Source organism: Larkinella sp. C7 (assembly GCF_006149005.1).
In the GTDB taxonomy this organism is placed as follows: Bacteria; Bacteroidota; Bacteroidia; order Cytophagales; family Spirosomataceae; genus Larkinella.
This window is the reverse complement of record NZ_VBSL01000011.1, coordinates 1-57,671: the sequence shown is the minus strand read 5'-3', so window position 1 is coordinate 57,671 and position 57,671 is coordinate 1. Positions and strand designations below refer to the sequence as shown.

The following is a 57,671-nucleotide window of genomic DNA, read 5'->3' as shown; positions in this document are numbered from 1 at the left end:
TACAGCCGGGCTTCGGCATCGGTATACGAAACGGCGTCGATGAGGTACGCTTCGTTAATGGTTTTGGATTTCCCGGTCGGGTCCTGTAGTTGATAGCGAATTTTTCCCTGATACCAGCTTGGCATAACTCGTTGATCTAAAAGTAATAGCGTTTTAAATAAGAGTTATTTCGCGGAGTTGAGCGGAGAAAGAGAAGTTAAGCAGAGGAATTTTAAAAGAGAACTCCGCTCAACTCCCTTTTTCTCCGCTCAACTCCGCGAAATAACGCACGTTCAAAAGTACAGAAAAAGGCTATCTTTCGGTAGGTTCGACGGCTCATCCAACTTTTTGGTTGGTTCGTCGGTGGGCGGTTGTGGGGCCACACCGGGCCATCCATCTTTGTCTTAAAAACAAGCGTCATTGGAAATGAGTGACTTAACTACCTTTCTGTTGCTGGCGGATGCGCTGCCCGTGGAGCCCGTAAAAAATTATTTACAGCTCACTTTATTATCCGTGGGTCTGCTTGCGCTGGTGACTACGATCTGGTGGCAAACCGATAAAGAATCGTATGAGGAAGTAACCGAGGACTTGCCCATCACGGCCTTCGAAAAACTGGAAATCTGGGGCATGATGAACGTGCTGGTTACCGACGGCCCCACGTACTCGCTGACGGCCCGCGGGTCGCGCCGGGCCATTGCCAACGTAAAAGTGCGGCTGCGCGGAAAATGGCTTAAAATTGGTTCCAGTTTTTTCTTCTGGCACCGCCAGTACGATCTGCTGCTGACCATTACAACGCCTACCCTGAATAAACTCGATGTGTCCGGTGCGTGTACGGTTCAACTGACCGGATTCAAGGAATTACACGGATTGGACATCGACATTACCGGTGCTTCGAACGTGTCGCTGGAAGGAGAGGTGCAAACGCTGAACATCGACATCACCGGCGCATCCCGCCTGACGCTGGTGGGTCGCGGGCATAATCTGACGGCCGACATCACCGGCGCATCGGCGCTTCATGCCTTGAAGTACCCCGTCGAAGACGCCACGGTGGAGGTCACGGGAGCCTGTACGGCCCAGATTTTTGCCACGCGGGTGTTGAAAGCTGAAGCGACGGGCGCCAGCAAAGTGGAATACCAGGGCGAACCCAGCGTGGATTTTGAAAGCGCCGGGGCCAGTTACATCAAAAAAGTATAGATCCATCGGGCTAGTTGAAGCACCACCATGAGAAACAAAATCAGGCTTTGCATCTTACTGAGTTTACTCGTCCTGCTGATTTATACACTGTTGGTTACGGAAGAATCAATTCCGATTGAAATCAAACTCACCATCATCACCATCATCATCGGCAGCGGTCTGTTCATTTACATGGCGTTATCGTGGTTTATTCCGTACCTGCTCAACCGTTCCGCCGAGCAGTTGTCGCCCCAGAAACTGGTTTCGCTGACGGTCACCTCAAGCGGTATTCTGGCCGCTCTGACGGGTTTCATGGCGACCTGGGGCATTAGTTTTTTCTGGCGCATCGACTTCAGGCTGGTGGACTACTGCTCGATCTGTGGGCTTTTTGCCATCATCACGGCCGGAATCACGGCGGTGTATTCACTGAAATCCTTTGTGCAACGCTGGAAAGCGCTGTTGCTGATGGAAGAAGGCTTGAAACAGGCGGTTTTGAAGGCGGAGTTCGAATCCCTGAAAAACCAGGTGAATCCGCATTTTCTGTTCAACTCGCTCAACATCCTGAGTGCGCTGATTCCCGAAGATACCGGCAAATCGGTGCAGTTTGTCGAGCGGCTTTCGAAGGTGTTCCGCTACAGTTTGCAGCATTCTGAACAAAACACCATCGAACTGGCCACCGAACTCAAAATTGCGGAATCCTATCTGTTTATCAACCAGATGCGGTTTGGCGAGAGTTTTCGCTATTCGGTGGATTTGTCGGAAGCCGACCGGAGCAAACAGATCGTTACGCAGGGGTTGTTGACGTTGCTGGAAAACGTGGTAAAACACAACGAGTGTTCACTGGAAAAACCGCTGTGCATCCGGATTTTTACCGAGAAAGATTGTCTCGTCGTTGCCAATGTCTTTCAGCTAAAAAGCCGTCTGCGAACCGATTCGACCGGCATTGGCCTGAAAAACCTGCAAAACCGCTACGCCCAGCTGGCGGCCGATCGCCCGGTGGTGATTCAGCAAACCGAGCAGGAGTTTATTGTTAAATTACCATTACTCTAATTGCCCTCAGAAGTAAATCACAAGGTTGGAAATTGCTTACCGGAATGAAAATATTAATTGTGGAAGACGAGCCACTGGCCGTCAAACGAATGGAAGGGTTGATTCGGGAGGTAGCCCCCGATGCCGAAATGGTGGGAAAGATCGACACCGTGCGGGCATTTGTCCGCTGGTGGCAAACCAATCCCGCGCCGGATTTGCTGCTGATGGATATTCAACTTGCCGATGGGCTGAGTTTCGAGATTTTCCAGCAGGTAGAGGTGAAAACGCCGGTTATTTTTACAACCGCCTACGACGAATATGCGCTGCGGGCCTTCAAAGTCAATAGCGTCGATTATTTGCTGAAACCCATTGAACAGGAGGAACTGACCAAAGCGATCCAGAAATTTCGGCACCAGCGGCAATCGGCCGACAGCCAGCCGGGGGCGTCAAAAAACCTCGTGAAAATGCTGGAAGACTTTGGCATCAAGCCGGTTACCTACAAAAGCCGGTTTCTGATCAAACAGGGTGGGCGGTTCGATGTGGTCGAAACCTCCGATATTCTGTACCTCTACGCCGACGATAAGGTCGTGTTTCTGATTACGAATCAAAACCGTAAATACATTGTCGACGAAACGCTCGACGAACTGGAGGCCAAGCTGGACCCCCGGCATTTCTTCCGGATAAACCGCAAGTACATCACCCATCTGTCGGCCATCGAACGCATCGAACCGTATTTCAACGGACGGCTGCGGGTCTGGCTGAAACACCGGCCCTCGGAAGAAGAAGTTTCGGTAAGCCGGGAGCGGGCAGACTCGTTTAAGGGGTGGTTGAATACGTAGATTTTTGAATGATGAGTTATGAATGATGAGTTATGAATGGGCTGACGCTGTAATTCATCGTTCATCATTCATCATTCATCGTTCATCATTCACAACTCATCATTCATAGCTCATCATTCACTTTCAAGCCTTGTAAAACACCCATTTCACCAACTCTTTATACGACGGTTTTTTGCCGTACATCAGAATGCCGACGCGGTAGATTCGGGCGGCCAGCCAGGCGGTTCCCAGAAAACCGCCGATGAGCAACGTGACCGACAGCACAATTTCCCAGGCCGGAACGCCGAACGGAATGCGAACCATCATGATGATGGGCGAGGTGAAGGGAATCATCGACATCCAGAAAGCCACCGCGCCGTCGGGTTCGCGGATGATGAACTGCGCCATGATAAACGACAGAACCAGTGGAATGGTGATCGGAAACATAAACTGCTGAACATCCGTGTCGCTATCGACGGCAGACCCCACGGCCGCAAACAACGCACTGTAAATCAGGTAGCCACCGATGAAATAAATGAGGAAACAGCCAATAATCAGCGGAATGTTCAGGGTGCTGACAGCTTTGAAAATCGCCGTCACCGGGCTGCTTTTTTGTTCTGTTTTGGGTTTGTCAACCGCCGGAGCCTGCGCCACACCGGGCTGCTGGGCCATTTGTTCAACCCGTTTCTGCGGTCCCAGACTTTCCATGCCCAGTACGTTCGACATGACGGATGAAATCCCGAAGGTGAGCAAAATCCAGAGCAGAAACTGCGTCAGACCCACCAGCGCAACGCCGGTAATTTTTCCCGCCATCAACTGGAACGGTTTGACCGACGAGATGATCACTTCCACAATGCGGTTGGTTTTTTCTTCCATAACGCCCCGCATCACCTGCACCCCATAAATGAAAATGGCGATGTAAATGATGAACGCGCACAGGTAGCCAATGCCCGTGGCCGCCCCCGAACTGCTGTCCTTTTCGCCTTCGTCGCTCAGGCTGTACGTGTCCGACGACACGTCCACCTTCGTGCTTTCGAGCACCTTGCGGTCAATCCCGGCGTCGAGCAACCGGATATTCTCGATTTCCTGCTCGATGGCTTTTTCAATCCCGTTTTTCACCTCCAGGCTGACGTTTTTCTCGGCGTATATCTTCAGGCTTTTCGGGTTCTCCAGAATGGAAGCCGGGATGTGAACCAACACGTCGTAGCCACTTTTACCGAAGTCTTTCTTGGCTTGTTCAACCGGCGTTTTAACCGGCTGGAAAACCAGTTCTTTGGTGTTTTTAAAGGTGCTTGCAAACTTGCCGGTTTCGTCGATCACTTCGATTTTTTTCTGGTCGATGTCGCGCATGGCGAAAAAAATCGGGATGAGCCAGATGCAGGAAACCAGCAGGGGCGTCACCAGGGTCATAATCAGAAAAGACTTTTTCTTAACCCGTACCAGGTATTCGCGCTTCAGAATGAGGAAAATTATTTTCATGACAGTCAATGAGTGAATGAGTGAATGTGCGAATGAGTGAATAGTTTGGTGAAAGCCGCCCTCTGGCGAAACTATTCACTCATTCTATCATTCACGCATTCAAAATTAAGTTGTGGGAACTTCGCCGACGGCTTTGATGAAGATGTCGTTCATGGAAGGAATGTTTTCGCCAAAGGCACGCACGTTCACGTGGTCGATGAGGTCACGAACCAGCTCGTTGACGGCTGCGTCGCGCGGAATCCGGATATTGGCGCGCAGGTAACCATCTTCCAGCGTTTTTTTATCCAAAACTGTATACGCCGGATTGAGGTCATTCAAAACACCCTGGTATTCAACGTGGTAGGTATGGGTTTTGAACTGTTCCTTGATGGCTTTCTTCGGGCCGTCGAGGACTTTTTTAGAGCGGTGAATCAGCGCAATGTGGTCGCAGAGTTCTTCGACGGATTCCATGCGGTGCGTCGAGAAAATGATGGTGCTACCTTTTTCGCGCAGTTCCAGAATTTCGTCTTTGATCAGGTTGGCATTGATCGGGTCGAAACCGGAGAAAGGTTCGTCGAGAATAATCAGATCCGGTTCGTGCAGCACCGTGGCCACAAACTGAATTTTCTGCTGCATCCCTTTCGACAGATCCTCCACGTTTTTGGTCCACCACGTCTTGATGTCGAATTTGATGAACCAGGCTTTCAGTTTGTCCATCGCCTGCCGTTCGCTTAGGCCCTTGAGTTGAGCCAGATACAGCAGTTGTTCGCCGACCTTCATTTTTTTGTACAAGCCGCGTTCTTCGGGTAGATACCCGATGCGGCTGATGTGTTCGGGACCGAGCGGTTTGCCGTCGAAAAAAACTTCGCCTTCGTCGGGGCCGGTGATCTGGTTGATAATCCGGATGAGGGAGGTTTTACCGGCGCCGTTGGGTCCGAGCAGACCGAAGATCTGCCCGCGCGGAATGTCGATGCTGACGTCGTCTAAAGCCCGGTGTTGTGCGTATTGTTTGACAATGTGGCGGGTTTCAAGAATGTTCATAGATAGGTTAAAAAAAGCCCGGATGCGTAATGGATTCCGGGTACGAAGATAGAAGCCTCCGGTTGGCTTAACCCGGTTTTGGGACAAATGGCTGCAGAATGGGTTTATCGGCCAGTTTTCCGGGTAATTTAATCAAAAAGTAGTAATGACCATTGAACAGGCGAAAGCATTTGTTCAGTCGGCATTGCGCATTAAAAAACCGGGGCAGCGGTTTTCAAACATTGCCCCGGTTTTTTTTAGAATCGATCAGGCTTTGACCACGATGGTTTTGGCCCATTTGTCGCCAAACCGCTTCCGGTCGTCACCGAGCACCATGAAGGCATCGACAATTCCGAAAATGGGAATCATCAGGGATACCTGCCGCACGATGGCGGTGCCGTAATCACCCAGAATGCCCTGACCGGTATCTTCTTTAATGACTTTTATCTTCATTATTTTTTTGCCGACGCTTTGTCCGCCCAGAAAACCGCCCACTTCCGGCAACGCATCTTTGGTGAGCTGATAGCCCAGTAAGAAAATCCAGCCGATCATGGCGAGCCGGTAACTGACGACCGTCAGAATGAGAAAAGGAATGTAAGCCACAAAGCCGTCGATCAGGGCGGCAACGAATCGTTGACCGGGGTCGGCTTTGACCTGGGTAGAAGGCGTATTATATACGGGTTGCATAAAAAAGAGGTTAAGGAGTAAGAGATTGAAAAACAGACCTAACGTACACAATGTCACGGAACAAATCCAAACATCTGCTTAAAATATTGTGCAGCAGTCTATTTGGTGAATTAATCAAAGAAAGTGTCCGGGTTTGTTTTGAAATTAAAAATGATGTAAGATACTTGCAGCAAAATAGATTCTACCGTAAAAACCGGCTATGCAGAACAATCGATCTTTACTCCTGATTACCCTGATTCCTTTTACCCTGGCGGCTGTGCTGACCGTTCTGACCGATCTGAACTGGATTGCGCTTCCGACAACGCTGCTGCTGGTGGTACGTTGGCTGGCGATCGTGGGGTTGATTTATTACGGTATTCGCAAGAAATCGCTGACGGCCTGGATTCTGATCTCGATGGTGGTAGGGGCGGAAATCGGCAATGACTTTCCCGAAGCCGCTGTTAATCTGCGGGTTTTGAGTCAGATTTTTCTGCGGCTGATCAAAACGATCATTGCTCCGCTGCTGTTTGGTACGCTGGTGGTCGGTATTGCGGGGCATTCCGATTTGAAACAAGTGGGCCGGATGGGCTGGAAATCGCTGCTCTATTTTGAGGTGGTGACGACCATCGCGCTATTTATTGGTCTGGCCGCTATCAACATCAGCAAAGCCGGTGTTGGCATTACCCTGCCGGAAGTAGCCGGTGGAGAAAAACTGCCGGATGTCGCCAAACAGTCGATTTCAGACGTTGTTCTGCATATTTTTCCCGAAAACATCGCCAAATCCATCGCCAATGGCGAAGTCCTCCAGATCGTTGTTTTTAGCGTATTGTTTGCCATTGCGCTCGCTGTTACGAAGGAGCATTACCGTCGGCCGGTGCTGAAATTTGCCGAGAGTCTGTCGGAAGTGATGTTCAAATTCACATCCATCATCATGTATTTCGCTCCCATCGGGGTCGGTGCGGCCATCGCCTACACCGTCGGACACATGGGGCTGGGCATTCTGGTGAACCTCTTTCAATTGCTGGCAACGCTCTACCTGGCCCTGCTGGCGTTCCTGTTGCTGGTGTTGTTTCCGGTGGCGCTGATTGCCAAAGTACCCATTAAAAAATTCATTCAGGCGCTGGTCGAACCGGTTTCGATTGCCTTTGCCACCACCAGTTCGGAAGCCGCCTTGCCGAAAGCGATGGAAGCCATGACGCGCCTGGGTGTTCCCCGCAAAATCGTGGCCTTCGTGATGCCGACGGGCTACAGTTTCAACCTCGATGGCTCCACACTTTACCTGTCTCTGGCGTCGGTTTTTGTGGCCCAGGCCGCCGGAATCGAAATGTCGTTCAGTCAGCAATTGCTGATGGTTTTCACCCTGATGCTGACCAGCAAGGGCGTCGCGGGGGTGCCGCGGGCCACGCTCGTCATCCTGCTCGGAACGCTGGCATCATTCGGTCTGCCGGTGGAGCCGGTGTTTATCATTCTCGGTATCGATGAATTGATGGACATGGCCCGGACATCCGTCAACGTGATTGGAAACTGTCTGGCAACGGTGGTCATCGCCCGCTGGGAAGGGGAGTTTGACGAAAACGGTTCGACCATCGAAGCCGAAGATGAAGCACTGGAAATCGAGGGGAAAGTGTAGCGGAAACAGGGAACAAGGGCGGTTTTAAAGCTGAATGGGACGATTTAATAACATGTTTTCAGAATTAATGAAGAGGTAACATTGGATATTGGCATGGCGTCATAGTTTTGTAATAAACAACGCTATCCGTATGCTTCATCCACTTTTACGACACTTCATCAAGGACTTTTTAGTCCTCATTTTGTTGCTGTTTGCCGTACAGGCAAACACCTTCGCCCAGGTTTCCTTCACGGTTGGGAATCTGACCCGAACCGAAAACCTGGATGCCCTGCCCGCCAGTGGTTCGCCGGTTTTTAGCCAGAACAGCACCATTCCCGGCGTGTACGGTGAACGAACCGGAACCGGCACCACCATCGTGGCTGGCACCGGAAGTTCCAATGCCGGGGCACTGAACAGCTTCGGAACCAGCGCCGACCGGGCTTTGGGCTCCGTCGGTTCCGGTAATGCGGCTGCCGGAAATTTTACGTACGGATACCGCCTGAAAAATGAAACCGGTACGACGATTACCGCGCTGACCGTAAATTACAACGGAGAGCAGTGGCGGAACAGTGCCGCCGTTGATCCGCAGGTCGTTCAGTTTTCGTATTTGATTTCGACCTCCGCCATTGAAACCACCAGCCCGGCGGGTGGGGCGGTTCCGACCAGTTACACCGCCGTTCCTGAATTAAACTTCTCCAACTCGGTTTCGGGCGGTACGGCGGGAGCCATTGATGGCAATGCCAATCGCCAGGCCAAGAGCTTCACGATCAGTGGCTTGTCGGTTGCGCCGGGCAGTGAAATCATGCTGCGGTGGTATGATCCCGACCACACCGGTTCGGATCACGGGTTGGCCATCGACGACCTGAGCATCACCGCAACCATCGAAGGCGGAGGTACGCCAACGCCGGTTCTTTCGGTAAACCCGCCCACCTTGTCAGGCTTTACCACCTCGGAAGGAACTGCCTCAACGCCCAAATCCTACACGGTTTCCGGGACAAACCTGACTGCCGATGTGCTGATCACGGCACCTGCCGGTTTTGAAATCAGTACGGGCAACACCTACACATCTTCCCTGACGTTGCCGCTCTCGAATAGCAGTGTGGCCGCCACCCCGATCAACGTCCGGCTAACCGGAACCGCTCAGGGAACGCCAGCTGGAAATGTTACCAATGTCAGTGGTTCGGTATCGTTCGATGTAACCGTCAGCGGAACGGTGTATGATCCCAATACCATTGCCAGCATCGCCCTGGCCCGAAGCCAGCCGGTGAATACGCCAATCTCCGCATTGCCGGGCGGCAAAATTGCGGGTCGGGTAACGGTCAGCAACCAGTTCAACGACGTGGCCTACATTCAGGACCCGACGGGCGGGATTGCGATTTTCAATGCGGCTTTCCGCAGCAGCGTTCAGATTGGCGACTCGGTTCAGATTACGGGCGGAACGATTGGCGCTTTCAACAGCAACAAGCAGGTTTCGGGAGCGGTTACGTTCACCAGCTTCGGTTCACAGGGGCCGCTGATTCCCAAGGTAGTAACAACCACCCAACTGCCTGATTTTGAAGGGCAACTGGTGACGGTGAATGCCGCCGTCATTCGTCCGAATACGACAGTGGCGTCGCCCAACCCGGTTTTTGTACTAACGCCCGATGCCAATTTCCGGCTACAGGATGGCAGCGGTACGCAGGAAGTGCGGATCAACCGGGGGACGAACATTCCCGGCAATACCAACCCTGCCAATCCGGCGGCTATCACCGGGGTGGTCGGTCGGTTCAACACCCTCACGCAATTGCTGCCGCGCTCGACGCAGGATCTGCCGGGTGCCGCGCCCTATGTGCTGGCGGGGGGATCAATTGACCGGAGTCAGACGCTCGACGTAGCCACCTGGAACATCGAATGGCTGGGAAGCACCGGCAACGGCCCGACAAATGAAGCGCAGCAGGTGACCAATGCCATTTCAGTCCTGAACAGTCTGCAATCGGACATCATTGTTCTGGAAGAAATCTCGTCGGACAATGCCATTGCGAGCTTGCTGGCGGGCCTGCCGGGGTATCAGGGAAATTGCTCGCCCTTCGTTTCCAACAATCCGGGTCACGAAATTCCGGCCAACCCGGCGACACCGACGGGCACCTTACCCGCCAACACACAACGGGTTTGTATCCTGTATAAGTCGGACGTAGCAACGCTGGTTTCTCAAAAACCGTTGATGGAAAAAGTGGAGAATCTCACGGGTTATCCGACCGCCGTTGACAATTTCTGGGCATCCGGGCGGTATCCGTATTTGTGGAAATTCAACGTGACGGTGGCCGGGGTGAGCAAGCAGGTCAACGTAATTGGTCTTCACGCCAAAGCCAACGAAGGCGGGGCCAACGCGCTGGTGGCGTATAACCGCCGGAAGTACGATGTGCAGGTGTTGTATGATACGCTCAAAGCGCAGTATCCGAACGATCTGCTGATTCTGGCGGGAGACTTCAACGACGACCTCGACCGGACCGTGGCCGATGTCGCTCCGACCGAAACGACCTACAAACCATTTACCGACGATGCCGCTGGTTTTACGGGCGTAACCCGGGTGCTGAGTGACAACGGTTTTCGGACGTACCTGACGGAAGACAACGTGATCGATCACATCATGGTTTCCAATGAGTTAGCACCGGCTTACCTCGCCGGTTCGGCGGGGGTTGGAACACCGTATCTGACAATTCCTGACTATGGCAATACGACCTCCGACCACGTTCCGGTGCTGGCGCGTTTCGATCTGTCGCAGTTGACGCAGGTGAAAGTTCAATACCAGAACGGCGATAACGGAAACGATCAGGCTACCAACAACCAGATCAAACCGTATCTGAAACTGGTCAACGAGGGAATAACCGCCGTGCCTTACAGCGAATTGACGGTTCGCTACTGGTTTACGGCGGAAAATTACGCGGGCATCAACACCTTTATCGATTATGCGCAGTTGGGGAATAACAAAGTGAAAATGACCTATGTCCGGCAGGATGCACCCGCCCGGAATGGGGCCAATGGATACGTGGAATACGGTTTTGATCCCTCAGCGGGCAGTCTGGCCGTGGGCGGTACTTCCGGGCCGATTCAAACCCGGATTGCGAACAAAGACTGGGCCGATCTGAGCGAAACCGATGATTACTCCTATCGAACCAATACTAACTACGCCCTGACAGATCGTATAACGGTGTATCGCAACGGCACGCTGGTGTGGGGGGAAGAGCCGCCCATTGCTCCGGCTTTGGTCAAACTGAAGGTGCTTTCGGAGAACAAAAACAACAAACCGAATTCCAATTCGATCAGTACCTATCTGAAAGTCAGCAACGAAGGCAATGTGCCGCTGGCGTATGGCGACCTAACGGTGCGCTACTGGTTTACGCCCGAAGGGACCGCCAGTCTGAATTACTTCATCGACTACGCCAAACTCGGTAATGCCAACGTGACGGGCCAATTCGTTCCGGTCAATCCCGTGCGGACGGGTGCCGAAACCTACCTGGAACTAAAGGTGAATCCGGCGGTTGGCACCTTGTATCCGCTCAGCAATACGGGGAACATTCAGTACCGGATTTCGAAAGCCAACTGGTCAAATTTCGTGGAAACGGATGACTACTCGTACAAAGCGGCCGCACCTTTCTCCGAAAACGATCGCATTACGGTTTATTATCAGGGCAATCTGGTGTACGGAACCGAGCCAGCCGTTGCGTCCGGAGCGCGGGTATCAGCCGCTGAAACGAGCGAAGGACTGCACGTTCGGGTGTTATCCAACCCGGTTTCAGACGTCTTCGACGTAGAGTTTTCGGCACCGGCAGGCGAGGAGGTTCACTTTCAGCTAACGGATCTACAAGGTCGTACGATTTTGCAACATGCGATTCCAGCAACGGGCCAGCGGCAACGCCAGACGATGACTGTTCGTCACCAGGCGGCTGGTCTCTACCTGCTTCGCGCCCAGGCCGGACAACAGTCCCGCTTGATCAAAATAGTGAAACCCTGACAGCGGCCTTAGGCCCTGTCAGCGGTTGAACGACCGTCACACCAAAAAACTCCTGACAACAGCACGGCGCTTTGTCAGGAGTTTTCCTTTTTAAGAATCTACCGATCTGGAATTCTAGTGTAAAATCAAATTTTCAAACCCTGTCAGGGTTTGAAAATACGTTTATAAACCGGTCCCCGATAGGCAAACAAACCGTAAAAAACTGGATAAAGCAGAAAATCCGTCAACAAAGTGGGTGTTCGGAAGGTGATTTCGTCGGCAATGCGGGTGTGGTTGCCATCCCGGATGATGCGGTGTTTGTGGTGCCAGTAGGAGAGGAAAAACGGCAGTTTGGTGCCTTTGTCGATGAAATAAATCTCCTGACCGGTTTCCTGTTGCTCGATGATCAAACTGATCCAGTCCTGTTTGAAAAGCAGAAAATTGAGCCGTAAATGCACGGTATCCCCTTTCAGACAGCCATCAAACCGAACGACATCAACGGGCGGAAACGGCGGACTGAGCTGGTCGAACAATTGCCGGGTGAAGCCCGCCCACACGCGTCGGTATTCCTGCTGAACGGAGGTGTAAATAGCGATTTTCATAGGTGCCCACGGACTGAAGCCCGCGTTTTTTGAGATAGTGAAAAAAACAGGGACTCAATCCGTGGGTACCGAAACCTAGAGTTGTTCCAGAATCCGCTCCATCGAAACCGCCTGTCCGATGTGCTGCTTCAGTTCGCTGATGGGCATCCGGATTTGCTCGGTCGTGTCGCGGTGACGAATCGTGACGGTATCGTCCTCCAGTGTCTGGTAATCGACGGCGATGCAGAACGGCGTTCCGATCAGATCCTGGCGGGTATAGCGTTTGCCGATGGCATCGCGTTCTTCGTAAATGACCCGGAAATCGCTGCGTAACAGCTTGAGAATCTGCGTTGCTTTTTCGGGCAAACCGTCTCTCCGCATGAGCGGGAAGATGGCGGCTTTCACCGGAGCGAGGGCCGGGTGCAGTTTCAGGTATGTCCGGGTTTTCTGGGTGTCGCCTTCGCCCACCACTTCTTCCGTAAACGCATTGCAGAATACCGCCAGAAACAGGCGGTCGGCGCCGACGGACGTTTCAACTACATACGGAATGTAGTTGCCAAACGGTTTGCCGTTTTCGTCGAGGTCGTTGTCGAAGTACTGCTGCTTTTTCCGGCTCAGTTCCTGGTGGCTTTTCAGGTCAAAATCAGTCCGGGAGTGAATGCCTTCCATTTCGCGGAAGCCAAACGGAAACTGGTATTCAATGTCGACCGCTGCGTTGGCGTAGTGGGCCAGCTTTTCGTGAACGTGAAATTTGAGTTTTTCGGCGGGTAAACCGACGGCTTTGTGGAAGTTCAGCCGGGCGGCTTTCCATTTTTCGTACCACTCCATTTCGGTGCCGGGGCGGACGAAAAACTGCATTTCCATTTGTTCGAACTCACGCATCCGGAACGTAAACTGCCGGGCCACGATCTCGTTCCGAAACGCCTTGCCGATCTGGGCAATTCCGAACGGAATCTTCATCCGACCGGTTTTCTGGACGTTCAGGAAGTTGACAAAAATACCCTGGGCGGTTTCGGGACGGAGGTAAATCAGGCTGGAATCTTCGGCCACCGAACCTACCTGCGTCGAGAACATCAGGTTGAATTGCCGCACTTCGGTCCAGTTGGCGGTTTTGGAAATCGGATCGACGATGCCTTCGCTGATGATCAGTTCGCGAACGGCGTCGAGGTCGTTTTCGCCCAGTAACCGGCCCATCTCCATCAGCAGGGCGTGGCCCTTTTCGGGTTGGCCATTGGCGGCATATTCCTCAGCTTTCAGTTCGAGCAACTGGTCGGCGCGGTAGCGTTTTTTGGAATCCTTGTTATCGATCATCGGGTCGTTGAAGGAGTCCACGTGCCCCGACGCTTTCCACGTCAGCGGGTGCATGAAAATGGACGCATCGATGCCCACGACGTTGTCGTTGAGTTGCGTCATGGCCTTCCACCACACCGATTTGAGGTTGTTTTTCAGTTCAACGCCGTTCTGACCGTAGTCGTAAACCGCCTGTAACCCGTCGTAAATTTCGCTGGACGGGAACACGAAGCCGTATTCTTTGGCGTGGGAGATAATGTCTTGCAGAGAGGTGGCGGGTGCCTGTTTCGGTTTTGCGTCTTCCATGGTGGCGCAAAAATACGGATTTAGACCAGTCGCCTGACAAAAAATTTATACTTTTGAGTTGAACACCAAAACCGTATTCGGTAAAAGGGCAATTGGCACAGAGACGGTTTCGAAAAATGAACAAACGTTACGACCTTTCTTCATACACACGCAACCGGCTTTTAAGCAACCGAATCTCTTCCTGCATCGATTCCACTTTCCGGAGCAGATGACTGATCGCGTCGATCCCGTCGATATTGATGTCCAACTCGTAATACAAGTGGCTGAATTTTTCGATCACCTGCAATTGGTGGAGGGGAATCCACTTCCGGTCGTCCGCATCGACCAGCTCGACCAGGCCGTATTCTTCCAGCGAGAACACAAACGTTTCTTCAATCGCGTAGTTCAGACAGTAGTCTTCAACAAGAATCACCTCTTCCGGTTGCATAACACAAGCAATTACAATTGAGAAATTTCCTTGAATAATTCTTTTTGTTTGTCCGTTAAACCGGTCGGAATTTTGACGGAATACGTGACGTATAAATCGCCAAACTGGCCATCCTGTTTATAAACCGGGAAGCCTTTGCCTTTCAGTCGCACCTTCGTTCCGTTCTGCGTTTCGGGACTTACTTTCAGTTTTACTTTGCCGCTCAGCGTCTCGATGGTGAGTTCACCACCCAAAACCGCCGTATATAAATCCAGGTCAACGGTCAGGTGGAGATCATCGTTCACGCGTTTGAAAACCGGATCGTCGGCGATGACAAACGTAATGTACAGATCCCCCGCCGGGCCACCGTTGGCCCCTGGCCCGCCCTGGCCTTTGAGCTTGATCACCTGTCCGTTGGCAATGCCGGCCGGAACGGTGATGCGGATGTTTTTCCCGTTCACCGTGAGTGTGTGCTGGTGGGTCTGGTAGGCTTCCCGCAAACTGATGTGCAGCTCGGCGGTGTAGTCCTGCCCCCGAAACTGGGCCTGCCGACCGCTGCGGGGCTGTTCGCCAAAGAACGATTCGAAAAACTCGGAGAAACCACCCCCGGAAAAAGGTTCGCCGGAAGACCGCTGCCCACCCGGATTGCTCCGTTGCTGCGACTGTCGGGCCTGTTCAAACTGCTCGGCATGTTTCCAGTCTTCCCCGTATTGATCGTATTTCTTCCGTTTCTCCGGATCGCTCAACACCTCATTGGCTTCGTTGATTTGCTGGAATTTGGTGTTGGCTTCCTTGTCGTTGGGGTTGAGATCCGGATGGTATTTTCGGGCCAGTTTCCGGTAAGCCTTTTTAATCGCTTCCTCCGATGCGCCTTTCTCGATGCCGAGTGTTTGGTAATAATCAATAAATGCCATAGCGGTGTAAACAAACGTACTCCCTGAGAACCATTCTTTGAAAGAATTAGTCGTTGAATGTACGAAGGATCTGTTCTGAAAAGCAATTTCTTTTTTGAAGCATTCCGTTACTTTTTTATTTCCCGCCGTCTAATAAACAGGTTCCGGGAATATCCTCCGTGACACCAGCTTATCCACCCATTCCGGAACGTGTTCATGAAGAGGGCAGTAGCCATACTCCGCGATTATTTGGGAGTATCCCAGCAGGAAGCACGGGGTATGTTAGCCTTGCTGACACTCACCGGCTTTCTGTTGCTGCTGCCGCTCGCCTACCGGCTGTGGGTTCCTGATTCAATTCCCGACACATCCGCGTCTGATAAACGACAGCTCGACAGTCTGGTGGCTTTGCTGGAAGTTGAAAACCGTGAGGTTGATGAACGACATGAAACGACGCCGGGGCGCTACGAGCCCGACTTAAAAACCAAAAAAGCCGAGCGGTTTGCGTTCGATCCCAACATTGTCGATGCCGAAAGCTGGCAACGGCTGGGGGCTCCGCGCTGGCTGGCCGACCGCATCGTTCGCTACCGTTCCAAAGGCGGTCAGTTTCGAAAAAAGGAGGACTTGCTGAAAATTTACGATTTTCCCCCGGAACTCTATGGGGAACTGGAACCGTATATGCGGCTGCGTATTGAAGAAGGGGCTGAAAAACCGTCGGAGAAATACCGGGAACGGTTTGCCGGTGCAGAGCCGGAGCTGAACAAATCGTATGCTTCCAATAAACCGGTATACGCTGCCGAACGCTACAGCAAGCCTGTGTTGCAACCCTTCGACATCAACACCGCCGACACCACCGAATTGAAAAAGCTCCGGGGCATTGGCTCCAAACTGGCGGGGCGGATCGTAAAATTTCGGGATGCGCTGGGCGGTTTTGTTTCACCGGGTCAATACGCGGAGGTGTATGGGCTGGACTCGCTGGCCCTTGAAGAATTGAATAAATACGGTCAGGTTCAAACGCCGGTTAAAAAGCTGGCGGTCAATACCGCCACCGCCGAAGAACTGGACCGACACGTTTATCTCTCAAAACGGCAAGCCGAAATCATTGTCAATTACCGTACGCAACACGGGCCATATACCTCGCCCGAATCCCTCCGCAACATCCGGATTCTCGACGCTAAAACGATTGAAAAACTGACGCCTTATCTGGCGTTTTGATCAAAACCCGTAAAGTCTTCGAGACCTTGCAGGTGTACTAGACCCGAAGCTTTGGCAACAAACCGACGTAGCATTCAAAAGAAAACCTGCCAGGTCTTCAAGACCTGACAGGTTTCGGGAAGTTTCGGAAGAATGACCTTAAAAATTCGGCTTCAACAAATACTTCATGTAAAAGTCATCGATGGCTTTGACGGCTTCTTCCGGCGTATCAACCAGCGAAATCAGTTTCATATCGCCGGGACTGATGTTGTTTTCTTTTTCCAGCATCGTTTCTTCAATCCAGTCAACCAGACCCTGCCAGAACGTCCGGCCAACCAGAACGATCGGGAAGCGCGCAATTTTTTTCGTCTGAATCAGCGTCAGTGATTCGAACAGTTCGTCCAGGGTACCAAAACCGCCCGGCAGGGCAATGAACCCCTGGGCGTATTTGACGAACATCACTTTCCGAACAAAGAAGAAGTCGAAATTGATGTTTTTGTCCGGATCGATATAGATGTTGCTTTCCTGTTCGAACGGGAGCTGAATGTTCAGACCGACCGATTTTCCGCCTTGTTCGAAGGCACCTTTGTTCCCGGCTTCCATGATACCGGGGCCCCCGCCGGTGATGACTCCATAGCCGTGCTTCACGAGTTTGGCCGCAATTTCTTCGGCGATCTGGTAATACGGATTATCCGGTTTGGTCCGGGCCGATCCGAAGATGGACACACACGGCCCAATCTTGGCCAATTTGTCGAAGCCTTCGACGAACTCGGCCATGACTTTGAAAATAACCCAGGAGTCGGCAATTTTTATTTCGTTCCAGTTTCGGTCCTGAAAGGCTTCTTTGATCCGTTGCTCGTCGGGGGTGAGCAGTAATTCGTCGCGTTTGTTAAGATCTTTCTGTATTTGGGAAACGTTCTGAGCTTCTGATCGTTGTACTGTTTTTTCTGCGTCCATGTTCTTCCAGGATTTAGGAGAGGGAAGGCTGTGGATCAGGATTTGATGGAGGGCGGTTACAAAAACCGGTCATCCATTCCTGAGTCGTTCAAGCGCCTGTTTCTCCGGTGGTGGGTCTGTTTACAAACAAACTGTGCAGAATAACCGGCGTTACTTTTGCCAGTGTTTGTAAAATTTCCAGTGTGAATTGCGTTGATGATGCGTTTTTGATCGCTTACTTTGTCCAAAATTTTGACAGAACCGGGGTTTAAAATCCGGCTTTCATGCCGGTTCAGCAGCCTCTCAACGCAGAACCGGAACATAATAACGTAATATCGTACTTTTAGTTTCAATTGTTCAACAAAATCCCATGAAACCCTCCATTGCTGTTGGTGCCGATCATGCCGGCTTTGCCTATAAACAGGAAATCGTAGCCTGGCTGGAAAAAGAAGGCTATCCGACGAAAGACTTTGGTACCTATACGGAAACCTCGGCCGATTATCCGGATTTTGCCCACCCGGTAGCGTCGGCGGTTGAAGCCCATCAATTTGACTGGGGAATTCTGGTCTGCGGTAGCGGCAACGGGGTGGCCATTACGGCCAACAAACACCAGGGTATTCGGGCGGCTTTGTGCTGGAAACCCGAACTGGCGGCACTGGCCCGTCAGCATAACAACGCTAACATTCTGTGTCTGCCGGAGCGGTATATTTCATCCGAAGAAGCCCTGGAATGCGTGAAAGTGTTTCTGAAAACAGAATTTGAAGGCGGGCGTCACCAGACGCGCGTGGGCAAAATCAGTTGTTGACGGCTTCCTCTTTTCGTCGGTAAACCCCTTCCAGCTCGGTTTTTTCATACATCGTGGACAGAGAAGGCGCACGCTGGAAGAGTTTTTTGAGCACGCTTTCTTTGTCGATGATGTAACTGGGCGGGTCTTTGCGAAAATGGTCGTAAACGCTGATCACGCTTTCGTAATTGTCCAGATTGCGAAGATCGTATTTGGCCAGATCCCAGTTGAGATAGGGCGTGGCGGCCTGGTTATTCCGGTAGGCACTGATGTCTTCACCAATCACCAGAATCCGCTGTTGCTGAATGTACCGGTCGATGGGCGACGTTTTGACCTGTAACGCGCTGAGTCGACCTAACTCCCAATTCGGAACCAGCCCCAGGGCTCCCTGATAGAGAATGAGCAGCGTAAAGACAAAGACGCCCAGAAAAATCAGTTCGGCCATCCACTCCCGGCGGATGCCCTGAAAGTAATAGGACGCAAAAAAAGCCAGGGCCGGTACGAAACTGATGAACAGCATCGGTGCCAGAAAGGGCATCAGTGCCACCGAGACCACGGCAGTAACCGCCCAGATCATCATGATTTGCTGACACCGTTGCTGGAAGTTGACGTACCGGGTCGTTTGCCGAAACAGACTCAGCAGCCCCAGCGTACCCATTGCAAAGGGCAGAAACATCGACGCCAGCAAGGTCTGAAAGTCGGTCAGGTCATATTGCCGGACCCGAAAAACCGACGACAACAGATTGCGGTTCAGGTCGGTGAGGCTGTCGGCCAGGTAATAGTACAAAACCGTCAGCAAAATCGGGAAGGCGAAACCGAAAATCAACAGCGAATGTTGCCGGAAACTGGCCCCGGTAAACAGCAGCAACGCCATCAGCGCCCAGAGAATGAACAGGGCAGAAGGCAGGTAGAACAGGGCGGCCAGACTGATGTAAAAACCGACTTCAAACACTTCATCGGTGGCCCCCCGCCGGTCCATCTGTTTAATAATGGTTCCGAAAGCCAGCAGCAGAAAGGTGGTGGAGAGCAAAACCGGCGACAGGGTGCTGCAATCGAACGACATGTTCAGAAATAAGGCGTAAATCAGGCCGGGAATCCAGTTGCGATCCGGGTAGATATCCCGGGCGTTCATCATCCAGTTGAAGTAAAAAACCTGAAAAGCGGCCACCGCCGTCCCGGCTACGTGATAGGCCAGGAGCGACCGCCCGAAGGTGAGGTCCAGCAGCCAGTAGACCAGCGCCGATAGCGGACTGACGCTGTCCCAGATGTCGCGATACAGCAGATTGCCGTTGTTCATCTGTTCCCCCACCAGCATCCAGTTCAGTTCCGGAATGAGCAGCGGAGGAGCCGACAGCAGAAACGGCAGGCGAATCAGAACCAGCAAAAGCAGCAGACTGACGATCTGAAGGGTGGCGTTAACCCGAAAAAAACTTAACAAGCGACTAGTTGGTTTACCGTATGGAACCCGAAATGGAACGACGAAATTAAACCTTTCAGGTGAAAGAAGTCGAATAAAAGGCGGATATTTGCAGGGTGTTGAGTGAATAATGAACACTGAATAATGAATAGTGAATAACGAAATAGGATTTTTGATTCCTATTGAGCAGTCCCCTCATTATTCATTAATTTTAAAAGAGTATGGAATCGAAACGACAACAGAAAGTATCGAGGCTGTTGCAGAAAGATCTGAGTGAAATCTTTCAGCGCGATAGCCGACACCTGTTCAACGGGGCCTTTATCACCGTGACGAACGTGCGGGTGTCACCCGATTTTAGCATTGCCCGGGTATATCTGAGCTTTCTGGTAACACCGAATAAAGAATTGCTGCTGGAATCGATCAAGGAAAAAGGCAAGGCCATTCGCCAGCAACTTGCCGACCGGGTGCGCCACCAGCTTCGGATTATGCCGGAACTGCATTTTTACCTGGACGATACCGCCGAATACGCGGCCAAAATGGACGCTATTTTCGCCAATCTCGATATCCCGCCCGCACCGGAGGAAGAAGACGAAGAGTAACGTTTGGACCACACCATGAACCTTCCCCTCTGGATTGCCCGCCGGTATTTTTTCTCGAAACGCAAGCGTAGTTTCATCAATTTGATTTCGCTGGTGTCGATGCTGGGCGTGGGAGTTGGCACGATGGCACTCGTGGTCGTGCTGTCGGTTTTCAACGGCATGGAGGAGTTGAACCGGATGATTTTCAAGACGTTCGAAGCGGACTTGACGGTGGCACCGGCACAGGGAAAGCGCCTGACGGTTTCGCCCGCTATGTTGCAGAACATCCGGAAAAACGGGGAGGTCCTGCTCATTACGCAGGTGATTGAAGACAATGCGCTGGCGCGTTACCGCGAAGGGCAGACGGTGGTCAAGCTGAAAGGAATCGACAATTCGTATTTGCAACGCCGGCAACTGGACACGGCTTTGGTGGAAGGAAAACTGCGGTTGCAGGAAAATGGCGTTGATTACGCGCTGGTAGCCGAGGGTGTGCGAAACGCGTTGCTGATTTCACCCGAAGACATCCTGACGCCCCTCGAACTCTGGTATCCGCAAAACCGCAAGACCTACACGGTTTTGTCGGCCGATGCTTTTAATCAGGCTAATTTTTTGGTTTCGGGCGTATTTTATATTGAAGACAATTTCAATGATTACGTGTTGGCACCGCTCAGTGTGGTTCGGGAACTGATTGGGTATCAGCCCAATCAAATCTCTTCGCTGGAGGTGCAGGTGAAGCCGGAAACCGATATTGCCTCGTTGAAAAAGAGTTTACAACAGCAATTGGGGTCGACGGTCGTGATCAAAGACCGCGATGATCTGAACCCCGACCTGTTTCGGGCCATTCGCGTTGAAAAGTTGTTTGTAACCGTAACGCTGGGTTTTCTGGTGCTGATTGCATCAATCAACATCTTTTTCTCGTTGTCGATGCTGGCCATTGAGAAAAAAGACGATGTGGCCATTCTGTACGCAATGGGGGCATCGCCCTCGCTGGTTCGGCGGATATTTCTGTTTGAAGGTTCAATCGTTGCCTGTATTGGCGGTGTTGTGGGCCTGGTACTCGGGATTGTGTTGTGTTTGTTGCAGCAGCGGTTTGGCTTTGTATCGATGGGCATCGAGAGTTCACTCATCGACGCCTATCCGGTTAAAATTCACGGAAATGACCTGATTCTTACCACCCTGATCGTTATTGTTGTGACCATTGTGGTATCCTGGTTTCCGGCTCAAAAGGCGGCCGCCGTTTCCAAAGCCGTCGACAGTGTGCAGTAAAGGAATGGAAAAGTATTTACTAAAAAACGAATTTCCCCGTTTTGATAAGGCTAAGTGAATGATCTGTATGCTTAAAATTATCCGAAATATCGGGTTCGTCCTTCTTATTATTATCAGTAGCCAGTGGGCACTGGGGCAGAATCGTGCGGGTGATGCGGACAAAAAAAACGCTCCGCTCACGGTCAACGGACCCTATAACGCCACCCGAACGCTGCCCCACGATTTGCTTCACACCCGGCTCGATCTGAGCTTCGACTGGGTGCGCCAGTGGGTTCACGGCATTGCGCGCCTGCGGTTCAAACCGCATTTTTATCCCCAGAATACGCTGGATGTCGATGCGAAAGGGTTCGAAATCAAAGGCGTTTTTCTGCTCGACACGCTGAAAACCGGTGAAACGGTTTTCGATACGCTCAACTATACCTACAACGACCGGCAAAAGATTCACGTTCTGCTGCCCCGAACCTACACCCGCGCCGATACCTTCGATATTCAGATCGTTTATACCGCCAAACCGAACGAACGACCATTGGGAGGCAGTGCGGCCATTTCGCAGGATAAAGGGCTGTATTTTATCAACCACGACGGCGCGGAACCGAACAAACCCCGCCAGATCTGGACCCAGGGCGAAACCGAAGCCAATTCGTGCTGGTTTCCGACCATCGACACGCCGAACGAGAAAATGACGCAGGAGATTTACCTGACGGTCGAGAACAAATACCGGACGCTTTCCAACGGAAAACTCATTTCATCAACGGTCAATCAGGACAGTTCGCGCACCGATTACTGGCGACAAACCTTGCCCCATTCGCCCTATCTGGCAATGATTGCCGTGGGTGATTTCGCCTACGTCAGGGATTCGCTGGCGGCAACACCGGAGCGCGGGCCGCTGGAAGTCAGCTACTATGTGGAACCGGCCTACGAGAAAGACGCCCGCGCCATTTTTGGCCGGACGCCCGCGATGGTTGAGTTTTTTGAGAAAAAATTCGGGGTGCCGTACGTCTGGGAGAAATACAGCCAGATTGCCGTGCGCGATTTTGTTACCGGCGCGATGGAAAACACCACGGCGACGGTTCATGGTGAAACCGTTCAGATGGACGGGCGGCAACTGGTGGATGGCAACTCCGATGATGTGATTTCGCACGAACTGTCGCACCACTGGTTCGGAAACCTGGCCACCGCCGAGTCGTGGGCCAACCTGCCGCTGAACGAAGCCTTTGCCACCTACGCCGAATACCTCTGGCGGGAACACAACGAAGGGACGTATTCGGCCGATATGCACGGGCTGGATGATCTGAATCAGTACATTGCCGAATCGGAAACCAAGCAGGAACCGCTGATCCGGTACCGCTACACCGACCGCGAGCAGATGTTCGACAGCCACTCGTATGCCAAAGGGGGCCGGGTGTTGCACCTGCTCCGCCGGACGATTGGCGATGATGCTTTTTTCGAATCCCTGACGCTGTATCTCAAACGCCACCGTTTCAAAACCGCCGAGCTCAGCGACCTGCGCGAAGCTTTTGAAGAGGTGACCGGCGAAGACCTGAACTGGTTCTTCGATCAGTGGTTTCTGAAACCGGGCCATCCGGTGATCAAGATCGAAAAAGAATACCGGCAGGGGGGCGTACAGTTGACGGTTATTCAGCAACAGGATTCGACCAAAACCCCGATTTATCGCCTGCCCGTGAAAGTGGATCTGTGGGTAAAAGGGCAGAAGAAAAGCTATGATGTGGTGGTCGATAAAGCCAGACAGGTGCTCAATTTTACGGTGGAACAACGCCCGGATTTGATCGTGTTCGACGCGGATCACCGGATTGTTGGAACCGTTGAGCAGGAAAAAAACAAGGCGGAACTGTTGTTTCAATTTTATCATACCGACAATTACCGGGACAAATACGAGTCGATTACCCGGCTGGAAGACAAGAGCAACCTGATCGATTCGACGGTTCGGCACATGATGATGGACGCCATGCAGGACAAATTCTGGAAAATCCGTCAGGTGGCCGTTGGAAACTTTGCGGAATACGACGGGCAGGAGTTTGCGGAAGTGGAGCGGATTGTGCAGAGCAAAGCCCGCAATGACGAACGCTCACTGGTGCGGCAGGAAGGCATCAACACGCTGGCTTCGTATGCCGACAATGTCAATGACCCGCTGTTCCGGGAAGCGCTGAATGATACGTCGTATGCGGTCGTTTCGTCGGCACTGGATTCCTATTTGTTGTCAAAACCGGGTGACGCCAATGAAATTGCCGCCCGTTTTGAGAATGTCCCCAATGGCGACATCGTGACGGCAGTGGCCAATTATTACGCCAATTCGACCGATACCAGCCGCTATACCTGGTTCATCAACAAGATGAGCACCATGAAATCGCAGGACCTTTATAACTTTTTGCAGGTCTTCGGGAAATACCTGATTCGGTCGGGGGCCGACACCCAGCGGCAGGCCATTCCGATGCTGGAAGTGATGGCGCGCACGAGCCCGGCGTATTTTGTGCGGTTTGGGGCCTATCAGGTGCTGGGCTTGTTGCAGGACATCGAAGGCGTCAAATCCATGCGGAAAGACATTCGGCTGAGCGAGCGCGATCCGAAACTAAAGGAAATGTATGAGCAGTTTAAAGATTTTTAAAACAGTATTCGTCAAAAACAAAACCCAGGGAATTCCTATGAAGAAACATTTTTTTACCTCGATTTTAAGTGCTTTTTTCGGCCTTACCGTTGCGCTGGCTGCGGGTCCGATTGACGGGAAATGGTCCGGAAAAATAGGCGACGATTATGCATTGACCCTGGACCTGAAAACCGACGGCAACCAACTGACCGGAACCATCGGCAATGCGAACGGCTCCCTTCCCATCAAAGAGGGAAAGGTGGATGGCACCAGTTTCTCGTTCAAAACGGAATACGATGGGAATGTGATTCCTGTCAAAGGGACCGTTGAGGGTGATAAAATGATTCTGTCCGTCAATTACAATGGCAGCGAGGTTCCCGGAACGCTGATGCGTCAGGGTGGCTCCTCCAGCACGGCAACTGCCACTCGTCCGCGGGCAAAACCCGAAGAAACTGAAGTATGGGACCCGGTTCCGAAGGTGATTACGGCGGGAAAAACGCCCCTCGATGCGCCCTCTGACGCGGTGATTCTGTTCGACGGCAAAAACCTGGATCAGTGGGTGACGGTGAAAGACAAATCGCCCGCCAACTGGACGGTTTCCAAAGGCGTTCTGACCGTCAACAAGGCCGCCGGTAACATCGAAACCAAGCGGTCGTTCACGAACTACCAGCTTCACATCGAATGGAAGATTCCCGAGAAAATCTCATTGACCGGCCAGAGCCGGGGCAACAGCGGCATCTTCCTGGCTTCTACCGGCCCCGGCGACGCGGGCTATGAGCTCCAGGTGCTGGATTCGTACGAAAACAAAACCTACTCGAACGGCCAGGCAGGAAGCATCTACAAGCAGGCGATTCCGCTGGCCAACGCCAGCAAAAAACCGGGCGAATGGCAGGTGTACGACGTGATCTGGAATGCTCCGAAATTCAACGCCGATGGCTCGGTGCAGACCCCGGCCCACGTGACGGTTATTCACAACGGCGTCGTGGTGCAGAACAACTACGAACTGAAAGGCGAAACGACGTACATTGGTCAGCCCCAGTACAAAAAATACGAATCGGCACCCATCAAATTGCAGGCTCACGGTGACAAAAGCGAACCGATCAGCTTCCGGAATATCTGGGTGCGGGAGTTGTAGTGCTGCATCTGACAACTGATTTTTTGGAAAAGGGCGGCTTCAGTCGCCCTTTTCCTTTTAAAAACCGCCTTGGATCTCTCCGGTGATCTAAAATTTAGGTTCAACCTAACCAAGTGGCGTAATGGCAGACTTTAAAAACCTGAGCGAAAGCATTGCATACCTCGAAAAGATAGACTTCCAGACGGACGCACGCGTGCGTCCTGTGTCTATGAATGGCTTGTATCGGTTGCTATACCTATCGAACAAAGAATTGGCAGAAAACAATCTGTTTCTCTACGGATTGAAAATTGAAACGATCAGGGTATATATTTTACCGGATTCTGGTTTTTTAGCGGGGTTTCATCTCTTTTTTCACAGCGATGATTCCCTGTTGCAAGCCATCGAAGGGGATATCGGGCCGTATGCTGTGGCTGCCGGATGGGGGCTGGATGATGAAGCGGCCAGCGACTTCGATATTTTTTCGTGGAATTATGGCCCGTACGAAATTGACTTTCGTAAAAGGCACCGTTTCTTTTCTGATGACAAGCCGGGACCGGTTCAGGATATAATTTCGGGTACGACAGCCTCTTATAAAACCCTGCAACAAGTGTACTTAAACGCGATTCGGGATCAGTAGCGACCGGAATCAATCCCCCGGCGCCGTCGTTATGATTTTGATACGGAGACGATATTTCGTTATTTGCAAGGGTCGTTTTCTGCCCGTTGCGCAGACCGTTTTCCGGCAACTTACCAATGAATAAACCAGAAAAGAAACTGTTTTTGCTGGATGCACTGGCGTTGATTTACCGCGCCCATTTTGCCTTCAGTAAAGCCCCCCGCATCACCTCCAGGGGCCTGAATACCAGTTGTGTATTCGGATTTACGAACGCCATGCTGGAGATTCTTCAAAAGGAAAAACCGACCCACATCGGCGTTGCGTTCGATAGCAGCAAAAAGACCTTCCGGCACGAGGCTTTTGTGGAATACAAGGCCAATCGTCAGGCCATGCCCGAGGATATCAGCATTGCTATTCCGTATGTGAAAAAGCTGGTGGAAGCCATGAACATTCCGATTCTGATTCTGGATGGCTACGAAGCGGATGACATCATCGGAACGCTCGCCAAACGGGCTTCGAAAGCTGGTTTTGAGGTGTTTATGATGACGCCGGATAAAGATTACGGCCAGCTCGTCGAAGAACACGTCTACATTTACCGCCCGGCGTTCATGGGCAAAGGAGCCGAAAAACTGGGCGTGAAAGAAGTGCTCGATCGCTGGCAGATTCAGGAAATCAGTCAGGTGACCGACATGCTGGGGCTCATGGGTGATTCGGTCGATAACATTCCGGGGATTCCGGGCGTTGGCGAAAAAACCGCTCAGAAACTCGTGGCCGAATTTGGCAGCGTCGAAAACCTGATTGCCAATGCCGACAAACTGAAAGGCAAGCTGAAAGAGAACGTGGTGCAGTTTGCCCAACAGGGCCTGCTGTCGAAACAACTGGCCACCATCCACCTCGACGTTCCGCTCGAATTTAACGAAGACGCCCTGCGACATACCGAACCTGACAAACCCAAACTGTCGGCCTTGCTGGACGAACTGGAATTCCGGCAACTGCGTCGGCGGCTGGTGGGCGAGGAAGATTCGGAGCCCAGCCCGTTTCCGGTGGCTCCGGCCAAACCGGGTGCCAAAGGGCAGATGGGCCTGTTCGATGAAGCGGTTCTGGCCCCCGCTGCAACCCCGGCTGCGAATGCATCCGGGACGGAGGGCTTGCCGTTTGCATTCGATCAAAAACCGGGTGTGGGCGCGGCCATTTCAGCCTTTGAAAAAGGAGCCCGGCCGCAGGCGATTGCCAACACGGACGATATGCAGGCTGACTGGACAGAAGTGGAACCGAATGACCGACAGCCTGAACCCCGGCGCACGATTGATTCGGTCGTTCATGATTACCGGCTGGTCGATACCCCCGCGTTGCGGAAAAGTCTGGTGCATTATTTGAATCAGCAGGATACCTTGTGTTTCGATTCGGAAACGACCTCGACCGATCCCGTTGAGGCCGATCTGGTGGGTTTGTCGTTTGCATACCGCAAGGGTGAAGCGTTTTACGTGCCGGTTCCGGCTGATCGCGAAGAAGCCCAGGCCATTGTCGAAGAGTTTCGCTCGGTTTTTGAAAATGCCGGGATCATCAAGGTCGGCCAGAACCTGAAATACGATATGCTGATGCTGAAAAAATACGGCATCGAAGTGCAGGGCAAGCTGTTCGATACGATGGTGGCGCATTACCTGATCGAACCGGAGCAGCGGCACAACATGGACATGATGGCGATGACGCACCTGAATTACGAACCGGTTTCGATCGAAACGCTGATTGGCAAGAAAGGGCCGAAGCAGTTGTCGATGCGCGATGTCGAAATTCAGAAAGTGGTCGAATACGCCGGAGAAGATGCCGATATTACCCTGCAACTGAAAGACACTTTTTTGCCGTTGCTGGAGAAAAATCAGCTCACCAAACTGTTCTACGAAGTTGAAATGCCGCTGGTGCGCGTCCTCGGCGACATGGAACTGGGGGGCGTGAAAGTGGATATGAATGCCCTGGCCGAGCTTTCTGCGACGCTCGAAACCGACATCCGGCAGGTGCAGAGCGAAATTTATGAACTGGCGGGCGGCCCCTTCAACGTGGGATCTCCCAAACAACTGGGCGAGGTGTTGTTTGATAAACTGAAACTGGACAGCAAAGCGAAAAAGACCAAAACCGGTCAGTATGCCACCGGCGAGGAGATTCTGACCGATCTGGAAGCCGATCACGAAATTGCCCGGAAGATTCTGGATTACCGCGAGTTGGTCAAATTGAAAAACACCTACGTCGATGCGCTTCCGCTCATGATGAGTAAACACGATGGCCGGATTCACACCTCGTTCAACCAGGCGGTGGCGGCAACCGGGCGTTTGAGTTCGACCAATCCGAACCTGCAGAACATTCCGATCCGGACGCCCCGGGGTCGTGAAATTCGGAAGGCTTTCGTGCCCCACAGCGATGATTTTCTGATCATGTCGGCGGATTATTCGCAAATCGAGCTGCGCATCATGGCGGCTTTCAGCGGGGATCAAACCATGCTGGACGCGTTCAACAACGGCATCGATATTCACACCCAAACCGCCAGCAAGGTGTTCAAAGTACCGCTGGCGGAGGTGGATTCAGACATGCGCCGGAAAGCTAAAATGGTCAATTTCGGGATCATCTACGGGATTTCAGCGTTCGGCCTTTCCCGCCGATTGCGGATTCCGCGCCGGGAAGCGGCCGAAATTATTCAGGAATATTTTGCCGGTTTTCCGGCCATTAAAGAGTACATGGACGGAGCGATTGAAAAGGCCCGCGAATGCGAATATGCCGAAACGATTCTGGGCCGACGCCGGTATTTGCGCGACATCAATTCCCGGAACATGACCGACCGGAGTTTTGCCGAGCGCAACGCCATCAACGCACCCATTCAGGGGTCGGCGGCCGATATGATCAAGATTGCGATGATCAACATTGACAAGTTTATCCGGGAAAACCGCTTGAAGTCACGCATGATCCTGACCGTTCATGACGAACTGGTTTTCGATGCCCACAAGGATGAACTGGAGTTGTTGAAAGAAAACGTCGGTGAACTGATGCGAACGGCGATTCCGCTGGCGGTCAAGATGGAAACTGGTATCGGAATTGGCGAAAACTGGCTGGTGGCGCATTGACGCAACCTGCTCCGATGAGCGGAAACCACTTCGTTATTCGATGTTCAGTATTCGATATTTATTAAAATCAATGCCAACGATGAGATGATGCCCTTGCCTAACCGTTGTTTAAGTGCCAGCGGCACGTAAGGTTAATAGGAAATGGGTATTTTAAGAGATTCAGGTGTGCCGCAGGTACGCAACCAAGTCTGTATCGCGTACCTCTGGCACGCCGGGGTGCTCAGAATACGCATTTGCTATTAACATGGGACCTTTCCCGGGTCAGTAATCTCACCGTTTGCGTTAAAATCAAAAAATGAATATCGAATCTTGAATATCGAACATTAAATATCGAAGTATTTGAAACCGTGTTCATAAAGAATTAACAAGGTTTCCGGGCCGGAAGCCTTCTTTTTTTGTTAGTATGGAATCACTAATCCCTCAAAGCATGAAAAATATACTGGTTCCCACTGATTTTACCGGCACCTCCAATTTGGCCCTGGCCTGGGCCAAATTCATTGCCAAACACTATATCAACGATGGCCATGAAACGACGCTGGTGCTGGCTCACGTCACGCAGCCTTTTATTCCGGACACGACGCTGCCGACGGGCGAAGTAGGAGCGGGCATTCTGGCGGCTCAGGAAATGGAAGACGTTGGCGAGTTAAACCTGCAGGAGTTGGCCGAACAGCTTGAACGGGAAGGGTTTACGGCCCGGATTGAAAACCGATTTGGATCAATCGACGATGAAATTGTGGAGGTGGCCGATGAGTTACAGCCGGATCTGATCGTAATGGGGCGGAGCCACATCGATACGTTTTTTGACTGGCTGGCGGGGAGTTCGGCGGCCGATGTGGCCATGACGGCCCACTGCCCGGTTTTGGTGGTGCCAACGCTGGAACACGGCGAAAACCATCCGGTTCGGCTGGAAAACATCGTGTATGCAACCCAACTGGAGTTTGACGAAAACCACATCCTTCGGCCCGTTGTTCAGCTTGCCCGGATGTTTGAGTCCAAATTAAGACTCGTGAAAATCAAGGCCCTCAACCAGCCCAATGTGTATGACGACCGCCAGTTTCTGGATCAGATCGAAGCCGAATTTGGCCGGGAGCGGTTTGTAGAAGACACCGTCGATGCCGATAATGTGAAAGAAGGATTGACGAAATACAACAAAACCCACCAGGTCGATCTGCTGATCATGGCAACCCGCGAACGGGATTTCCTGAGCAAATTGCTGAACCCCAGCCTGACCAAACGCATGGTGTTGAGTTCCGACATTCCGGTTTTGGTGTATCACGCGAAAGAAAACTACTAGTGCTTGCGGAGACAGGACGGGTAACACCGCCTGGTTCGTGAGTGCCTGAAAACGATGGGCAGACGCCGGTACAAGCATTCTGAAAAAAAAGTGGGAACCTCACCGGGTTCCCTCATTTACGTTGGTCAGGAGATCGACTACAAAACCACCATTCGGCGGATTCTCTACAACGAAGCCAGTTATACCGTCGAAACCCTGAAGCGGCTGGATTCCTGCGGGCGACCGACTGACGGTTCACCGTTCGTCTCCTGGCTCAACGTCGACGGCATTCACGAACCCGCCGTGGTGGAGCGCATCGGCCAGCAATACCACTTGCACCCGCTGTTGCTCGAGGACGTTATGAACTCCCAGCAAAAGCCGAAAGTGGAGGAATACGACGGTGCTTATGTGTTTTCAACGCTTAAAATGCTGCATTTCAACACTGATACACAGGAGTTGGAAAATGAACACCTGAGTTTTGTGTTGGGCAAAAACTATCTGATTTCGTTTCAGGAGGAACGAAAAATCGATTTGTTTCAGCCGGTTCTCGATCGCATTGAAGCGTCGGCGGGCAAAACCCGGCGCAACGGCCCCGATTACCTGCTCTATGCCTTGATGGATTTGGTCGTCGACCATTATTTTGTGGTGCTGGACAGCATCGGCGAAAAGCTCGAAATCCTGGAAAATAGCATCATTCAGCAGGTGGCCGGGCAGCAAACCCTGACACGGCTGTATACCCTGAAACGCGAACTGACGTTGATGCGGAAAGTGGTCTGGCCCGTTCGCGAAATGATCAACCGGCTGATTCTGGAAGACAGTGAACTGATTCGTCCGGCCACCATGCCTTTCCTCCGCGATCTGTATGACCACGTGATTCAGGTGCTTGACAGCATCGATTCCTACCGCGAACTGGCCACCGGTTTGCTGGATGTTTATTTGTCGACGCTCAGCAACCGCATGAATGCCGTCATGAAAACGCTGACGATTTTTTCGGCTATTTTTATGCCGCTGACGTTTATTGTAGGGGTTTATGGAATGAATTTTGACAACATGCCGGAACTCCACACCCAAAACGGCTACTTTGTCGTCTTGGGTGTTATGGTCCTTTTGTTTGTTTTAATGGTTATTTATTTCCGCCGAAGGCGGTGGTTTTAGGTGATATAGTTTTGATGAAAATTCAGGATTTTGGGATCAATACATCTGAGGTGTATCCGGTGACGGACAGCCGTCAGGTGTTGTCGCCGACGCAGAACGGGGCGGCAGAACCGGTATTTTTTGCCATTCAGGGTGAACACCACGACGGGCATCGGTTTATTACGGAATTATACAAAAAAAACGTCCGGCAGTTTGTCGTCGAAACGTCCGCTTTGACACCCGACCTGCGGCACGAACTGGCGCAGTTGCCCGACGCCCGCATCCATGAGGTGGGCAGCAGCCTGAAAACCTTGCAGGAATTAGCCGCCGAACACCGCAGCCGGTTTACGATTCCGGTAGTCGGCATCACGGGGAGCAATGGCAAAACCATCGTGAAAGAATGGCTGGCGCAGGTACTGTCGCCCGATTTCCGGATCCAGAAAAGTCCGAAAAGCTACAACTCCCAACTGGGGGTTCCGCTGTCGGTATGGCCGCTGAACGAAAACCATACGCTGGGGATTTTTGAAGCCGGTATTTCAAAACCGGCTGAAATGCAGGCGCTTCAATCCATTATCAACCCGACGATTGGCATTTTTACGAACGTCGGCCCGGCCCACGACGAAGGTTTCCGAAGCCAGAAGCAGAAAGTAGCCGAAAAACTCCGGCTGTTCCGTAAAGCGGAGACGTTGATTTATCGGAAATCATATTCGGAAATTGATGAAGAAATTCATTTGCTGCTCAAAGCCGTCAACCCGACCATTCGGCTGATCAGTTGGTCGACGGACCCAACCGCAACCGTTCCGGTTTCCTATATTCCCCAAACGACCGGTACCCAAATCAGTGTGCAATGGGAAGGACGTGATTTCCGGGTTGAGGTGCCGTTTTCTGATCCTGCATCGCTCGAAAATGCAACGCACGTCCTGCTGGCAACACTGGTTTTGGGCATTTCGGACGCGAACCTTCTGCGGGAACGGTTTGCCCGGTTGCGACCCGTGTCGATGCGGCTGGAACTGAAAGAAGGCATTCACCGCAATCTGTTGATCGACGATACCTACAACAACGACCTCGCCGGTTTGTCGATTGCGCTTAATTTTTTGAATCAGCAGGACGCTTCCCGCCCCAAAATACTGGTTTTATCGGATCTGCTCGAAACCGGGATGAAACCGGATGAACTCTATCCGGCCATTGCGCGGATGGTGGCCGAAAAAAACATCAGCCAACTGGTTGGCGTCGGGCCGGAAATGGGGCGGTATCAAACGGTTTTTACGGTGCCAACCCGGTTTTATGCGACTACCAACGCGCTGTTGCAGTCGGGTTACCTGAATGAACTGACGGATTCGGTGATTCTGGTGAAGGGCGCAAGGCGGTTTTCGTTTGAAAGCGTGGTCAGTCGTTTTGTGCAGAAATCGCACCGGACGGTGTTGGAAATAAACCTCGACGCCCTTACGCACAACCTGAATTTTTACCGGAGCAAAGTCGGTTCGCAGACCAAAATCATGGTGATGGTGAAGGCCTTTGCCTACGGTAGCGGCAGTGCCGAGGTGGCCAGTCTGCTGCAATACCACCGTGTCGACTACCTGGCCGTGGCCTACGCCGATGAGGGCGTGGGGCTTCGTCAGAATGGAATTACGTTGCCCATCATGGTGATGAATCCGGCACCGGAGTCGTTTCGGCAACTGCTTGATTATGATTTGGAACCGGAGATATTCAGCTTTCGGATTCTGGAAGAATGGAGGCAATTTCTGAAAGAAGAACATCCACAACCGGGTGCTGAAAAATCGGTTGTAAAGTACCCGCCCATTCACATCAAGCTCGATACGGGCATGCATCGATTGGGTTTTCTGCCCGGCGAAATCGCCGAATTGGGTGCAATATTGACGGCCAATCCGGATCTTCGGGTGGCTTCGGTTTTCAGTCATCTGGCGGGCTCCGACGAAGCGGAACACACGGCTTTTTCGCAGGAACAATACCGGCAACTGATTGCAGGAGCGACGCAACTGGAGCAAATGCTGGGGTATCGCCCGCTGCGGCATTTGCTCAACTCGGCGGGCATTGTGCGGTTGCCCGACTACAAACTGGACATGGTTCGGCTCGGAATCGGACTGTATGGCGTTGAAGTCAGCAAACTCGAACCACAACAGGTTCAGGCGGTTGGCACGTTGAAAACCATCATCAGCCAGATCAAAGACCTCAAAGCCGGAGAAACCGTGGGTTACAGCCGCCGGGGTGTTTTGAACCGCGACGCCCGCATCGCCACACTGGCAGTCGGCTATGCCGATGGCTACGACCGTCGGTTGGGCAACGGAGTCGGGCAGGTTTGGGTCAATGGCCTTTTGTGCCCCACCGTGGGCAGTGTCTGCATGGACATGACGATGATCGATGTATCCGAAACGCAGGCAGAGGAGGGAGACGAAGTCATTTTATTTGGTCAGCCGGTTTCGATTGCGGCTCTGGCGGAACGCATCGGGACCATTCCCTACGAAATTCTGACGGGAGTAAGCGAGCGGGTCAAGCGGGTGTTCTACCGGGAATAATAAAAAGCCCGCCAGCCGGAATCCGACTGACGGGCCTCATCTGTCCCCACAAACCGCTCTCACAGGGTTCTTCCAAGTTGGTAGATCAGCGTCTGCCCAACTTTTTTTCCAGAGTAGAGAAACTAGACAAGAGAGTAGAGACCAACTCAACTGGAGTACTTTTCTTTACTCTCTTGTCTATACTCTTTCCTCTCGGAAAATCTATTTCGGTAATTTGGCTCGGGCTGCTTCCAGGGCCTGCTTTTTCACTTCAAGTTCTTTGGCCGAATTGATCTGATCGTTCTTGTTGGTCTCCGTATCGCGGGTCAACTGCTCCAGTTCGCGGACGTTCTCGTCCATCTTTTTCACCAGATTGTCTTTCTCTTTTTTGTTCCGTTCCAGATCCCGAATCAGCTTTTCGCCCTGTTTGACCAGTTTCTCCTGCTTTTTCTGGGCTTCGTTAAACGTATCATCCGCGAGTTTGATGTCGTAATTGATGCGCGTGCGCTCCGCAAACTCCTTGAGCAGGGTTTCCACCTGATCGTACATCGTGCTACCGGGTTTCACATAATCGGCATTGCCTTTGTCGACGGCCAGAAAAACCGTGGCCTTTGCTTTGTCAGTGGTTACCTTGCTGGCCACGTTCAAAGGCTCGTTGGATAGCGCCGGAATGTTGGCGGCTGGCACCTTATAAACGCCACTGCGTCCTGTGGTCACTTTGCCGTACGATTTCAGCAACGTCTCCCATTCTTTTTCAACAAATTTTCCTTCGATCGGTAGATTGAGGGAAAGACCCACCAGCGAAATCTGGTCTACTTTTTCAGTAGCCGACGACACAGTTTGGGCCAGAACAGACGGTGAAATCAGCAGAAAACTGATCAGGCCTGAGAAAATCAATACGGGTAAGAACGACTTTAACAAATGTGCTTTCATTAGTGTAACGATGGATAAACTGGTTTTCGTGTAATTAAAATTCGTTTCTTCCTGTCAGACAGAGTAGTGGCAAACAGGTACAGGTCGCCCCCGGCGGCTAAGCTAAGTTTTTTACGCAGAGTCTCAGTGGATTCCGGAAAATTCCGGATGCTCAGGTTGGCTTTCCCGTCTGGTAAAAAAACGTGAACCGCTTTGCGATCCGGTTTACAATTTCCCAGTATTTCAAAGGACCGGCCGGGAAAGTCCGGAACCAGTTGGTCACTCGTATACAAGTGACTGTTGGGTGCCAGTTTGAACAAACCAAACCGCTTGGCAACGATCCGGAAGGCGCCTGCTTTTAATAAAGACGCATTGGGCTCGTATAAGTAACGCATCGGATCGCTAAATTGAACATCAGCGGTTCGTTCTTCATTTCGGCGGTAAATAAACACGCTGTCCGGTGCCGCCGAACGGAGGTTGACCGCCGTCACCTCAATCTCCGGATTTTCACGGCCCGCCAGAACAAACAGTACTTCCTTACAGTCATTGTCGACCGAAACCACATGCACCGCCGACACATCGGGGAGTTGCCGGATCACCAGCTCGATGTCGATCAGGGGCGACGTTTTTAGCAAAACCGCCTTCGTTTTGTGGCGAAAACCGGTTGGGTCATCGGGGCGGTACCAGTCCAGGATATTGGGTTCGCAATCCTCCAGCCGAACGACCTTGCCGCCCTGCTGATCGCGACGGGCCGGGTCCAGATACATCCAGTCGGCGGTTTCCGTCATTGCAGTCAAAAAAGCGGTTGCGTTGGTATTGGGCTCCGATTGATGCGGAAATTCAATGTTGTTACCCCCCAGTTTTGGCAGGTTATACGCAGCCAGTTCGGCCAGATTGGGCTGTTGTTCGATGTAAATGACACGTTCCGCGTGCCTTGAAAAAGCAAGGGCATCGACGCCCATACCACCGGTTAGATCCAGAAGCAGACCGGCTTTTGCACCGTTGTTGGAAATGAGGGAAGCCTTATAAGCCGCTGTCCGTTCCGAAGAGGCCTGTTCGACCGATAGCGCCGGGGGAAATACCAGTTCAGGATTTTCATACCAGCCCGGCAATTTGGTTCGCGCTTTCTGACGGGCGACCAATTGATCCGCTATGGCTTTCACCCGAATACCGTCATCCATCGCATACCGCAATACGAACGTATGGGGGTCATCGTGCAGATGTTCCTGTATTAAAGCCCGTTCGCTGGAATTGAAAAGTAGCATTTATTAAAGAAATAGTGAAAACCGTGAAAAGATTAAAAACAGATTAAAATTTTATTACGAGTTTTGTGGTTATAGAACTGTTCTTATAGGCGTATACCATTTATTCGCCTGCAAGACAGAACTATGCTACGCTAATTTTTCATCATAATTGAAGATAATATGAAATTCTTTAGACCTCTAAAGACCTTATCGCATTATTCCCTCTCTACGTTTCGCTCGGACTTACCGGCTGGTTTATCGGTTTTTTTGGTAGCACTGCCCCTCTGTCTGGGGATTGCACTGGCGTCGGGTGCGCCCTTGTTTTCGGGTTTGGTGGCCGGCATGATTGGCGGTCTCGTTATTGGATTTCTGTCGGGTTCAGAAGTCAGCGTCAGTGGTCCGGCGGCAGGATTGGCCGTCATTGTGGCTGACAGCATTACCGGATTGGGTTCGTTTGAAGTATTTCTGACGGCGGTGGTTCTGGCCGGTATGGTTCAACTGGGATTAGGCGTTTTAAAAGCCGGGAAATTTAGCGGTTATTTTCCGGATAGTGTCATCCGGGGCCTGCTGGTTGCCATTGGCCTGGTGATTATTCTGAAACAGATTCCCCACGCCCTGGGTCGGGATAATGATTTTGAGGGTGAATTTGCTTTTCAGCAACTGGCCGACGGTGAAAACACCCTTTCCGAAATTTACCGGGCCGTGGTGACAGCCAGCACCGGTGCCGTCATCATCAGCTTTGCCTCCTTTATCCTGCTGCATTTCTGGGGAAAAGCCGCTCAAAAAGGCATCGGTTTTTTCAAGAATTTCCCGGGCGCGTTGGCGGTGGTGGTTTTGGGGGTCGGTTTGAACGAACTGTTCCGGGTCATGATGCCCGAGTGGTATCTGGGAACCTCCAGACACCAGCACATGGTGCAAATTCCGGAAATAGAAGCCGGAAAAAGCATTTTTTCTATTTTCTATTTTCCGGATTTTGGTGCCCTGACCAATCCAAAAGTCTATGTTACGGCGTTTACAATCGCCATTGTAGCGAGTTTGGAAACGCTCCTGAATCTGGAGGCCGCCGATAAACTCGATCCCGAAAAACGGGTGTCGTCGCCCGATCAGGAAATGGTGGCGCAGGGAATTGGCAACATGGTTTCGGGTCTGATTGGCGGTTTGCCAGTAACATCTGTGATCGTACGGACATCGGCCAACGTATACGGTGGTGGCAAAACCCGGGTTTCGAGCATTGTTCACGGTCTGTTTTTGATGCTGGCGGTATTTCTGGGCGCCCCGTTCCTGAACCTGATTCCGTTGTCCTGTCTGGCGGCTTTGCTGATCACCGTGGGGTATAAACTGGCCAAACCGGAAGTTTTCAAAAAGACGTACCGGGAAGGTATTTACCAGTTTATTCCGTTCATTGTCACGGTGTTGGGTATCGTATTTACGGATTTGCTCATAGGCATCGGGATTGGTCTGGTGGTCGGCATCGTGTTTGTTCTGCTGACCAACTTTCAGGCTGCCTTCCGGGTGGTGCGCGATGGAAACCGGGTGCTGATCAAGATCCAGAAAGACATGTATTTTCTGGTGAAGCCCCAGTTGAAAGAAACCCTGCGCGAGTTGCAGACGGGTGATGAAGTGTTGGTCGATGGCACCCACGCTTCCTTTATTGACCACGATATTTACAACATCCTGCAGGATTTCAAGGAAACGGCGCACACGCTGGACATCAAGTATGAACTGAAAAATGTTTCATTAAAAAAACGTAGCTTACGTACCCATGCAAAGACACGAGAAGTTACTATTAGCGAATAAGGCCTGGGCACTGGACAAACTGGAACTCGATGAGTTCTATTTTGAGGCACTGGCAGCTGACCAAAAGCCTGATTTTCTGTGGATTGGCTGTTCTGATAGCCGGGTATCTGCCGAAGAAATCACCGGTACCCTTCCGGGCGAAATGTTCGTTCACCGGAACATCGCCAACCAGGTCATCTCGTCGGATCTGAATCTGCTCAGTGTATTGCAATACGCTGTCGAAGTGCTGAAAGTCCGGCACGTGATTGTCTGTGGTCATTACGAATGTGGCGGGGTAAAAGCTGCCTTGCACAACAGACGCTATGGCTTGATTGACAACTGGTTGCAGAATATTCAGAACGTGAAGGAGAAATACTTCGAGGAACTGAAAAACATGCCCGACGAGCCCAGCCGCTTCAATCGCCTGGTCGAACTCAGCACGCGGGAGCAGGTGTATAACCTGGGCCACACGGCCATTGTCCAGAATGCCTGGAATCAGAAGCAACCACTCTGGCTGCACGGCTGGGTGTTTGATATTCACAACGGGCAGTTGAAAGAAATCGTCAATTTGTCGCCGGAAGACAAAGCCGACGTTCAGTTCGTTCGCGATCTGGGCGACGAAGACGGTTTGTCGAAAGCCCTGACGACGGATATTAGGCTGTTGAAGTAGTTGAAATGGTAGGGAATGTAAAATGCTAAATGATGAACGCTAAATGTAAAAGTGGGCTAGTGCTCTTTACTTTTACATTTAGCGTTCATCATTTAGCATTTTACATTCCTTTTTATTTCTCCAATACCCTCGCCACCACCGTCGCATAATACAATCCGCCAACGCTGGGTCCGGCTGCGAAGGTGGTATAGGGGCGGTTTAGCAGATTGGTACCACCAATTTTCAATGACAAACCGGGTTTGGGTAACTCGTAACGAAGCTGGGCGTCGACGGTATGGATGGCGGGAACCCGGCCGGTTGCCAGTGACGATTGCCAGAGAAACGAACTTTGGTATTTAAAATGCACCGAAAAGCCGAGGTTCTTCCAGAGGGTCGGGTTGGCGATTCCCACGTTGGTGATCCATTTTGGGGTATTGAACGCTTCTTCCAGTCCGTCGCCCCGGTCGGTGCGGTCGAGTCGGGCCAGTGATGCGTTCCCCGAAAGAACCCAGTTGCGACCCGCCGAATACCGAACGCCCAGACTCGAACCGGAATTGAAAACCTTCGTTTTAGAATTGGTCCAGAGCCGGTAGCGGTCCTGTTGGGTGCGGTCGGCCAGGACATAGGCCAGCGAATCCGGATTGCTGCTTTTGGGAACATTCGCTTCGACCTGGGCGATGAAATTCCGGTACACGTTGTAATAGAAATCGATATCTACAGACAGGCGGTTTTCAAGGAACAAGCCCTTATAACCCAACTCCAGGCTGTTGACCTGCTCGGGTTTGAGGTACGTGTAGGTATTGGCCCGGATCAGTCCTTTATTCTTTTGAATGGCCTGCTCCGTCGTTAATCCGTTCGTGTTGACGTCGGTATTGATGGCGGCCTGAAAGGCGTCGATCGATGTCCGGAAATAGGAGCGCTCAAAAATGCCCTGCGACATGATCTTCAAGCCCCCAACCCGTTTTACGCCCCCCGAATTGACGTTGGAAAACGCTTCGAAGAGCGATGGAAACCGGTAGCCGGTCTGGTAGGACGTCCGGAAATGGTGCCGCTCGCCGGGCGAAAATACCGCCGATACCCGCGGGTTCAGCCGGGCGTCGAAATAGCGGTTTTTGTCGACCCGGACTGAGCCGGTCAGCTTCAACCGCTCCTGAAAAAACGACCGCGATGCCTGGAGAAAACCGCCGGTTTTGTAGTAAATCAGATTCTGTCCTGACTCTTCGGGATTGATGAAATAATTGCCATCCGGGAAAACGACGTACTGCCGGTAGTCGAAACCCGCCAGCAGGTTGACGCCGGTTTTTTCGCGGAAACCCGACCAAAGCACTTTCGTTGGTTCGGCCTGACCCTCTGCGTGATACAGCCACGACTGCACCTGCAAAGCCGCTCCCATGTCCCAATTGTTGATTTGGCGTAGCTTGTCAATCTGCGCGTTGAACGCGGCCGAACCGGGCTGCGGTCGTCCCTGATCGGCGGTGGTGCGGGCGGTTTGAAGAGCCTGGGAGGTGGATTGTCCGGTTTTTGTAGTGGCCAGAAACTGGTTGGAAAAGTCGGTAAACCATTGATTGTCGGACTTGAACGACCGATCGATGTTCTCTGCCATCGAGCGGATGTTGTAGGAGTCGCCGGTCGTTTCGTGCGTTCGGTAGGCGTGGAGGTGGACCGACGGTGATTCGAGCGTCAGGCCGTGCTGGTCGAGCCGGTACGCATCCAGTCGGAAACGGTTGGTGCGCTGATACACCGTAGCGAGGGTTGCGGCTTTGTATTGGTAGGAAACCGTTAACCCGGGGCGGATACGCCAGAAAACCGCCACATCGCCCCGCAGATTGTGGAGCCGTAAATCGGCGGTTTCATTTTCGAAATAACCGGTTCGGGAAACGACGTATTTCTTGCCATCGAGTGTCAGCGTCCGGCGGTTGGCCGATTCATCGCCGTAGACATTGATCCGATCCCGACCGGGGTTTTCGGCACCGACCAATCCCAGCGACGCGTTGGCTCCGGGATTGAGGTCATCCGGATCACGGGCAATCCAGTCGTAACCACTTTGGTACGTCAGGTTCAGTTTGACCGCCAACCGGGAACCGAGCGTTCGGGCATACCGCAGACTGGTTTCGTTGTATAGTTTCGCCGAAACAAGCGGATCGTCGACCTGATTCACCCCGGTTTTCTGACTGACACTCAACCCCTGCGATGTAAAAGGGTCTTTGGTAATCAGTTGCGCTAACCCGTTGAGGGCATTCATGCCGTACAGCGCCGAAGCCGCTCCCGGTACAATTTCGACCTGCTGAATGTCCAGATCCGAGGGCGCAAGGGCGTTGGCGATGGGTGCACCGATGTGCGGAGCCTGGTTGTCCATGCCATCCACGAGTTGCACAAACCGGACGTTGGTTGGATTGGCGAAGCCGCGCGTGTTGTACACTTTGAAGCCCAGACTGGAGGTCAGCAACTGAACCCCCTTGAGGTTTTCAATGGCATCAAAATACGACGGCTGTGCCGACAGCCGGATTTGCCGCGCATCGAGGAGTTCGATGCTGACGGGTGATTTCAGGATGGATTCCGGCACCCGCGAAGCCGTCACCACAATTTCGTTCAGTTGAATTTTTCGGAGCGAATCCCGCTGAATGTGGGTACTGTCAGACCGGCTTTGGGCCTCAGCCAGTTGGGCAATCAGAAGGAGCGGAACGTAGAAGGATTTCATACCAGGCGTTATTTCCGCTGAAAGATAACGATTCGTTATGTTCAAATAAACATAACGCTGCCAGTTTTTACAGATTCAGGATTTGCAATTCAGGCACGGAAGCCCTTTTTCAGCCTAAAAACACTCCTTTTTCGCAGAGGTCTAGGAAAAAAGCGGTTTAAGTTGCTTTTTTATGCCGCATTCCAAACCCCTACACAGTACATGCGTATCAAACAATCCGCACCCTCCGAAGCAACCGGAGTCTGGCGGGTCATAACGGCCTCCTCGGTCGGCACTCTCATCGAGTGGTATGACTTCTACATTTTTGGCAGTCTGGCAACGATTCTCTCCGCCCAATTTTTCCCGAAAGACAATCCCACCGCCGGGTTTCTATCCACGCTGGCAACCTTTGCCGCCGGTTTCATCGTGCGGCCATTTGGGGCGCTGGTGTTCGGTCGGCTGGGCGATCTGGTGGGTCGAAAATATACCTTTTTGCTGACGCTCGTGCTGATGGGCGGGTCAACGTTTTTGATTGGTTGTGTGCCGGATTACGAAACCATCGGCATGTTGGCACCGGCACTCGTGTTGCTGCTCCGGCTCGTTCAGGGGTTGGCGTTAGGCGGTGAATATGGTGGGGCGGCTACCTACGTGGCCGAACACTCGCCCGATGGAAAGCGCGGGTATTTCACCAGTTTTATTCAGACAACGGCCACGCTCGGCCTGTTTGTTTCACTGGGGGTGATTCTGCTCACCCGGCAGGCAATGGGCACCGACGCCTTCACGAGCTGGGGCTGGCGGGTGCCGTTTCTGTTGTCGTCCATTCTGGTTGGGGTTTCGATTTACATCCGGCTAAAGATGTCGGAATCGCCTATTTTCCAGAAGCTGAAAAGTGAAGGAAAAGTATCGACCAATCCGCTGAAAGAAAGTTTTGGCAAAAAAGCCAACCTGAAAATGGTGTTGCTGGCTCTGTTCGGGGCCACGGCGGGGCAGGGGGTTATCTGGTATACGGGGCAGTTTTACGCCCTGTCGTTCATTCAGAAAGTCTGCAACGTTGAATTTGCGCAATCGAATTACATCATTGCGATTGCGCTGATGGTGGCGACGCCGTTCTTCGTTATTTTTGGCGGTTTGTCCGACCGCATCGGTCGCCGGAACATCATGCTGGCCGGGATGTTGCTCGGCGTATTGACCTACCGGCCCATTTACCGGGCCATGTACAACCTGGCCGACCTGAAGCAGAAAACCGAGCTAACCTTCCGGCGAAGCATCGAAACCAAACAGGAACGCATTGGGGATACGAAAGAATTTAATGCCACGATTTCATCGGTTTCTTATTTTGACGACGGCACGGTGTACCGGGAAACCCAACCCAAAACCGGTGCTGTACCCGGCACGGCGGTGGTGAAGGAAGTGACGTTGGGGGATGAGTCGTTCTGGCTCATGACGGTTCTGGTATTTATCCAGGTACTCTACGTGACGATGGTCTACGGCCCCATTGCGGCTTTCCTGGTCGAGTTGTTTCCGACCCGGATCCGGTACACATCCATGTCATTGCCCTACCACATTGGAAACGGCGTTTTTGGCGGTTTAACGCCGTTTATTGCAACGAGCCTCGTTGAAACGGCGAAGAAGACAAACACGCTTGAAGCGTATTTGCAGGGTTTGTGGTATCCGATTGGCATAGCCGCCGTTTGCTTCGTGATCGGAGCTTTATACATCGACAAAAAACAGTACAAAACCGCTGACGACTAACCCCTTCCCGCAATGAACGCCATAAAAAAAGTACTTGGTCTGGTTTGTATGCTGGCCGGACTTGCCCTGATGATTGGATTACCGTATCAAACCATCCAGAAACTAACGTCCGATACCGCCAGTGCGGAAGACTACGTGTTCTGGCTGGTGATTGTCGTCATTTTTTTTCCTATTACGGCCGGTCTGGCGTTGTTCGGCCGGTATGCGTGGCAGGGCGAATACGATAAAAATTGAGTACGAATTTGCCCCTAAATCCCCTGAAGGGGACTTGGACACGGGCATACCCGGATGCAAAAAGTCCTCTTCAGGGGATTTAGGGGCAAAGTGAAAAGAGCTGACAACGCCAAAAGTGTCAGATTAAAAACAAATAATTGTAGTTTAGCGGCCTGAACTTTAGTATTTCAAGCATATGAATTTTCAAATCCGAACCTTTGACGAGTACCAGGAAGCGTATCGCTACAGCGTCGAGGACCCCGAGGGCTTTTGGGCTGAAATCGCTCAGAATTTTCAGTGGAGAAAGCCGTGGAAAAAAACGCTTCAATGGAATTTTGACGAACCGAATGTGCAGTGGTTTGTGGGAGGTAAACTCAACATTACCGAAAACTGTCTGGACCGCCATCTGGCCGAGCGTGGTGATCAGCCCGCCATCATCTGGGAACCCAATGATCCGCACGAAGCCGGGGTGACACTGACCTACCGTATGTTACACGACCAGGTGTGCCGGATGGCTAACGTGCTGAAACGCAATGGTGTTGGCAAAGGCGACCGCGTGTGTATATACATGCCGATGGTGCCGGAACTGGCGATTGCCGTGCTGGCCTGCGCCCGCATCGGTGCGATTCATTCTGTGGTGTTTGGCGGTTTTTCGGCCCAGTCCATTGCCGACCGGATCAACGATGCGCAGTGTCGTCTGGTGATAACATCCGATGGGGCTTATCGGGGGAATAAGGAAATTCCGATGAAGGAAACCGTCGACGATGCGCTGGTACAATGCCCCAGCGTTAAACGGGTGATTGTGCTGACCCGCACCCGCACCCCGGTTTCGATGATCAAGGGCCGGGATGTCTGGATGGAGCAGGAACTGAAGCAGGTCACAGCCGAGTGCCTCGCCGAAGAAATGGACGCTGAAGACATGCTCTTTATCCTGTATACCTCCGGCTCGACCGGCAAACCCAAAGGCGTTGTGCATACCTGCGGGGGCTACATGATCTTTACGGCCTATACCTTCCAGAATGTGTTTCAGTATGAACCAGGTCAGGTGCATTTCTGTACGGCGGACATTGGCTGGATTACCGGACACAGTTACATCGTGTACGGTCCGCTGGCCTGTGGTGCCACATCGCTGCTGTTCGAGGGGGTTCCGACTTGGCCGGACAACGGTCGTTTCTGGGATATTGTCGATAAATACAAGGTCGATATTCTGTATACGGCACCAACGGCCATTCGCTCGCTGATGAGTTTTGGGCTGGAAAAAGTGGAAAACCACGACCTGAGTTCACTCAAAGTGCTGGGCTCGGTGGGCGAACCGATCAACGAAGAAGCCTGGCACTGGTACGACGACCACATTGGTAAAAACCGCTGCCCGATTGTCGATACATGGTGGCAAACCGAAACCGCCGGCATCCTGATTTCGCCCATTGCCGGACTGACGAAAACCAAGCCGACCTATGCCACCCTGCCGCTGCCGGGTGTTCAGCCCCTGTTGGTGGACGAAAACGGGCAGGAAATTGAAGGCAACGGCGTGAGCGGAAATCTGTGCATCAAGTTTCCTTGGCCGGGCATCATCCGCACGACCTACGGCGACCACGAACGGTGCAAGCAAACGTATTTCAGCACCTACAAAGGGCTGTATTTCACCGGTGACGGCTGTTTACGCGACGAAGACGGTTATTACCGGATTACGGGTCGGGTCGATGACGTGCTGAACGTGTCGGGCCACCGCATCGGAACCGCCGAGGTGGAAAATGCCATCAACATGCACACCGGCGTGGTGGAAAGTGCCGTGGTCGGGTATCCGCACGACATCAAAGGGCAGGGTATTTACGCGTATGTGATTGCCGAAAGTCAGGTGTCGCACAGCGATGCGGAATTGATGAAACGGGACATTCTGGCCACGGTGAGCCGCGTGATCGGCCCGATTGCCAAACCTGACAAGATTCAGTTTGTCAGCGGATTACCCAAAACCCGTTCCGGCAAAATCATGCGCCGGATTCTGCGCAAAATCGCCGAAGGCGAAACCGGAAGTCTGGGCGATACCTCGACGTTGCTGGACCCTGCCGTGGTCGATGAAATCAAGGCGGGCGCGTTGATTGGTGTGAAGGGATAAAATTCGGTTTACGGTGGCTGACGCGTGCTTCATGCGTCAGCCACCGTAAACCGATTCCAACCAATCCGGCCGAATTGGAGTCTCTCTGCTAAAAACGAAGAGACGATGAGACGAATAATACTGTTTATGATGATGGTCGGAATGGGTTTGGCCATTGAAACGCACGCTTGTAGTTGCATTGACGGGGGCGGTTTTTTCACCATCGCGGAGAAAGCCGCCTGGCAACCGGGTGTGCTGATCGTCCGGGCGGAAGTCAGAGACCACGAGGCTCACGGCATGGATGTGAAAATCCTCGAGGTGTTGAACGGGAGCGAGGAAAAAGCCGTGATCCGGGTGTGGGGCGATCCGGGCTTTATGTGCCGGCTTTATACGAATGGCTTTAAAAAAGGCGATAAACTCGTCCTCATTCTGGACCGGATCGAAAACGCATCTTACCAGGATGAACGCAAAGGGGATTATCAGTTGGGCGGTTGCGGCACCTACGTCGTTCGGGAAGACCAACGGATCAGTGGCCGGATCACCTCGTCTGACCAAGAGATGGCCAAAACGAAATTCTTCAATGAACTTCAACAACTCATTGATAAGCATCAGCCGGGTTTGGCAAAAATTTACCCCGTCCCAACCGACAAGCTGCTGACCATCAACGTGCCCGATCTGCCGTATTCAACCCTTTCGGCCCAAATCATTACCTTAGCGGGCCAGCCGCTGCAAACCCGGCAACTGGAAGTGGGGAAGCAGCACCAGATCGACGTTTCGACCCTGGCAAAAGGCGTATACATCATCCTGTTCAGCACAGAGCACCAGTTTTATACCCGCCGGTTTATCAAGCAGTAAATCCGTAAATGTCCGCAAGAATCGGGTTTCATCGGCGGAGTTTGTGGGATACTTTTGTTACATGCAAACGACAACAACCATGTACGAAACAGAAGCCAATCCCACCTACCAGCAGATTGCCCGGTCGATTGAGTTTTTGACCGAAAACTTTCGTCAGCAACCCTCGCTGTCCGAGATGGCCGACCGTGCCAACCTGAGCGAATACCATTTTCAGCGGTTATTCTCGGATTGGGCGGGCGTGAGTCCCAAGAAATTTCTACAGTATTTAACCCTCGATTTTGCCAAGGAACGGTTGCGGAGTGGTCTCACCCTGGCCGAAGCCGCCGACGAAGCCGGGCTGTCCGGTACGGGCCGCCTGCACGACCTGTTTGTGGTGCTGGAAGGCGTTACGCCCGGCCAGTTCAAGCAGGCGGGTGACGGCCTGACGATCCGGTATGCGGTTTTTGAAAGCCCATTTGGGCCGTATCTGCTCGGAACGATCGGTGATAAAATCTGTCGGCTGGAGTTTCTGGAAGAAGCCGAGCCAACCGACGCCATGAGCATCGCCCACCGATTTGCCACCGACTGGCCCGAAGCCACGGTCATCCCCGATTCTGCAACGCTTCGCCCCCTGGCCGATACGATTTTTGCCGATGCCGAACGAAAACCGTTGCGGGTTCTGGTGAAGGCATCGTCGTTTCAACTGAAAGTGTGGGAAGCCCTGTTGCGCATCCCGGAAGGCCAAGTGGTGAGTTATGACCAGATTGCTGCGGCCATTGGCATGCCAGCCGCTTCGCGGGCGGTCGGAACAGCCATCGGCTCCAATCCCGTGGGCTACCTGATTCCCTGCCACCGCGTCATCCGAAAAACCGGTTTGTTTGGGAACTACCGCTGGGGAGCCACCCGAAAAACCGCCTTGCTGGGTTGGGAAGCCGCTTATGCGGGGAAATAGGCGGTCGACGTCAGCAGTTAGATACGAGAAAACCAATCCTTATAAAAAAGACCGTAGAATGAGAATCGATCAACTGAACTGGGATGAGGCCCGCGAATCGCTCCATGCGAACGGTTTTGCGCTTCTCCGTCAGGTACTCCATCCGGAAGAATGCCAGCCGCTCAGGGCATTGTATGATGAACCGGGCTATTTTCGAAAAACGGTCGTGATGGAACGTCATGGCTACGGGCAGGGGGAATATAAATATTTCCAGTATCCGCTTCCTGAACCCATTCAGACGATGCGAACGGCCATTTATAAAGCCATTGCTCCGGTCGCGAATCAGTGGGCGCATTTGATGAAACTCGGGATTCATTACCCCGAAGATCACACCGGTTTTCTGGATGAATGCCACCGAAATGAGCAGAACCGGGCGACTCCGTTGCTGCTGAAATACGGTCCCGGTGGCTACAATGCAATGCACCAGGATTTGTACGGGGATGTATATTTCCCCTTGCAGGCCGTCGTTTTTTTGAGCGAACCGGCTCAGGATTATACCGGAGGTGAATTTGTGTTAACCGAACAGGTTCCCCGGGCCCAGTCCAAAGCGACGGTTTTGGTTCCAAAACAAGGTGATATTCTGCTGTTTACCACCCAGTTTCGACCCAGAAAAGGAACAAGAGGCTATTCCCGCGTTTCGATGAAACACGGCGTCAGTGTGGTTCATTCCGGAAACCGGTATACGTTAGGCATCATTTTCCACGATGCGAAATGAGCCCAATCTCCAACACCCAGAACCCTGAAAGGGTCCTGATCGTTGGTGGGGGCTAACGTTCCCCATCAATTTGATCAACGGCAGTGGTTGTTTGAATATTTTCGTCGGAACGAAATGATACCTAAACCGGTTGCGAATGGTTTGGGAAAACCGTCTTGTGCTATTTGAAGAATTTCGTAGATTTGAAAAGCGGCTCTGCTTTCTGCTTCCTATGAAACTTCTGGCCTATTCCCGATACGACTGGCTTTTACAAATCATCGTTGTTCCACTGTATATCAGTATTTTGAACTGGCTGCTGCTGGGTGATGACTATTGGCGAAACTGGACGACCCTCGGACTGGCGACCGCTTTGGCTTTCCTGGAGTCGTTTACTGCCTGGTATGTCAACAACGGCATTGCCATTCGCATCAACCAGTTGTATCCGGACCCTGAGCAATATGTAGGCCGCGCCTTCCGGCGCTTTCTGTTTTGCTCCTTCAGTTCCGGGTTACACGTCGCAGTCCTCTTTTTTGTGTACTGGTTCATCGCGATGCCGGGTTTCGAGCCGGAGGTGAGCCGTTTGTTGCTGGGTCTGGTATTTACCACCCTCATTGTGGCGATTGTGGTCATCACCTACGAAAGCATGGATAGCTTCGGACACTGGCAGCAATCGCGCAAAGAAGTCGATACGCTGAGCAAAGCCCAGCTTCAGGCCCAGCTCGACACCCTTCGCCAGCAGGTCAACCCGCATTTTCTGTTCAATAGCCTCAACTCACTGACGGCGCTCATTAGCGAAAACCCGCAGCAGGCCGAAGTATTTGCCGAAGAACTCAGCTCGGTCTACCGGTATTTGCTCCGCAGCAACGAAAGTGCGTTGACGCCCCTGCAAAATGAGCTGGAATTCATTCAATCGTATTACCATCTGCTGAAAACCCGCCACGGCGAAGCCCTGACGCTGGTGACCCGGATTTACCCCGGCACGGAAACGATGCACCTGCCGCCCCTGACGCTGCAACTGCTGATTGAAAATGCCGTCAAACACAACATCATTCTGCCCGAACAGCCGCTTACGATTGTGCTCACGACCGATGCACAACAGCATCTGATCGTGAGCAATAACCTCCAGCGCAAAGCCAGCCGGATTCTTTCCAATGGGGTGGGGCTGAGCAACATCCTGACCAAATACCAGATGCTGGGCCAGCCGGTTCCGAAAATCGAAGAAACCGGGCAGGAGTTTCGGGTAACGTTGCCGCTGGTCTGACCACCGGACGGCGTTTTTTTATTTCTCCGCCAGTTGCAGTTCTGCGTTCTTTTTGGCGATGTCGTTCTGAATTTTCGGCACGGTTTTCAGGAATTCATAAATCGCCCCCACTTCGTTGTCCGACAGCATGGGACGCGGAAACATGGGCTGTTTGAGAACCGAGCCGTCGGGCCGAACACCGAGCTTCACCACCCGGATGAACTGCTCTTTGGTGTATTTTTTGGCGATCCCCGTCTGCTCGTCGAAGGTCAGGTTGGCTGTAATAACCGGTTTTCCGCCTTCGCCTTTCATTTCGATGCCACCGCCGTAATAGCCTTTGCTCTTTTCCGGATGGACCTTGTTTTGATCGATCAGGTCGCCAGAGTGGCAGCTATAGCAGTCGCCGATGGCGTCAGCGGTATACTTGCCCCACGCAACCGGATCGGTGCTGTCGGGCAATGAAACGAGTGCGGGTGAATAGGCGAGGGGTTTCATCAGCGTGTGCGTCAGGAGTTTCGATACAAAACTCAGTTCCGATTCCGGGGCTTCTTCCTTGGTGGCCTGAACCGGGAAGCGGTCGGAGCGCAGCCAGGCCACTACCGATTTCAGGTCTTCGTCGGCCATGTTGGGATACTGGGGCATAATGGGAGCGAAGGTGCCGTCGCGCCGGACGCCAGTTCGCAGGAAGTAAATCAATTCCCCGTCGGTCCAGTTGCCAATGCCTTTTTCCAGGTCCTGGGTGATGTTTTTAGAGTACAGCTTGCCAAAGAGGGCCGGCACTTCCCCCAGGTATTTTCCGGTCAGGCGGTTTTCGTTGTTGGCGTGGCAGGCGAGGCACTGGATCTGGCCGATCACCTCGCCACGGGCCACGCGGGCGGGGGTGCTTTCGACGGTGATTTCCGGGATCGTGGGCGGGTCGTAGCTCGGCACGCCCGCAACGGCTACATACGTGCAATAACCGGCGATCAGCAAAACAAGGCTACCCAATGCGTAGCCGATGATTTTAAAGACTTTTTTCATGGGAGTGAGTGAACAAGAAAGTGGTGTGGATAGGTTTTTTTCAATCCGAACAGCACAAAATTGCCGCACTTCCCTTCTCCTCCCAATTTTCAACCCGCTGAACCGTAACAACTTCCGGATGAAGTGTCAAAAGAAGCCCATCATACGGGTCGGTCAGGGAGCGGGAAAATGGCCTGAAACGGTGTCCGTCTGCGCATTCCTTCCGATCTTTATTGTTTCTATTCAAGGACCTGAAAGACCTTTCCCATGCCACTCGACCATCTCGCCAAAGATGCCATTTTGAAGCAAATTATCGATTCGACGCCCTTGCCCAAAGTGGCGTTTGCATACGACGAAGACCCGGCCAGAAACCGGATTTACCTGGCGCTGCTGGAAAGCATCGTCTCCCAGCAGATCTCTGTCAAAGCAGCCGATTCCATTTTTACCCGGTTTCTGGCCCTGTTCCCCGATGGCTATCCCTACCCTGAACAGTTGGTGGCCAAGTCGCCGGAGGAATTGCGGAGCGCGGGGTTGTCGGGCCAGAAATCCGTCTATCTGCAAAGTGTGGCCGCATTTGCCCTGCAAAACCCAATGACCAGCGACCACCTTGGCCCACTGACCGACGAAGAAGTGGTGCAATACCTGCTGCCGATCAAGGGCGTAGGCCGATGGACGGTCGAAATGCTGCTGATGTTCGTGCTGGATCGGCCCGACGTGTTCCCGATCGATGATCTGGTGATTCGGCAAAAGATGGTGAAAGCCTACGGCCTGACCGAAACCGGCCGGGCTTTATACAAAAGGCTACATGAGATTGCCGAGCCGTGGCGCCCCCACCGTACGCTGGCATCCCGGTATTTGTGGCGGTGGAAGGCAGAATAGGAATGATGGGTTATGAATGATGAACGATGAATGGGCTGACGCGTACATTCATCATTCGTAACCCATCATTCCTCCTTCAGTATTTCGTCACATCCGGATGAACTTCGATGATTTCGGAGGATAAGGCGCCGGCGGGATCGACGGTCCAGCGTTCGGCGATGACGGTTTTGTTGGTCTGGTCGATGTAGTTGATGTCGATCGCCGGGCCGTTGATGGACAGCAGGGCGAAACCGTTGTAACCGACATCGCGACGGCGGATGCGCTCCCGAATCCGCTGGTCGTAGAACACAAGCTGCCCCAGGTGACCCTGGTCCGGCGGGTCGGTTTCAACGGGCATGCCACCATGTCCGACACAACGCCCCCAGGCTTTAATCCCGTCCGGAAAACCGTATTGATTGTAAAACGAAAGGCGGTGTTCGTGACCCCAAAACCACAGAACCGGTCGTTCGGCGGCTCCAAAGATGGTTTTGAGTTGACGACCCACCACGGGGTGATCGTCGCGAAACGAGGAGAAGTACGGATGGTGGCTCAGGAAAATGATGCCGCGTTTGTCGTCCGGGTTGCCCAGTTTCACGGTTTCGGTCAGCCACTGCACCTGCTCTTTCCGCAGGTTGCAGTCGGGTTTGAACAGCACTTCCAGCAAGGGGCGGTTGGTCGAGTTGTAGCCCGTATCGAGGCCGATGATCCGCCAGTGTTCGTTTTCCAGACAGAAAAAACCGGCCTGCTGGGTGGCAATCTGGCTCCCTTTCCGGATTTTCATGGCGGGCAGCAGGTGTTTGAAATACGCCGTTCCGTTGGAATACATCTCGTGGTTGCCCGACAACGCCAGACTGCCGTGTTTGCCAAAATGCCAGGACGCGTCGGGGTCCGTAAAATTGGTGGCCACTTCCTGCGGGGTGCCGACAAAGTAAATATCGCCGAGGTGAAGGGTATAATCCGGGTCATGATCGCGGATCAGGTGGCCGATCAGGTCCGATTCGGGCGTGTCGGTGGCCCAGTCCGACACCAGTGCCATCGTTACGGTTTCAGAATACGTATGCAGCGGATAAATGCCGTCGTCGCCGTTGCTGGGATAAAACTGGTAGGCGGCTTTGGGGCCAAAACGGCTTTTGAGGTAGTGGTAGGCAAATCCGAACAGATTGGTGGCAAAAAACGCGGCCACTTTGTTGGCCGAACCGCCTTCTTTCAATCGCTTCTCATACAAAGCCGCCTGCGTTTTGAGGTGGTTTTCCACATCGCTATGCCCTAAATCGACGTATTGCTCCGGCTCTCTTTTTTCTGAACTCATTGGCGGAATTACCCCAACCGAAGCGACGACTGTTTAGCCCCCTCGGGGGCCGGTCGCTTCGGTTGGGGGTGAGGTTTATGGTCTACAGTTTACAAATCTACAACTTCAAGCCGCATCGCGGCATCGGTGTGGAGAAGAATGTACAAACCGTCGGGGCGGACGGCAATGGCTTTGGGTTTCAATTCAAACTTCGGAATGGCAATGCGGGCTTTTCGTCCCACTTTAGCCCGCGAAAAGGCCGTCTCGATTTTGTGGGGAAGCAGCGTAAAATGTTCCTGAAGCGGTAGTTTCAGGGTGGCCTGCAAGGTATCTTTGAGCGTATCGTGGAGCAGCCAGTCGGCGACCCGGGCCAGCGATTGCTCCGTGTGGATGTCGTAGTCGAGGTTTTTCATCACCAGTTCGTTGCGGACGGTGTCGAAGGTCGGTCTGCCCCGAAAGTAGAGACTACCCCGAATGGCTCCTTTGATGTCTGTCCGGACAATCAGGGCGTGTTCACCCCCGTAGATATCGGCTTTTTCGATGTTGACCAGGTGATTGATCACGTTGAGTTTTTTCCCCCGGATGAAGGTATTCAAAACCGCTGTCAGTTGCGTATAGGGAATGCGGCTCAAAAGGTTGATGCGCGACATCATGGGCAGCGAAGCCACTTTCTGCAGGCGTGGAAGTTGGGCTCGGGGCGTGTAAACCGGTCGGGTACCAAATTTCGTGTCGACACCCAGTTTCAGCCGCATCGGAATCACAATCGTTTTCGGATTGCCGCGAATCGGCCCAACCAGGACGGCGTAGGGGCGGGGGAGAAGCCAGACCTGCTGAAACTGCCGGTTGATGAGCAGCGGTTTCTGAATATCGTTCCAGACGGTTTGCAGTTCACGATCCAGCCGGAGTTCGTTAAAAACCGCGTTGTCGATGGCGTTCTCGATGCCGTCTTCCCGTTTTTCCAGAATGCGGTCGGCCAGCCGGGTAACGGGGATGTCTATACCCAGCACCCGAATCCGGGGTTCGGTAATCCAGCGATAGTTTTCCAGCTCCACGCGGGTTTGCACACGCCAGTTGTCCTGTACCGTCAGCGGACTGCGAAAACGCACGTCGATGGCGCTATATACCCGGTTGCTGGTATCTTTCGAGTTGGTCAGCAGATTCATGGGATTGCTGATCCAGATTTTCAGGGATGCACTGAACGTCAACCGGGTGCCGTCAAAAGCCAGTTTAATGGGGCCGTTTCGTTCGATGCGCAGGTGTAGTGACCGCGATTTGCCGCTTTTTATTTCGGCTTTTTCAACCAGTACTACGCCAAGGGCCTTGTTGATTTTTTCTTCGAGTTCAGAAATTTCAAACAGAATCGGAGCCGTCACGTAGGAACTGTCGGCCGTCAGGGAGTCATCGAAATTGCGGGCAGCGGGTGGATCAGGGTTGACTTTTTTGCAGGAAAAGATACCCGCCATCAACAAAGCGAGAATCACGGTTATGGGAATATAAGAGGGGAATCGGTTTCCCCCGCTTTCGTCACTCGTCATGTTGGGCCGGAATACGTACTACCAATTAGTTAACTGGTAACCGCCCTGATTTGTTAACAGACGCGATTTTTGTATCGGTGCTGCACCCGCATCCCTTCGCACAACCGGCCTCTTTCCGGAACAGACTCTTCCACGCCCGGCGACCGAGGTAGGCCACCGCACCCAGGAAAATCAGACCGATGAGGAGTTGTTCGAACACTTTGAATTAAGAGTGACGAGTTGGCTGTGGCACTTGTTTTTCGCTCGCGTCAGCCAACTCTTCACTCTTAACTCTTAACTAAACCCAATGGTTCCGGAGGGCGAGCTGGTAGACGTGTTGGTAGTGGTGTTCGCCGTGCCAGGCATAGTTGGCGAGGGCTTCGGCGAGTGAAAACTGCTTTTTGCTTTCGGGGTGGAAATACAGCCGCTGAAGCTGCGTTTCGGTCAGGGTATTCAAAACTGCTACCCAACGCTGGTGTAAGTTGCTCAGAATGACCAGTGACGGTGCAATGGAAAGCCGGTAGTCGGGGAGGGTTGCCCACGCGTTTTCGTCATACGGTTTGATGGTCGGAATGGCTTCGGTCAACGCCAGTTTGGTGCGGACGTAGGCATTCATGTGGCTGTCGGCGACGTGGTGAACCACCTGCCGGACGGTCCAGCCACCGGGGCGGTAGGGCGTGTCTAGCCGGCTGTCACCCCAGCGACCCACCAGTTCGGTGAGGTTGTGCGGAAAAACCGCAATGGCGGCAATGTGTTCCTGCGACTGATCGAAGGTATAAGTATGGCCGTAGGTAAACGGGCCAATGGGATAGCGGAGATCGTTGGTGTCGGACATAAAACCTTGATTTTAACGAATCGGCAGTGTTCCTTCGTTGTTCCAGTATTCCTCGATGACGGCCAGCAGTTCGGGCTGCATGGCACAACCCGCGAGCACGTCGCCCCGGAACAGAAACTCGTCGCCCCCGTTGAAGTCGGTGACAATACCGCCCGCTTCGCGCACCAGCAGCACGCCCGCAGCCATGTCCCAGGAGTTAAGGTTGAATTCGTAATAGGCTTCAAACCGTCCGCAGGCGACGTAGGCCAGGTCGATGGCGGCCGAACCCATCCGGCGCAGGCCGTGGGTGCGCTTCATGAGCGACGCCAGGATGGCCAGATACCGCTCGATGCGGTCCATGCTGGAATACGGAAAACCGGTGGCAATCATGCTTTCATGCAGCCGGGTTGCGGGCGACACGGCGATGCGCTCGTCGACCGCGCCGTTGCGCAGACACCAGGCTCCCCCGCCCGTGTAGGCGTGGTAACACTCGTCGCGGTTGATGTCATAAACCGCCCCCGCAATCGGTGTTTTGCCATCGGCCAGTCCGATGCTGACCGAAAAAACCGGCAGATTATGGATGAAATTCGCCGTGCCGTCGAGCGGATCGATGATCCAGTTCAGGCCGGTGCGGTCGGCGTTTTGCCCGGTGGTGCCTTCTTCGGTGATAAAACCGGCTTCGGGCAGCAGCGTGTGCAGGGCTTCGACAATCAGCTTCTCGGCCTCTTTGTCGACATACGAAACCAGATTGTTAACGTCTTTGTATTCAATGTGCTCACTGGAAAACGAAAGTCTTTCCTGCCGGATGAATGCCCCGGCCTGCCGGGCAATTTCAGTGATCTGCTGGGTTAAACCCGCCAATTGGATATCATGACCTGGCATAAGTGGACGGTGCGGTTTGGGTGGATGCCGTGCGGAATTGGTAAAACGCGCGGAACAACAAGGTTAGTAAAAAGAACGTAAACCCGTAGAGGTAATCCTGAAAAAACGCATACAAAAAGAACAGGACCAGACACACCATCGTCAACAGGAAATACATCCGGATTGTTTGGGGATTGCCCCGGCGGGTTATCCAGAAAATCAGCGGCACATGGAGCGGCATCATGAACAGCAGCGCCGGGTTCCAGGTCGTGACGCCGTGATCAGTGCCGAACCACAGAAAAACCAGAAACCAGCCCCAGAAACCGGTGAAGCCAAACAGCAGCCGATCGAGCCAGAAACCGGCTTTTTTGGCCCGTTGCTGACGGCGGGTGATCAGAAAAACCACCACCAGCAGTACCGCAAAAAAGAAATCCGGCGAAAGCAGATACGTCAGAAACGCGTTGGTTTCTTCCGCCGTGACGGCCCGGAACAGCATCAGGCTGTTGGCCACCAATGGCGTTTCCTGTCCGTTGGCGGTGATCAGCCGGGCGTGGTCGACTTCCGTGTAGACATTGTCGGGCAAATACATGGCCTGCCAGGGCGTGGCCTTGATGTCGGCCGGATACCCGATGCCGAGGTTCATGCCCATCCGCGCCCAGGCCTGGTTGGCAATGTATTCGTTCATCCAGTCGCGGTACGACTTCGTGGAATCGACCACGTTGGCAAACCGCAGGCTGTCGCCACAGGCTTTGACGAGCATGTCGCGCGGGCGGGTGGCGCAATTGTCGTAATAAAACCGGTAGCTGTATTCCCGGTTTTCGGGCAGGGCGTTGGTTTCCAGGAGCTGAAACAGCCGCTGTTTCTGGGCATCCGACAGGTTCAGGATTTGCTCCTTGAGCGTGCGATTTTCCAACTGCGACCCGTAAATCATGTTCGGCATGGGATACACCGACACGTAATAGGGCAGGGTGCCTTTCAGGAATTTGACGTAAAAATTGTCGGCGTAGGACGCAAACGTGCCGTAGTTGTACACCCGGTCGACGCCGTACATGGGGTCGCTGATCCAGAGGGCGGTATGGCCGAAGGACGAGTACAATTCGGACCCCGGTGCCACGGTGATCAGGCTGACTTTGGCCTGGGGGGAAAGCGACTGGCCGGATGAATACTGAATACTGAATACCGAATATAGAATAACGAAAACAGCTTTCAGAAGTCGTTGGCTATTTTCCCTGGACAACAATGACAAGTTCACCTTTTATCGTTTTTTCGGCAAAGTACGTAATTATTTCCTGTAACGAACCGCGAACGGTTTCTTCAAACAGTTTTGTCAGCTCGCGCGATACGCTGGCTGGTCGGTCGGGGCCGAAAACCTCGGCAAACTGGGTCAGCGATTTCACCAGCCGGTGGGGCGATTCGTAGAAAACCATTGTGCGGGTTTCTTCGGCCAGCTCGGAAAGGCGGGTCTGGCGGCCTTTTTTGTGGGGCAGAAATCCCTCGAACGTAAACCGGTCGGCGGGCAACCCGGAGTTGACCAGCGCCGGGACAAAGGCCGTGGGACCGGGCAGGCACTCGACCGGAATCTCGTGTTTGATGCACTCGCGCACGAGCAGAAAACCGGGATCGGAGATGGCGGGCGTTCCGGCGTCCGACACCAGCGCCAGGGTTTTGCCCGTTTTGAGTTGGGCAATGACGCGCTGCACGGTCTGGTGTTCATTAAAAATATGGTAGCTGTGGAGCGGTTTGCTGATCTGGAGGTGTTTCAGCAGAAAACCCGAGGTGCGCGTGTCTTCCGCCAGAATGGCATCCACCGACTTCAGTATATTCACCGCCCGCAGCGTAATGTCATCCAGATTACCAATAGGGGTGGGGACGAGGTAGAGTTTCATGGTTTTGAATGATGAGTTATGAATGATGAACGATGAATTAATAGCGCTGCGTCAGCTAATCCATCGTTCATCATTCATAACTCATCATTTTGTCAATTGCATTGGCTAAAACACGGTCTTTCTCTGTCACCGTGTTGCCTGCGTCGTGGGTGCTGAGTTGGAAAGAGACCTGGTTGTAGGTGTTGGTCCACGTGGGGTGGTGGTCCATTTTTTCGGCGATGAGGGCCACGCGGGTCATGAACGCGAAGGCTTCGCTAAAATCCCGGAACGTAAAGGTTCGGGTGAGTTGGTTGTTTTCTTCCTGCCACATAGCCGTCGACCGGGTTGATACCCGGATGGTTTGGGAGGCAAGTTAGGGGATCGGAAGGAAAAAATACGGATTTTGGCGGAGGGTGTTGGGAAAATAAAAAAACCGTCTTACTTTTGCACCCACATAAGTGACCCAGAGGGATGGCGGAGTGGTCGATCGCGGCAGTCTTGAAAACTGTTGACTGTAACAGGTCCGGGGGTTCGAATCCCTCTCCCTCTGCAAGAATGACTAAAAACCCCCAAAACAGCCTGTTTTGGGGGTTTTTTAGTGTTTCATATCTAAGTACAATCGGATCAAGTACAAAAGTTGTGGAGTGCGTTGCATTTTTTTAGGTT

48 protein-coding genes and 1 tRNA gene (1 of these 49 running past the window's edge) are annotated in these 57,671 nt (G+C 52.7%); 27 read left to right on the top strand and 22 right to left on the bottom strand.

Annotated elements, in window-relative coordinates; genetic code table 11:
- Positions 1–125, bottom strand: partial view of a DUF4494 domain-containing protein gene (locus FH871_RS23160; RefSeq protein ID WP_138993813.1) — the start only. It extends 358 nt beyond the left edge of the window; the window shows 125 of its 483 coding nt (coding positions 1–125); its start codon is at positions 123–125; the stop codon falls past the left edge of the window.
- A gap of 280 nt (positions 126–405) precedes the next feature.
- On the opposite strand from FH871_RS23160, the gene FH871_RS23155 reads away from it, so the two are divergent.
- From FH871_RS23155 to FH871_RS23145, 3 genes are read left to right on the top strand one after another with little or no spacing between them, the layout of a single operon-like run.
- Positions 406–1,173, top strand: a complete 768-nt coding sequence (locus tag FH871_RS23155; RefSeq protein WP_138993812.1) for a DUF2807 domain-containing protein — start codon at positions 406–408, stop codon at positions 1,171–1,173.
- A 27-nt stretch (positions 1,174–1,200) separates the two neighbouring features.
- Complete coding sequence (locus FH871_RS23150) at positions 1,201–2,202, top strand: sensor histidine kinase (protein WP_138993811.1); 1,002 nt, start codon at positions 1,201–1,203, stop codon at positions 2,200–2,202.
- A gap of 44 nt (positions 2,203–2,246) precedes the next feature.
- On the top strand, positions 2,247–3,020 hold the full coding sequence (locus FH871_RS23145; protein WP_138993810.1) for a LytTR family DNA-binding domain-containing protein: 774 nt from the start codon (positions 2,247–2,249) through the stop codon (positions 3,018–3,020).
- Positions 3,021–3,143: 123 nt separating this feature from the next.
- Here FH871_RS23145 and FH871_RS23140 read toward each other — a convergent pair whose 3' ends face one another.
- From FH871_RS23140 to FH871_RS23130, 3 genes are all read right to left on the bottom strand, one after another.
- Positions 3,144–4,478: an ABC transporter permease gene (locus FH871_RS23140; protein ID WP_138993809.1), complete on the bottom strand. Its 1,335-nt coding sequence runs from the start codon at positions 4,476–4,478 to the stop codon at positions 3,144–3,146.
- Between the two features lie 105 nt (positions 4,479–4,583).
- Positions 4,584–5,498, bottom strand: a complete 915-nt coding sequence (locus tag FH871_RS23135; RefSeq protein WP_138993808.1) for an ABC transporter ATP-binding protein — start codon at positions 5,496–5,498, stop codon at positions 4,584–4,586.
- A 246-nt stretch (positions 5,499–5,744) separates the two neighbouring features.
- The gene (locus FH871_RS23130; RefSeq protein WP_114405920.1) at positions 5,745–6,164 is read right to left on the bottom strand and encodes an RDD family protein; all 420 of its coding nucleotides are present in this window, start codon (positions 6,162–6,164) and stop codon (positions 5,745–5,747) included.
- A 199-nt stretch (positions 6,165–6,363) separates the two neighbouring features.
- Between FH871_RS23130 and FH871_RS23125 the strand changes: the two genes are divergently transcribed.
- A complete protein-coding gene (locus FH871_RS23125; RefSeq protein ID WP_138993807.1) occupies positions 6,364–7,773 on the top strand; it encodes a dicarboxylate/amino acid:cation symporter in 1,410 nt (469 codons plus the stop codon).
- A gap of 130 nt (positions 7,774–7,903) precedes the next feature.
- Positions 7,904–11,743 carry a cellulose binding domain-containing protein gene (locus tag FH871_RS23120; RefSeq protein ID WP_138993806.1) on the top strand — a complete coding sequence of 1,280 codons (3,840 nt, stop codon included), beginning with the start codon at positions 7,904–7,906 and terminating at the stop codon, positions 11,741–11,743.
- A 143-nt stretch (positions 11,744–11,886) separates the two neighbouring features.
- Here FH871_RS23120 and FH871_RS23115 read toward each other — a convergent pair whose 3' ends face one another.
- From FH871_RS23115 to FH871_RS23100, 4 genes are all read right to left on the bottom strand, one after another.
- Positions 11,887–12,324 (bottom strand): hypothetical protein, encoded by a 438-nt coding sequence (locus FH871_RS23115; RefSeq protein WP_138993805.1) that lies wholly within the window; start codon positions 12,322–12,324, stop codon positions 11,887–11,889.
- 75 nt (positions 12,325–12,399) lie between these two features.
- Entirely contained in the window at positions 12,400–13,899 is a 1,500-nt protein-coding gene (locus FH871_RS23110) for a glycine--tRNA ligase (RefSeq protein ID WP_138993804.1), read from the bottom strand.
- Positions 13,900–14,026: 127 nt separating this feature from the next.
- Positions 14,027–14,326: a chaperone modulator CbpM gene (locus tag FH871_RS23105; RefSeq protein WP_138993803.1), complete on the bottom strand. Its 300-nt coding sequence runs from the start codon at positions 14,324–14,326 to the stop codon at positions 14,027–14,029.
- An 11-nt stretch (positions 14,327–14,337) separates the two neighbouring features.
- Complete coding sequence (locus FH871_RS23100; RefSeq protein ID WP_138993802.1) at positions 14,338–15,219, bottom strand: DnaJ C-terminal domain-containing protein; 882 nt, start codon at positions 15,217–15,219, stop codon at positions 14,338–14,340.
- Positions 15,220–15,414: 195 nt separating this feature from the next.
- On the opposite strand from FH871_RS23100, the gene FH871_RS23095 reads away from it, so the two are divergent.
- A complete protein-coding gene (locus FH871_RS23095) occupies positions 15,415–16,410 on the top strand; it encodes a helix-hairpin-helix domain-containing protein (protein ID WP_138993801.1) in 996 nt (331 codons plus the stop codon).
- A 138-nt stretch (positions 16,411–16,548) separates the two neighbouring features.
- On the opposite strand, the gene FH871_RS23090 is transcribed toward FH871_RS23095, so the two are convergent.
- Positions 16,549–17,346 carry a TIGR00730 family Rossman fold protein gene (locus FH871_RS23090; RefSeq protein WP_114405912.1) on the bottom strand — a complete coding sequence of 266 codons (798 nt, stop codon included), beginning with the start codon at positions 17,344–17,346 and terminating at the stop codon, positions 16,549–16,551.
- A gap of 349 nt (positions 17,347–17,695) precedes the next feature.
- On the opposite strand from FH871_RS23090, the gene rpiB reads away from it, so the two are divergent.
- The gene (gene rpiB, locus FH871_RS23085) at positions 17,696–18,130 is read left to right on the top strand and encodes a ribose 5-phosphate isomerase B (protein ID WP_138993800.1); all 435 of its coding nucleotides are present in this window, start codon (positions 17,696–17,698) and stop codon (positions 18,128–18,130) included.
- On the opposite strand, the gene FH871_RS23080 is transcribed toward rpiB, so the two are convergent.
- Positions 18,120–19,547, bottom strand: coding sequence for a hypothetical protein (locus FH871_RS23080; RefSeq protein WP_138993799.1), 1,428 nt, complete (start codon positions 19,545–19,547; stop codon positions 18,120–18,122). The genes rpiB and FH871_RS23080 overlap by 11 nt on opposite strands.
- Before the next feature lie 200 nt (positions 19,548–19,747).
- Between FH871_RS23080 and rbfA the strand changes: the two genes are divergently transcribed.
- The 9 genes from rbfA (at position 19,748) to FH871_RS23035 (ending at position 33,753) form a co-directional block, all read left to right on the top strand.
- Entirely contained in the window at positions 19,748–20,125 is a 378-nt protein-coding gene (gene rbfA / locus FH871_RS23075) for a 30S ribosome-binding factor RbfA (protein ID WP_114405908.1), read from the top strand.
- Positions 20,126–20,140: 15 nt separating this feature from the next.
- Positions 20,141–21,370, top strand: a complete 1,230-nt coding sequence (locus tag FH871_RS23070) for an FtsX-like permease family protein (protein ID WP_138993798.1) — start codon at positions 20,141–20,143, stop codon at positions 21,368–21,370.
- Positions 21,371–21,437: 67 nt separating this feature from the next.
- Positions 21,438–23,993, top strand: a complete 2,556-nt coding sequence (locus FH871_RS23065; RefSeq protein ID WP_138993797.1) for a M1 family metallopeptidase — start codon at positions 21,438–21,440, stop codon at positions 23,991–23,993.
- Positions 23,994–24,030: 37 nt separating this feature from the next.
- The gene (locus tag FH871_RS23060) at positions 24,031–25,107 is read left to right on the top strand and encodes a DUF1080 domain-containing protein (protein WP_229317515.1); all 1,077 of its coding nucleotides are present in this window, start codon (positions 24,031–24,033) and stop codon (positions 25,105–25,107) included.
- Between the two features lie 121 nt (positions 25,108–25,228).
- On the top strand, positions 25,229–25,723 hold the full coding sequence (locus FH871_RS23055) for a hypothetical protein (RefSeq protein ID WP_138993796.1): 495 nt from the start codon (positions 25,229–25,231) through the stop codon (positions 25,721–25,723).
- Between the two features lie 116 nt (positions 25,724–25,839).
- Complete coding sequence (polA, locus tag FH871_RS23050) at positions 25,840–28,812, top strand: DNA polymerase I (protein WP_138993795.1); 2,973 nt, start codon at positions 25,840–25,842, stop codon at positions 28,810–28,812.
- A gap of 427 nt (positions 28,813–29,239) precedes the next feature.
- Positions 29,240–30,106, top strand: a complete 867-nt coding sequence (locus FH871_RS23045; protein ID WP_138993794.1) for a universal stress protein — start codon at positions 29,240–29,242, stop codon at positions 30,104–30,106.
- A gap of 54 nt (positions 30,107–30,160) precedes the next feature.
- On the top strand, positions 30,161–31,240 hold the full coding sequence (corA, locus tag FH871_RS23040) for a magnesium/cobalt transporter CorA (RefSeq protein WP_138993793.1): 1,080 nt from the start codon (positions 30,161–30,163) through the stop codon (positions 31,238–31,240).
- Between the two features lie 14 nt (positions 31,241–31,254).
- Positions 31,255–33,753, top strand: a complete 2,499-nt coding sequence (locus tag FH871_RS23035) for a bifunctional UDP-N-acetylmuramoyl-tripeptide:D-alanyl-D-alanine ligase/alanine racemase (protein ID WP_138993792.1) — start codon at positions 31,255–31,257, stop codon at positions 33,751–33,753.
- Between the two features lie 201 nt (positions 33,754–33,954).
- Here FH871_RS23035 and FH871_RS23030 read toward each other — a convergent pair whose 3' ends face one another.
- Both FH871_RS23030 and FH871_RS23025 read right to left on the bottom strand, forming a co-directional pair.
- The gene (locus FH871_RS23030) at positions 33,955–34,665 is read right to left on the bottom strand and encodes a hypothetical protein (protein ID WP_138993791.1); all 711 of its coding nucleotides are present in this window, start codon (positions 34,663–34,665) and stop codon (positions 33,955–33,957) included.
- The gene (locus tag FH871_RS23025) at positions 34,665–35,909 is read right to left on the bottom strand and encodes an RsmD family RNA methyltransferase (protein ID WP_138993790.1); all 1,245 of its coding nucleotides are present in this window, start codon (positions 35,907–35,909) and stop codon (positions 34,665–34,667) included. The genes FH871_RS23030 and FH871_RS23025 overlap by 1 nt, the downstream gene beginning before the upstream one ends.
- A gap of 159 nt (positions 35,910–36,068) precedes the next feature.
- Between FH871_RS23025 and FH871_RS23020 the strand changes: the two genes are divergently transcribed.
- Complete coding sequence (locus FH871_RS23020; protein ID WP_138993789.1) at positions 36,069–37,685, top strand: SulP family inorganic anion transporter; 1,617 nt, start codon at positions 36,069–36,071, stop codon at positions 37,683–37,685.
- Positions 37,651–38,334 (top strand): carbonic anhydrase, encoded by a 684-nt coding sequence (locus tag FH871_RS23015; protein ID WP_138993788.1) that lies wholly within the window; start codon positions 37,651–37,653, stop codon positions 38,332–38,334. The genes FH871_RS23020 and FH871_RS23015 overlap by 35 nt, the downstream gene beginning before the upstream one ends.
- A gap of 112 nt (positions 38,335–38,446) precedes the next feature.
- On the opposite strand, the gene FH871_RS23010 is transcribed toward FH871_RS23015, so the two are convergent.
- Entirely contained in the window at positions 38,447–41,011 is a 2,565-nt protein-coding gene (locus FH871_RS23010; RefSeq protein ID WP_138993787.1) for a TonB-dependent receptor, read from the bottom strand.
- A 201-nt stretch (positions 41,012–41,212) separates the two neighbouring features.
- Between FH871_RS23010 and FH871_RS23005 the strand changes: the two genes are divergently transcribed.
- The 7 genes from FH871_RS23005 to FH871_RS22975 all read left to right on the top strand — a co-directional run bounded on the left by FH871_RS23005 (position 41,213) and on the right by FH871_RS22975 (position 48,827).
- Positions 41,213–42,742 (top strand): MFS transporter, encoded by a 1,530-nt coding sequence (locus FH871_RS23005; protein ID WP_138993786.1) that lies wholly within the window; start codon positions 41,213–41,215, stop codon positions 42,740–42,742.
- A gap of 12 nt (positions 42,743–42,754) precedes the next feature.
- A complete protein-coding gene (locus FH871_RS23000) occupies positions 42,755–42,976 on the top strand; it encodes a DUF6814 family protein (protein ID WP_114405895.1) in 222 nt (73 codons plus the stop codon).
- A 175-nt stretch (positions 42,977–43,151) separates the two neighbouring features.
- Positions 43,152–45,068: an acetate--CoA ligase gene (gene acs / locus FH871_RS22995; RefSeq protein WP_138993785.1), complete on the top strand. Its 1,917-nt coding sequence runs from the start codon at positions 43,152–43,154 to the stop codon at positions 45,066–45,068.
- A 105-nt stretch (positions 45,069–45,173) separates the two neighbouring features.
- The gene (locus tag FH871_RS22990; RefSeq protein WP_138993784.1) at positions 45,174–45,902 is read left to right on the top strand and encodes a T9SS type A sorting domain-containing protein; all 729 of its coding nucleotides are present in this window, start codon (positions 45,174–45,176) and stop codon (positions 45,900–45,902) included.
- A 79-nt stretch (positions 45,903–45,981) separates the two neighbouring features.
- Entirely contained in the window at positions 45,982–46,833 is an 852-nt protein-coding gene (locus tag FH871_RS22985) for a methylated-DNA--[protein]-cysteine S-methyltransferase (RefSeq protein WP_138993783.1), read from the top strand.
- Positions 46,834–46,891: 58 nt separating this feature from the next.
- Positions 46,892–47,587, top strand: a complete 696-nt coding sequence (locus tag FH871_RS22980; protein ID WP_138993782.1) for a 2OG-Fe(II) oxygenase — start codon at positions 46,892–46,894, stop codon at positions 47,585–47,587.
- A 211-nt stretch (positions 47,588–47,798) separates the two neighbouring features.
- Complete coding sequence (locus FH871_RS22975) at positions 47,799–48,827, top strand: sensor histidine kinase (protein ID WP_138993781.1); 1,029 nt, start codon at positions 47,799–47,801, stop codon at positions 48,825–48,827.
- 18 nt (positions 48,828–48,845) lie between these two features.
- Here FH871_RS22975 and FH871_RS22970 read toward each other — a convergent pair whose 3' ends face one another.
- On the bottom strand, positions 48,846–49,826 hold the full coding sequence (locus FH871_RS22970) for a cytochrome c (RefSeq protein WP_138993780.1): 981 nt from the start codon (positions 49,824–49,826) through the stop codon (positions 48,846–48,848).
- Between the two features lie 246 nt (positions 49,827–50,072).
- On the opposite strand from FH871_RS22970, the gene FH871_RS22965 reads away from it, so the two are divergent.
- A complete protein-coding gene (locus FH871_RS22965) occupies positions 50,073–50,684 on the top strand; it encodes a DNA-3-methyladenine glycosylase (RefSeq protein WP_138993779.1) in 612 nt (203 codons plus the stop codon).
- A 76-nt stretch (positions 50,685–50,760) separates the two neighbouring features.
- Here FH871_RS22965 and FH871_RS22960 read toward each other — a convergent pair whose 3' ends face one another.
- From FH871_RS22960 to FH871_RS22925, 8 genes are all read right to left on the bottom strand, one after another.
- Positions 50,761–51,972 carry a metallophosphoesterase gene (locus FH871_RS22960; RefSeq protein ID WP_138993778.1) on the bottom strand — a complete coding sequence of 404 codons (1,212 nt, stop codon included), beginning with the start codon at positions 51,970–51,972 and terminating at the stop codon, positions 50,761–50,763.
- Between the two features lie 89 nt (positions 51,973–52,061).
- Complete coding sequence (locus tag FH871_RS22955; RefSeq protein ID WP_138993777.1) at positions 52,062–53,486, bottom strand: DUF4403 family protein; 1,425 nt, start codon at positions 53,484–53,486, stop codon at positions 52,062–52,064.
- Positions 53,487–53,511: 25 nt separating this feature from the next.
- Positions 53,512–53,685, bottom strand: a complete 174-nt coding sequence (locus FH871_RS22950) for a FeoB-associated Cys-rich membrane protein (RefSeq protein ID WP_138993776.1) — start codon at positions 53,683–53,685, stop codon at positions 53,512–53,514.
- A gap of 78 nt (positions 53,686–53,763) precedes the next feature.
- Entirely contained in the window at positions 53,764–54,300 is a 537-nt protein-coding gene (locus tag FH871_RS22945; RefSeq protein ID WP_138993775.1) for a YfiT family bacillithiol transferase, read from the bottom strand.
- Positions 54,301–54,312: 12 nt separating this feature from the next.
- Entirely contained in the window at positions 54,313–55,161 is an 849-nt protein-coding gene (locus FH871_RS22940) for an inositol monophosphatase family protein (protein ID WP_171062921.1), read from the bottom strand.
- Positions 55,148–56,392 carry a DUF4105 domain-containing protein gene (locus tag FH871_RS22935; RefSeq protein ID WP_138993774.1) on the bottom strand — a complete coding sequence of 415 codons (1,245 nt, stop codon included), beginning with the start codon at positions 56,390–56,392 and terminating at the stop codon, positions 55,148–55,150. Before FH871_RS22935 ends, FH871_RS22940 begins: the two co-directional genes overlap by 14 nt.
- A complete protein-coding gene (gene rsmI, locus FH871_RS22930; protein WP_138993773.1) occupies positions 56,361–57,026 on the bottom strand; it encodes a 16S rRNA (cytidine(1402)-2'-O)-methyltransferase in 666 nt (221 codons plus the stop codon). Before rsmI ends, FH871_RS22935 begins: the two co-directional genes overlap by 32 nt.
- A 70-nt stretch (positions 57,027–57,096) precedes the next feature.
- Positions 57,097–57,363: a 4a-hydroxytetrahydrobiopterin dehydratase gene (locus FH871_RS22925; RefSeq protein ID WP_305036512.1), complete on the bottom strand. Its 267-nt coding sequence runs from the start codon at positions 57,361–57,363 to the stop codon at positions 57,097–57,099.
- A 107-nt stretch (positions 57,364–57,470) separates the two neighbouring features.
- Here FH871_RS22925 and FH871_RS22920 point away from each other — a divergent pair.
- Positions 57,471–57,555 (top strand) — tRNA-Ser (locus tag FH871_RS22920).
- Positions 57,556–57,671 lie beyond the last annotated feature (116 nt).

Coding starts and splice junctions, on each gene's coding strand:
- FH871_RS23115 (WP_138993805.1), bottom strand. CDS start 12,324: ATGAAAATCGCTATTTACACCTCCGTTCAGCAGGAATACCGACGCGTG.
- FH871_RS23125 (WP_138993807.1), top strand. CDS start 6,364: ATGCAGAACAATCGATCTTTACTCCTGATTACCCTGATTCCTTTTACC.
- FH871_RS22965 (WP_138993779.1), top strand. CDS start 50,073: ATGCCACTCGACCATCTCGCCAAAGATGCCATTTTGAAGCAAATTATC.
- FH871_RS23155 (WP_138993812.1), top strand. CDS start 406: ATGAGTGACTTAACTACCTTTCTGTTGCTGGCGGATGCGCTGCCCGTG.
- FH871_RS23005 (WP_138993786.1), top strand. CDS start 41,213: ATGCGTATCAAACAATCCGCACCCTCCGAAGCAACCGGAGTCTGGCGG.
- FH871_RS23135 (WP_138993808.1), bottom strand. CDS start 5,498: ATGAACATTCTTGAAACCCGCCACATTGTCAAACAATACGCACAACAC.
- rsmI (WP_138993773.1), bottom strand. CDS start 57,026: ATGAAACTCTACCTCGTCCCCACCCCTATTGGTAATCTGGATGACATT.
- FH871_RS23020 (WP_138993789.1), top strand. CDS start 36,069: ATGAAATTCTTTAGACCTCTAAAGACCTTATCGCATTATTCCCTCTCT.
- FH871_RS23105 (WP_138993803.1), bottom strand. CDS start 14,326: ATGCAACCGGAAGAGGTGATTCTTGTTGAAGACTACTGTCTGAACTAC.
- FH871_RS23065 (WP_138993797.1), top strand. CDS start 21,438: ATGCTTAAAATTATCCGAAATATCGGGTTCGTCCTTCTTATTATTATC.
- rpiB (WP_138993800.1), top strand. CDS start 17,696: ATGAAACCCTCCATTGCTGTTGGTGCCGATCATGCCGGCTTTGCCTAT.
- FH871_RS22955 (WP_138993777.1), bottom strand. CDS start 53,486: ATGACGAGTGACGAAAGCGGGGGAAACCGATTCCCCTCTTATATTCCC.
- FH871_RS23120 (WP_138993806.1), top strand. CDS start 7,904: ATGCTTCATCCACTTTTACGACACTTCATCAAGGACTTTTTAGTCCTC.
- FH871_RS23140 (WP_138993809.1), bottom strand. CDS start 4,478: ATGAAAATAATTTTCCTCATTCTGAAGCGCGAATACCTGGTACGGGTT.
- FH871_RS23110 (WP_138993804.1), bottom strand. CDS start 13,899: ATGGAAGACGCAAAACCGAAACAGGCACCCGCCACCTCTCTGCAAGAC.
- FH871_RS23035 (WP_138993792.1), top strand. CDS start 31,255: ATGAAAATTCAGGATTTTGGGATCAATACATCTGAGGTGTATCCGGTG.
- FH871_RS23000 (WP_114405895.1), top strand. CDS start 42,755: ATGAACGCCATAAAAAAAGTACTTGGTCTGGTTTGTATGCTGGCCGGA.
- FH871_RS23095 (WP_138993801.1), top strand. CDS start 15,415: ATGAAGAGGGCAGTAGCCATACTCCGCGATTATTTGGGAGTATCCCAG.
- acs (WP_138993785.1), top strand. CDS start 43,152: ATGAATTTTCAAATCCGAACCTTTGACGAGTACCAGGAAGCGTATCGC.
- FH871_RS22940 (WP_171062921.1), bottom strand. CDS start 55,161: ATGCCAGGTCATGATATCCAATTGGCGGGTTTAACCCAGCAGATCACT.
- FH871_RS23070 (WP_138993798.1), top strand. CDS start 20,141: ATGAACCTTCCCCTCTGGATTGCCCGCCGGTATTTTTTCTCGAAACGC.
- FH871_RS23025 (WP_138993790.1), bottom strand. CDS start 35,909: ATGCTACTTTTCAATTCCAGCGAACGGGCTTTAATACAGGAACATCTG.
- FH871_RS22945 (WP_138993775.1), bottom strand. CDS start 54,300: ATGTCCGACACCAACGATCTCCGCTATCCCATTGGCCCGTTTACCTAC.
- polA (WP_138993795.1), top strand. CDS start 25,840: ATGAATAAACCAGAAAAGAAACTGTTTTTGCTGGATGCACTGGCGTTG.
- FH871_RS22975 (WP_138993781.1), top strand. CDS start 47,799: ATGAAACTTCTGGCCTATTCCCGATACGACTGGCTTTTACAAATCATC.
- FH871_RS22960 (WP_138993778.1), bottom strand. CDS start 51,972: ATGAGTTCAGAAAAAAGAGAGCCGGAGCAATACGTCGATTTAGGGCAT.
- FH871_RS23150 (WP_138993811.1), top strand. CDS start 1,201: ATGAGAAACAAAATCAGGCTTTGCATCTTACTGAGTTTACTCGTCCTG.
- FH871_RS22985 (WP_138993783.1), top strand. CDS start 45,982: ATGTACGAAACAGAAGCCAATCCCACCTACCAGCAGATTGCCCGGTCG.
- corA (WP_138993793.1), top strand. CDS start 30,161: ATGGGCAGACGCCGGTACAAGCATTCTGAAAAAAAAGTGGGAACCTCA.
- FH871_RS23010 (WP_138993787.1), bottom strand. CDS start 41,011: ATGAAATCCTTCTACGTTCCGCTCCTTCTGATTGCCCAACTGGCTGAG.
- FH871_RS23090 (WP_114405912.1), bottom strand. CDS start 17,346: ATGGACGCAGAAAAAACAGTACAACGATCAGAAGCTCAGAACGTTTCC.
- FH871_RS23100 (WP_138993802.1), bottom strand. CDS start 15,219: ATGGCATTTATTGATTATTACCAAACACTCGGCATCGAGAAAGGCGCA.
- FH871_RS22990 (WP_138993784.1), top strand. CDS start 45,174: ATGAGACGAATAATACTGTTTATGATGATGGTCGGAATGGGTTTGGCC.
- FH871_RS23030 (WP_138993791.1), bottom strand. CDS start 34,665: ATGAAAGCACATTTGTTAAAGTCGTTCTTACCCGTATTGATTTTCTCA.
- FH871_RS22980 (WP_138993782.1), top strand. CDS start 46,892: ATGAGAATCGATCAACTGAACTGGGATGAGGCCCGCGAATCGCTCCAT.
- FH871_RS23045 (WP_138993794.1), top strand. CDS start 29,240: ATGAAAAATATACTGGTTCCCACTGATTTTACCGGCACCTCCAATTTG.
- rbfA (WP_114405908.1), top strand. CDS start 19,748: ATGGAATCGAAACGACAACAGAAAGTATCGAGGCTGTTGCAGAAAGAT.
- FH871_RS23130 (WP_114405920.1), bottom strand. CDS start 6,164: ATGCAACCCGTATATAATACGCCTTCTACCCAGGTCAAAGCCGACCCC.
- FH871_RS23015 (WP_138993788.1), top strand. CDS start 37,651: ATGCAAAGACACGAGAAGTTACTATTAGCGAATAAGGCCTGGGCACTG.
- FH871_RS23055 (WP_138993796.1), top strand. CDS start 25,229: ATGGCAGACTTTAAAAACCTGAGCGAAAGCATTGCATACCTCGAAAAG.
- FH871_RS23060 (WP_229317515.1), top strand. CDS start 24,031: ATGAAGAAACATTTTTTTACCTCGATTTTAAGTGCTTTTTTCGGCCTT.
- FH871_RS23145 (WP_138993810.1), top strand. CDS start 2,247: ATGAAAATATTAATTGTGGAAGACGAGCCACTGGCCGTCAAACGAATG.
- FH871_RS22970 (WP_138993780.1), bottom strand. CDS start 49,826: ATGAAAAAAGTCTTTAAAATCATCGGCTACGCATTGGGTAGCCTTGTT.